Raw genomic sequence first — 54,959 nt, forward strand, 5'->3', positions numbered from 1 at the left:
ACCGGCTCGCGGATATGATCATCACCGGCGGGATGAACGTCTACTGTGTGGAGGTCGAGGCGGCCCTGTCGACCCATCCCGCGGTCGCGCAAGCAGCGGTTGTCGGTTTGCCGCACGCTGATTGGGGTGAGGCGGTCCACGCGCTCGTCGTTCCCGAGCCATCGCAGGCGGGTCTGGACCGCTCTGCGCTCGAGGATTCCCTCGTCGGGCACTGCCGGGCTGAGTTGGCGGCATATAAGCGACCCAAGTCCTATGAGGTGGTTGACAGCATTCCGGTGACCGTGTATGGCAAGTACGACAAGAAGCGGATCCGGAGCGAGCGGTCCGGCGGCTGACCTAAGCCTCTGGCCCGGAAGGGGTGTCCGATCCGGATCCTGAGAAGACCTCGGGATGCCGGGTCAGCTGCAAGCGGGTCCGGCGGATATGGCCGAACAGCACGCGCTCGGCGTCGTCGGGGTCGTTGTCACGGATCGCCGCCACGAGCATGTGATGCTCATCGTGCACGATCCGATTGCTCTCGACATCCAGCAACCGGGTGAAGGCCCGCCGGTAGTGCTGGGTGGCGTTCCACAGCCGCTCGACGGTCGGGCGCAGAAACGTGGTGTCAGCCCCGCGATAGCCGCCGAGATGGAACTCCCGGTCGAGCTCGAGGAAGTGCTCGACGTCGCGGGTGCTGCTCATCTGCGCGGCCAGCTCGCCCAGGCGGTCGATGTCGGGCTCGGTCAGGTGGGGCATGCTGTAGCGCAACAGAAGTGGTTCGATCCGCTCGCGCACCTGGTACAGCTCGGCGCACTCGTCGAGGCTCAGGCTCGCGATCCATGCGCCGGCGTTGGCCACCGTGACCACGAGGCCCTCGGACTCCAGAATCCGCAGGGCTTCACGGATCGGCACCCGGCTCGCACCGTACTGGCCGGCGAGTTCCTCCTGGCGCAACCGGGCACCGGGCGGGTAGTCACCATGCAGGATCGCCGCGCGCAACTCGTCGGCGACCCGCGATCCGGTGACACCGTCACGCACCTGCGGTTGGGCCATGACGCCTCCGATCCCGTTCCGGCTTCACTGTGCTGGCTGGTTCGGGTTCCACAGCAACACCTTCGCGTCCTTCTCGTAGGCCTTGCCGTCCGGGAAGCTCACCAGTTCGAACTGCATGCCCCACGGACTGAGAAAGTACACCCAGCTCTGGCCCGCACTGGCGTTGCTACTCGCGGTCGGCTCACCGAGGACCCGAATCCCCTCGGCCCGAAGGTAGGCGACGGCCGCGTCGATATCATGCACGTAGAACGCCAGATGGTGGCCGCCGATATCGCTGTTGCGTGGAATGCCCGCCTGGCCGTCGGCCGGTTCGTACTCGAACACCTCGAAATTGGCCCCGGTACCGCACCGGTAGAAGTGCAGCCGCCGCATCACCGTGCGCGGGTGGACGTTGAGATGCTCGCGCATCCAGTCGTCATCGTGTTGGTACGGCCCGAGTGTGTAGACGTGCGTGCACCCGAGGACCCGCACGAAAAAGTCGTGGGCCTGCTCCAGGTCGGGCACGGTGAAGCCGATGTGGTCCGTGCCGACCAGTCCCGGTAACGCCATACCGACCTCCTGACGAGTGGATCCAATAGCGTCACAGTAGTCGACGTTTGCCACCGTATTCGTGCATTATTCGCATAATCCTCGCCGATGTGTATCCAATCAGCGTAGATTCGCTGCCGACGGAGGTAAGGACATGCCACGTGAACAACGCCTCGAGACCGGTGTCGCCTGGGTCGAGCTGTCGACCACCGACGACGACTGGAAAGCCGCTTCCCCCCAGCTGCTCGGCACCATTCTCGCCGAACTGCACCTCATCCGCGCCTTCGAGGAAACCGTGCTCGAGCTGGCCGGCGAAGGTCTGCTGCACGGCCCCGCACACTCCAGCATCGGACAGGAGGGCGGCGCGGTCGGTTCCATCGTCGGCCTGCGTTCCACCGATGCCGTCAACGGCTCGCACCGCGGCCACCATCAGTTCCTTGCCAAGGCACTGACCCACGTCACGGGCGGGGTGATCGACCCGGCCGCCGTGGTCACCCCGAAAGTCCAGCGGGTGCTGCAACGGACGCTGGCCGAGATCCTCGGGCTGGCGCAGGGCTACTGCCGGGGTCGCGGCGGATCCATGCACCTGCAATGGTTCGAAGCGGGGGCGCTGGGCACCAACGCGATCGTCGGTGGGGGAGTCCCCATGGGTGCGGGCAACGCCTGGGCCCAGAAGCACAGCGGCACCGACGATCTCACCATCAGCTATTTCGGCGACGGGGCCGGCCAGATCGGTTCCGTGCTGGAGACGATGAACCTCGCCGCCGCATGGAAACTACCGTTCTGCTTCTTCATCGAGAACAACCTGTACGCCGTGTCCACCCGGGTCGACGAGATCACCGCCGACGCTCGGATGTCGGTGCGCGGACAGGGTTTCGGCATTCCCGGCTGGCGCGTCGACGGTATGGACCCGCTGGCGGTGCACCTCGCCACCGAGCAGGCGGCCGAACGGATGCGCAGCGGCGCCGGACCCGCGGTCATCGAAGTCGAGGTGTACCGGTTCTTCCACCAGAACGGGCCGTACCCGGGCAGTGCATTCGGCTACCGAGGCAAGGATGAAGAGGCACACTGGCGTGCGCGCGACCCACTCGACCGGGTAGCGCGGGAGATGATCGCGCTCGGCCTGATCGACCAGGCGGGGGTGACGTCGGTGCGCCGGCAGGCGCAGGACGCGATGGCGGCCGCCGCAGCCGAGTTGGTCGAGGCCGACCCCGACCACGCCGGAAAGCGTCGCATCCGGCCGCAGCTGTGGCCCGATCCCGGCTTTGTCGACGTCGGAGTGCGAAGCGAAGCCAGCGAGCTCGGAGCGCTCGCGGTGCTCGACCCGGCGATGCACCGAGGCCCCTGGCGCGCAGCGAAATTCGTCGAGGCGGTGGCCGCCGTGATGGACCGGCGGATGGCAGGCGACGACCGCATCGTGGTGTTCGGTGAGGATGTGCACCATCTCGGCGGCGGCACCAACGGCGCCACCAAAGGGCTGGCGAAATACGGCGATGAGCGATTGGTGGGAACCCCGATCAGCGAGAACGCCTTCATCGGCATCGGCGGCGGACTGGCACTGGATGGCCGGTTCCGGCCGGTGGTCGAGTTCATGTATCCCGACTTCATGTGGGTGGCCGCCGATCAGGTGTTCAACCAGATCGGCAAGGCGCGGCACATGTTCGGTGGGGACAATCCGGTGCCGTTGGTGTTGCGCACCAAGGTCGCGATGGGCTCGGGGTACGGGTCTCAGCACTTGATGGACCCCGCGGGAATCTTCGCCACCAGCCCGGGTTGGCGAATCGTGGCGCCCTCTACCGCGGCCGACTACATCGGGTTGATGAATGCCGCTCTGGCCCTGGATGATCCGGTGCTCGTCATCGAACACGTCGATCTTTACGGCGCGGCCGACCGGATTCCTGAAGGGGAACCCGACTACATCATTCCGCCCGGTCGTGCCGCAATCAGGCGCACCGGGTCCGAGGTCACCGTCATCAGCTATCTGTCGATGGTGGGGCACTGCCTGGAAGCGATCGACCAATCCGATGTCGACGCCGAGCTGATCGACCTGCGCTGGCTGGACCGGGCGTCCATCGACTGGGACACCATCGCGGCCAGCGTCCGGAAAACCAACGCCGTGCTGCTCGTCGAACAAGGCGCTCGCGGATTCTCCTACGGTGGCTGGCTCGCTGACGAGATCGCGCGCAGGCTCTTCGACTGGCTGGACCAACCCGTCGAACGGGTGACCGGCGGCGAGGCTTCGCCGAGCATTTCCAAGGTCCTCGAACGCGCGGCGATCGCCGGAACCGAAGACGTGCTGGCCGGCCTGGAGAAGGTGCGGGTTGGAATGGGGCAGCGCTGATGCCGACCGTGGTGCGGATGCCGGAGGTGCTGGCCAACGCCGGTGCGGGCGTCATTCAGACCTGGCTCGTCGCGGAAGGACAGCAGATCGACGTCGGTGACCCGATCGCCGAGATCGAAACCGATAAGGCGGTGGTCGAGTACGCCGCCGAGGTGAGCGGCACCGTGGGCCGGCTGCTCGCCGCGCCGGGCGCAACAATCGATGTGGGCGAGCCGATCGCGGTGGTGCTGGCCCCGGGCGAGGGCACCGCCGACCTCGATGCCCCGGCACCCAACGGGACGGCCGTACCGGCGGCCGGCGACCGGCGACTGTTCGCCACCCCATTGGTGCGAAAACTCGCGCGTGAACGGGGAATCGAGTTGGCGAGCGTGACCGGCACCGGTCCGGGCGGGCGGATCGTACGGCGCGATCTGGACCGGCTCCCGATGGCCGAACCCGTCGTTGGGCCTCCCGAGCCGTCCCTGACACCGGCCGTCGGGTCGGACGCAGGGAACTTCACCGATATCCCGCTCACGGGGATGCGCCGGGCGATCGCCCGGCGGCTCACCGAGAGCAAGACCACGGTGCCGCACTTCTACCTCGTCGCGGATTGCCGGGTCGACGATCTGCTCGAGATCCGGCGCCAGGTCAACGAGGTCGCCGCGACCAAGGTGTCGTTGACCGACTTCGTGCTGAAGGCGGTGGCAGGCGCGCTGATCGAGGTTCCGGAAGCCAACGCGATCTGGAACGGTGATTCGGTGCGTCGTTACCACCACGCCGATATCGCGCTGGCGGTGGCCGTCGAGGGTGGTCTGTTGACGCCGGTGCTGCGCGAGGTGGACACGACCCCGCTGTCGACGATCTCAGAACGCGTCGCCGATCTCGCGCAGCGGGCCAGGGACGGCGGGATCCGACAGCAAGAGCTGGAGGGCGGCAGCTTCTCGGTGTCCAACCTCGGAATGTTCGGCGTCGCAGAGTTTTCGGCCATTCTCAATCCGCCGCAGTCCGGCATCCTCGCGGTCGGCGCTGCCATCCGGCGACCCGTCGTCGAGGACGGTGCACTCAGGGTCGGCACCGTCATGACGGTCACCCTGTCGGCCGATCACCGGGTCATCGACGGAGCGGTCGCCGCGCGCTGGATGGGCGCCTTTGTCCGCCGCATCGAGAACCCCCTGACCATCCTGATCTGAGAATCGAAACTAGGTGAAATGTTTTGGTGTACAGCGTGTTCAGGATCGCAGCGGCAAGGTCGCGGCCAGACCCTTGACCGCGATGTCCGGTCACGCGTACGGTTTGACAATCCGGCGTCCTGCAAACGTTTGCCCCTTCTTGCAGACGCGCTCCGACTGGAGGTTGACCACAGTGGGTGGTGACGAGTTTCCGACGGTCAGGGCGGCCGCCGTCCAGGCCAGTTCGGTATTCCTCGACCGCGAAGGGTCCACGGCGAAGGCGTGCACCCTGATCCGCGAGGCCGGGGCGCGCGGCGCCGACATCATCGCTTTCCCTGAAGGCTTCATACCCGCACATCCGGTCTGGTTCCACTTCCATCCGGGCACCGGTGAGGTCGCCACCCGGCTCAGCGTCGAGCTGTTCAAAAACGCTGTCGAGATCCCGGGGCCGGAGGTCGACGAACTGGGTCGGGCAGCCGCCGACGCGCAGGCCTACGTCGTCATGGGGGTCTGCGAGAAAATCCCGAACACGACGGGCACGCTGTACAACAGCCAGGTCTTTCTCGGGCCGGACGGCACGTTGCTCGGCAAGCGGCGCAAGCTCATGCCGACGGTCGGCGAGCGGCTGGTGCACACCGGCGGCGACGGCGACAGCCTCGCGGTGGTCAACACCCGTTTCGGTCCGACGAGCGCACTGATCTGCGGCGAGAACTCCAACCCGCTGGCGATATTCGCGGTGACCGCCCAGTACTCCCGGGTGCATGTGATGAGTTGGCCCAACCACTTTCCCGCCATCGGGACACCGATGCGCGACCGGGTCACCGTCGACTCGAGGGCGTTCGCGCAGATGTCGAAGGCGTTTGTGGTCAGCGCTTGCGGCACGATCGACGATGCGGCGATCGACCGATTGGAGCTGTCGCCCAAGGACGAGGCGGTTATCCGCGACCCCGACTTCTGCGGCGGTTCTGTCATCGCAGCTCCCGACAGCCGGATCATCGCCGGCCCTCTGGGCAACGAAGAGGCGGTGTTGTATGCCGATCTCGACCTGGACATCGCCGTGCGAATGAAGCTCCGGCACGATTTCGCCGGCCATTACAACCGGCCCGATATCTTTGCGCTCACCGTCAACGCCGCGTCGCCGCAGATCTTCGGGATCGCGAACGCGACGCCGGATGGACGCGCCCAGCCGCCGTCGGTGATGCAGGCCGGCTACGACGCCGCGCCGGCGATCGAACTCGTCCGCCAGCGAGCGATCGGGATCGGCGGGGGTGGTGACGGCTGAGGTGCGGGCCCGCGCGCCGGCGCCGGATGCTTGACAGATGTGGTGCGCATCACAATAGTTCGAGTTACCGCAATCGATTGCAAATCGAAAGGAGAGCGGCCGTGAACGGACGTGGAGGACGGCGCATCGCCGGGATACTGGCGATCGCGTGCCTGGTGATCGGCGCGGTTGCGTGCGGTGGAGGCGGCGGCGAGGACGGCTCCGCCCCGATCAAGATCGGTGCGTCCATTCCGCTGACCGGGCAGTTCTCCCAGCAGGGCAAGGCCGCCAAGGAGGGGTATGAGGTCTGGGCGGCCATGGTCAACGAGAACGGCGGGCTTCTGGGCCGCCAGGTCGAGCTGGTGATCAAGGACGACGCGTCCAACCAGAACACCGTCGTCGCCGACTACAACGCCTTGATCAGCAATGACAAGGTCGACCTGCTCATCGGTACCTATTCGTCGCTGTTGAACCTGCCGGCTTCGGCCGTCGCCGAGAAGAACGGCATGCTCTACATCGAGCCTGCCGGCGGCGCTCCGGAGATCTTCGAACGCGGTATGAAATACGTGTTCTTCTCCCAGCAGGCCACTGCCGACAAACAGGGCAAAGCGTTCGCCGACTGGATTTCCCAACTGCCAGAGGCCGATCGACCCAAAACCGCCGCCTACCCGACGATCGACGATCCGTTCGTGACACCGAACGTCGAGGGCATCCGCGAGGTGCTCGAAGGCGCGGGCATCACAACGGTGCTCGCCGAGACCTACCAGCCCGACCTGAACAACTTCGACACGCTCGTGAGCAAGGTGCGCTCGGCCAATCCCGATCTCGTCGTGCACGGCGCGTTCTTCGACGACGGCGTCGGATTCATCCGGTCCATGCTCAAGGCCGATTTCAAGCCGCGATGGCTGTATCAGACCACGGCCCCAAGCCTCGGCGACGAGTACGCCGAGGCGATCGGCCCAGGGAACACCGAAGGCATCATCTTCGCGATCAGCCACGCCCCGCAGGCGGCGACACCGGGCAACGCGGAATTCGTCAAGAAGTACGGAGAGATGTTCGGTGGGCTGCCGCCGGAGGACGCGGCCGACGCCTACGGTGCGGCCCAGGTGCTGCAGGCCGCCGTCGAAGCCGTCGGCGATATCAACGACCAGGCGGCGATGGCCGACTGGCTGCGCGCCAACTCCGTCGAGACCATCCTCGGCGACTTGAGCTGGGACGACGCGGGACGCCCACAAGGTGAGTTCCTCACCGGCCAGTGGCAGAACGGCCAGGTCGAATACATCCTGCCCGAGCAATTCGCGACGACCGACCACACCGTTATGGGCTGGGAGCCCGGGAACGTCTGATGCTGGAGTTCCTGCAGTTCACGGTGCTGGGCCTGCTGGTCGGTGGCGTCTACGCCTTGGCCGCGAGTGGCTTGACCCTGGTGTTCGGGGTGATGCGGATCGTCAACATCGCCCACGGCGCGTTCTTGATCCTCGGCGCATTCCTGGCGTTCACGGCGTGGTCGAAACTCGGTATCGACCCGATGCTCGCGATCGCCCTCATCGCCCCCGTGTCGTTCGGGCTGGGCTGGGTGATCTACAAGGTGGCCATCGCGCCGGTGCGAACGGCACCGATGGCCTCGACCGTGCTGTTGACTTTCGGCCTCGCGCTCGTCGTCGAGGCCACCATGGGGGTGATCTGGGGTAACAACGCCACCTCGATGACGCCGGGCTACGGCAGTCAATCCTTCAGCCTCGGCACGTTCTACGTGCCGAAGGCCCAGGTGTACGGCGGGGCGGTCGCCGTGGCGGTACTTCTGGTGCTCGGCGTGATCCTCACCCGCACCTGGCTCGGACGGGCGATCCGGGCCGCGGCCAACAACCCGACCGGTGCCGAGTTGGTCGGCATCAAGGTCGCATCGGTCGGAGCCGTGGTCTTCGGTCTCGGCATGGCGGCGGCGTGCACCGGTGGGGCGATCGTCGGGGTGCTGTACTCATTCGTCCCCGGCACCCATTACATGTGGATCGCCCGACTGCTCGCGATCGTGGTGCTCGGTGGGCTGGGCAGCCTCAACGGAGCCATCCTCGGCGCGTTGCTGTTCGGGCTCGCAGAGACATTCACCTCGGCCTACGTCTCGGCCGCGTGGGCGACCGCGTTCCCCTACCTCATCGTGTTCGCGGTGCTGCTGCTGCGCCCGCAGGGTCTGCTCGGTGTCCGCCGCCGCGAGGATGCGAGTGTCCTGTGACCGACTGGAGAGGATCGCTGAGCGAGCCACGCCGGCTCGGCTGCGCGGCAGCGGTGGTGGCCGCCGGGTTCCTGCTGCTGTTCCCTGTCGTCTCCGACGACGCCTACTACCAGAACATGATCATCTTGTCGCTGGTCTTCGCGATCGCGGCCAGCGGCCTGAACATCATCATGGGATACGCCGGCTATGTCTCTTTGGGCCATGGCGCATTCGTCGGGCTCGGCGGTTACACGGTCGGCGTGCTCGCCACCAAGATCGAGGGACCGTCGCCGTGGCTGTGGGTGCCCGTGGCCGGGCTGGTCACCGCCGTCGTCGCCCTCGGCCTCGGATTGGTGTCGCTGCGCTCGAGTGGTGCGGCGTTCGTCATCATCACCGTCGCATTCCTGTTTCTGACCGGTGTCGTCGCGACCAACTGGGTGAGTCTGACCAACGGCACCAGTGGCCTGACGCTCCCGCTGCCGTCGTGGAGCCATGACATCGCGAACTGGCCGTTCTACTACTCCTTGATGGTGTTGCTGATCCTGCAACTCGCACTGTCGTGGTGGATTCGCCGCACCAAACTGGGCATGGGCCTGATGGCCATTCGCGGCGATGAGACCAAGGCCGCGACGATCGGCATCAACCTCCCGGTCAACAAGATCATCGGCTTCGTCGCGAGCAGCGTGATGGTCGGCATGGCGGGCGCCGTCTATGGGTATTACCTCACCTTCATCGACCCGCGCGGCATGTTCGGCATCCTGCTCAGTGTTCAGATCGTGCTGTCGGTGCTGGTCGGCGGCAACGGCACGTTGTGGGGACCGGTGGTCGGCGCATTCATCGTCGAATCCCTCAACGAGGTGGCGAACAACAACTTCGGCGGCGGAAACATCCGGCTGTACCTGTTCGGCGGCCTGCTGATGGCGATCGTGATCTGGCTGCCGCGGGGCATCCTGCCGTCCCTGGAACAGCTGTGGCGACGCCGGCGCAGCGCCGGCCGGGCGGGACTCGTGGGGGCGCGCATCGCCGAAGTCACGACGCCGGCCAAGCTGTCGATCTCGACCCGCGAGGAGCGTGCGGCCGAACCGGAGCGCACCCTGCTGCGGGTCAGCGACCTGACCAAACGATTCGGCGGCATCACCGCGGTCGACGGCTGCTCGTTCGACGTGCTGGAAGGCTCGATCACCGGGCTCATCGGGCCCAACGGCTCGGGTAAGACGACGGTGTTCAACCTGATCGACCACACCATCGCGCCGGACGCCGGTGAGATCTGGTTTGACGGTGAACGGATCGAGCGGCTGCCGTCGTGGTCGCGCGCTCACCGGGGGCTGGGCCGTACGTTCCAGATCACCCGCCTGTTCGGCGATATGACCGTGCTGGAGAACGTCGTCGCACCGCAGCGCAGCTTCTCGTGGTCGCAACTCGGCCATATCGCGGTGAGCGGCAATGAGGCTCGCGACGCCGAGGAACTGCTGGCGTTCGTCGGGATGCGTGACTTCCGCGATCAGCCGGCCCGCGCGCTATCCTACGGCCAGCAGAAGCTCGTGGAACTCGCCCAGATCCTCATGCTCGACCCGAAACTCATCCTGCTCGACGAGCCCGCGGGCGGTATCAACCCGGTATTGATCGAACGGATGGCCGCGATGATCCGTGAGCTCAACGCACACGGCAAGACGTTCCTGATCGTCGAGCACAACATGCCGTTCGTCCTCGACCTGTGCCCACGGGTACACGTGCTCAGCCGCGGCGCGACCATGGCCTCGGGGACCCCCGGGCAGATCCAGGCCGACCCCGCGGTGATCGATGCCTACCTGGGCGACGACTTCGATCTCGAGCCGGAGGGAGCGGTCTGATGCTGAGGCTGCGTGGTGTGGTCGCGGGCTACGGCGGTGGCGACGTCCTGCAGGGCGTCGACATCGATGTCGACGAGGGCGGAATCGCCTGCATCGTCGGCCCCAACGGTGCGGGCAAGTCGACTGTCCTGCGGACCATCAGCGGCCTGCTGCAACCCCGCGAAGGTGAGGTCACGTTGCAGGGGGAACCGATTCACCGGTGCACGCCTGCGGAGATCCTGCGCCGCGGCGTGGTCCAGATTCCGCAGTCCAACGCCCTGTTCCCCAACCTCACGGTGCGCGAGAACGTGCTACTGGGGGCCTACCTCGTCCGGCGCGACCGGGCACTGGTCCGTCAGCGTTACGCCCAAGTGGCCGAGGTGTTCCCGATCGTGGCCGAACGTGCGCGCGAGACGGCGGGCAACCTTTCCGGTGGCCAGCGCAGGATGGTCGAGTTCGCCCGTAGCCTGATGCTGAATCCGGTGCTGCTTCTGCTCGACGAGCCGTCGCTGGGTCTTGACCCCAAGGCGCTGCGCGTGGTGTACGACGCCGTGATGGCGATGCGGGAGGCCGGCAAGACAATCCTGGTGGTCGAGCAGAATGTGAGGTTCGGGATGCGGATGGCCAGCGACGGCATCGTGATGGAAAGCGGCCGGGTCGTCACCCAGCGCGGCGCCGCCGAGATCCTGGCCGATCCGAACCTGGGCCAGATGTACTTCGGCGGTGGTGTGAAGCGCTAAGGCCTAGGTGCGCCAACGCGTTTCAGTACTTGTTGGCGATGACGAGCTCCTGGGCCGGGAACAACGTCAGGATGCGCGGCCCGTCGGCGGTCACGACCACTTCTTCCTCGATACGCGCCGCCGAGTAGCCGTCGGAGGCCGGGCAGTAGGTCTCCAGCGCGAAGACCATGCCCTCCTTCAACTCGATCGGCTCGGTCATCGAGTTCAGCCGCGAGATAATCGGGCGTTCATGCAAGCCGAGTCCGAGCCCGTGTCCGAACTGCAGGCCGAAGGCGGCGAGCTCGTTGTCGAAGCCGAATTCGGTGGCCTTCGGCCACACGGCGGCAACCTCATCGGTGCCGACGCCGGGCCGGACCATCGCGATCGAGGCATCCATCCATTCCCGGGCCTTGGTGTAGGCATCGCGTTGGCTCGCCGTCGCACTGCCGACGTTGAACGTGCGGTAGTAGCACGTGCGATAACCGTTGAAGCTGTGGATAATATCGAAGAAGGCCTGATCGCCGGGCCGGATCAGCCGGTCGGTGAAGTTGTGCGGATGCGGGTTGCACCGCTCCCCACTGATGGCGTTGACGGCTTCGACCTGATCGGATCCCATGGCGTACAGCCGCTGGTTCACCAGCGCGACGATCTCGTTCTCCCGAATCCCTGGCTTGAGCACTTCGACGATGTCCTGATAGACACCGTCGACCATCGCGGCCGCCTGGGTGAGCAGCATGATCTCGTCGGCCGATTTGATTTCCCGCGCATCGAGCATGCGCTGCTGGCAATCGGCCACAGTCAATCCCTGACGCTGCATCTCGAACAGGAACGGGGGCTCGACGATGTCGACGCCGACGGGGGCGTCGGTGAGGCCGGCGTCTTCGAGGATTCCTTTGATCTCGCGGATCGCCGACACCATCAGTCCCGCGGACGGTGCGACGGCGCCACGCATCCCGAGCATGCCGGGGCGGCAGTTCTCGTCGGGCAGCCAGTTCGAGTAGATCTGGTGATGTCGCACGGCCGATCCGAAGTCCCACAGCCACGGTTCGTCCGCCGTGCGGGTGAGCAGCGCGTACCGGGTCATCTTGTCGCCGAGGGCCCCGCCGATCCACGTCTGGGTCGTGTAGCGGATGTTGTAGAAGTCGAACAACAGAAACGCGCCGCACTCACTGGACTCCAGCGCCGCCTTCGCCCGGCCGAGCCGATAGTCCCGGAGCCGGGCGAAGTCGACACGTTCCTCGTAGTCGACACCCATGTGTCCCGGCGCCGGCAGCGGCCGTGGCTCACCCATCGAGCCCGGTCCCCAAACCGTCGTCGACATCGGCGTTTTCGGAGGTCAGCTCGACTCCCGATCGTCGGGCCTGCTCCAACAGCAAGGTCGCGAAGTCCTCGCTGGTGTGGCCCGCCCCGATCGCCGACGACACCAGTTCGGCAGCCAGCGCGGCGACCGGCATCGGCACGCCGTGCTCGCGGGCCGCTTCAAGGCCGAGGTCGAAGTCCTTGCGCAGCAGGACATTTGTGAACGTCGGAGCGAAGTCGAGATTGACCAACGCCGGTGACTTGTACCGGCTGAAGACCGAGCCCATCACCGAGTTGTTCAGGAACTCCAGAAACGCCTGACGGCTCGTGCCACCCTGCTCGGCCAGCACGGTGATCTCCGCCAGCGACTGCGCGACCACGCCGAGGAAAACGTTGTGGCAGATCTTCACCAGACGGGCGACCTCGCCCTCACCGACATAGGTGACGCCCCGACCGAGCGGGCGCAGCAGCGGCTCAACCCGATCGAAGGCCTCGCGCGGCCCCGACACCGCGAGCGTCAGCTTGCCCGCCTTGACCACCTTCGGGTTGCCGCTGACCGGTGCGGCCAGCAGCGCGGTCCCCCGCTCGAGGGCAACGGAACGGACTTTCTCCGAGGCCGCCGCTGAAACCGTCGAACTGTCGACGATGATCTCCGGTGAGCTGTCGGCGGTGAGCAGTCCATCCTGGCCGGTGGTCACCGCCTCGAGGTCGTCGGAGGCCGCGACCATGATGAAGACGACGTCACGGTCGGCGAGTTGCGCGGGGCTGTCGACGAGTTTGGCGCCCCGCTGGGCCAGTGGTTCCGCCTTGGACCGGGTCCGGTTGTACACCGACACGTCATGGCCGGCGTCCAGCAGCCGCTCGACCATCGCGTAGCCCATCCGGCCGGCCCCGATCCACCCAAGACTCGTCGTCGCGTTGTCGGCCATTCAATCTCCCACCTCGACTGCAATCGGTTGCAATCCTGCCGTGCGGTCCGGATCAAGTCAATATGTGGCGAACGGTTGCAGCCCCCGCGCGAGTCAGTCGCGGCTGCGGGACGCCGACGCCGGCCCGGTCGAAGACCGCACGGCCATCGTGAGCGGCAGCAGTAGCGAGCGCGGATGACGGTTCGGATCCTGGAGTACTTCGAGCAACAACCGGGCCGCCTCGGCACCGATCTCGTAGTGCGGGATGCGCACGGAGGTCATCGGCGGTGAAACCTTGTCCATGAACGGCATATCGTTGAACCCGACCACACTGATGTCATCCGGGCAGCGGAGACCGCGTTCGGACAACGCATCGTAGACACCGAGCGCAAGCAGGTCGTTCCCGGCAAGGACGGCGGTGAACTCCGGGCCGGAATCCAACAGGGTCCGCATCGCTCTCGCGCCTGCCTGTTCCGACCATTCGTCGCAGATGACCGTCCGCGACTGTTCCGCCGGGAGATGGAGATCCTCCAGGCCGGCGAGGAATGCGCGACGCCGATTGACGCCGGTCGACAGATCCTGCGGTCCGGCCAGATGCACGATTCTGGTGTGCCCCAGGTCGACGAGGTGCGCCATCGCCATCGCCACGCCTGCCGCGTCATCGGCGGTGACCGATGGGATGTCGGCGCTGTTGCTGCGGCGGTTGACCAGCACCATCGGCGTCGATGCCGCCGCGAGCTCATCGAGCAGGGGGTGCTTCAGATGCGCTGTCGCGAACACGAAACCCTCGACGTTGCGTTGGCGAAACGACTCGACCGCGGCCTGCTCCACGTCCGGCCGGTTGTCGGTGTTGACGATCCAGGCGTTGTAGCCGACGGTCCGCAACACGTCCTCGACGCCGCGCACGATGGGCGGGAACAGCGGGTTGGTCAGATCGGGTATCACCAGCCCGATGCTGGCTGACCGGGATGTCTTGAGGCTGCGGGCGATCGGGTTCGGTGAGTAACCCATCTCGGCAGCAACCTTCTTGATCCTTGCCGCCGTCTCGGCGTTGACCAGACTCTCGGTTTGCCGGTTCAAGGCGCGCGAGGCCGTGGCCGGGTGGACACCGGCCGTGACCGCGACCTCACGCAATGTGGCCCTGTGCACGGGACCGCCTCCCCTCCTCGGCTGCAAACGGATGCACATTCCGTCAGTGCAATATATCCAGCGCCCTCACTGTCTGAGCATCGTCGGCCACGCGGACGCCACCGCGTCGAGCTCCGGGCTCGGGGCGTGCCGGCGCCTCAGGTCGATCAAGGTGTCGATCGAGGCTGCGTCGACATGTCCATCGGTGATCAGACCGTGGGTGCGGTCGAGCAGGCAGCGAAGGTGTGCCGCCGACTGCGGCTCGGCCAATCCGAGCAGCCGTCCCGCGGCCTCGAGCACCTCCGCCCGCAGCCGTCCCGCGGCGATGTCACGCGCGGTGTCGATCACCACCTCCGCGAGACGCCGCTGACGCCTGGCGATTTCGGGGTCGTCGGCCGGCAACGCCGCCATCACGGTACCGAGATAGGGGCCGATATCGGCGACCGTGTTCACGACACGGCACCCGGCCGCCTCCGCCCGCAGTTCGTTGCCGGCGTTGAGGACCGTGGATGCACACATTCCCTCCGCCAGGGCAGCGGCGCGACGCGGGGTCGAGCCGAGGGACTCGACCCGGTAGGTGTCGGTGCCGAGGCCGGCGCGCTCCAGGAGGTCGAACGCCACGAAGGCGAAACCCGAACTCGGCACGTCGACCCCGATGACACGGCCACGGACGTCGGCGACGTCGGGCACCGAGGGGGCCAGCCACAGCGACAAGCCGAGCCCCCGGTCGATTCCGGCCAGGATCTCTACCGGCAGGTTGTGCCCGAGCGGATTCGTGCGCAGGAACCGATAGGCGAGAGCGTTGTCCGGGCTCGTCATCACCACGTCGAGTTCGCCGGCTTCCAGCGAACGGAACTGGGCCGGCGACGAGGGCACCGGCGTCTCGCTGACCGCCAGATCCGCCCGAGCCAGCCGTCCCGTGGAGCGAGCCAGGTCGATCAACAGTGACGGGGTGAACGTGCCGATGCGCAACCGGGCTCGCGTCATCAGCCCATGGTGCCATAGCTGCAATCGTTTGTAGATCACTCTGCGGGTCGACTACCTGGCGGTTCGGTGCGCCGGCAGACTTTCCCTCCACCGGCCATTGACATGATCCACGTCACACCGCAGGATAAAGCAAACGATTGCAAGTATGGACGTTCCTGCACAGACAGGGGTTCGGGATACATGAGTCAGGCAGTCCCCTCGGTGACCGGCCACGTACGGCCAAGTGTCGACGACTCGTCGACCCCCGAGGCACCACTGATCGAAATTCGTGGCGTCAGTGCCGGATACGAAAACCAGCGGCAGCGGACTCGCCTCATCGCCCTCAAGGACGTGGTCCTGGATGTGTACCGCGGCGAGTTCCTCGCCGTCGTGGGTCCGTCCGGTTGCGGTAAGACCACGCTGATCAACATGATCGCCGGCTTCATGAAACCCCTCGAGGGCACCATCCGAGTCGATGGCCGGACCGTCGACGGACCCGGCGCGGACCGCGCCATGGTGTTCCAGGACTACGCGGTGCTGCCCTGGCGCACGGTCTACAAGAACGTCATGTTCGCCCTGGAGAACAGGCACCCTCGCCCGTCCAGGGCGGTGTCGGCCGAACGCATCGGTGCCGCCCTCGAGCTCGTCGGTCTCACCGGCTTCGAGAAGGCCTATCCGTACGAGCTTTCCGGTGGCATGCGGCAACGCGTCGGGATCGCCAGGGCGCTGGTGTCGGAACCGGAGATCCTGTTGATGGACGAACCCTTCGGCGCCGTCGATGCCATGACGCGGGAGGCCATGCAGGCGGAGTTCGAGAAGATCATCGCCGAGACGCGCCAGACCGTCTTCTTCATCACCCACTCGATCGACGAGGCGCTCACGCTCGCGGATCGGGTGGTCATGGTGTCGAGCCGGCCGGGCCGGGTCAAGGAAGTCATCGACGTCGACCTGCCCAGATCCCGCTTCGACGACGGCGTCAGACGCAGTGCGCGATTCGGCCAACTGCGCGAGCACATCTGGACCCAGCTGCAGGCCGAGGCTCTTGGCGCGAAGAGCGGAGGGGACCGATGAGCGCGGGCACACTGCCGACGGCGAACGCGACCCCCGAAACGACCGCCGTCACCGAGACGATCACCCGCACCAGATGGGCGCGGTTCCGCAGCCTGATCATCACGCTGATCAACCTGACCCTGTTCTTCGTGGCATGGCAGCTGCTGGCGCTGTCCGAAGTCATCAACCCGCTGTTCTTCCCCAAGGCCACGGACATGTTCTCGGCCATGTACCACGGTTTCGCCGACGGCACCATCGGTCCCCAGCTACTGCACAGCCTGCAGAATTTCGTCATCGGCCTGCTGATCGCCGCGGCGATCGGCATCCCGCTCGGCCTGTTGATGGGCGGCGTGCGGATCATCGACCTCATCCTCAGTCCCTATGTGTGGGCGATGACGTCGCTGCCCCGGGTTGCCCTGATCCCCCTGCTGATCCTCATCCTGGGTTTCGGTAACTCCATGCAGCTCACCATCATCGTGCTGTCGGCGGTCTTCCCGATGATGGTCAACTGCATGGAGGGCGTGAAGACCGTCGATCCGTCGCTCGTGCGGGCCGGCCGGATCTTCGGCGCGAACGAGGCGCAGCTGTACGTCAAGGTGATCCTGCCGTTCACCCTGCCGTTCGTCATCAGCGGTATCAACCAGGGCATCGCGCGCGGGCTGGTCGGGATGCTCATCGGGGAGCTGCTCGGCGGGGGTGGGCGCGGGCTCGGGTTCCTGCTCGACCGGGCCGGCGACCAGTTCGATGCGCCGATGATGTACGCCACCCTGCTGCTGCTCGCGCTCATCTCGGTGGGGCTCGTGCAGGGAATGCGCTGGGTCGAGCGCCGGGCAGCGCCCTGGCGGGATTTCGCTCGTGCGTAGGCGGCGCAACGTCGCACAGACAAGGAGAACTGCATGAGAAAAAGCCGGCGATTGCTCGCATTATTCAGTGCCAGTTTGGCGTTCGCGACGGTGCTGACGTCCTGCGGCGGCGGTGACAACGCCGCTACCGGTGATGACGCGGCGGCCGCCCCGACCAACGCCGACGAGATCGACGCCACCATCGACACGTCGAAGGTGAAGAAGTCGGTCACCGTGGCCGTGGACAACCCGTACTACCTGTTCCATCACGACATCCTGGTGGCACAGGACAAGGGCTACTTCAAGGAGGTGGGGATCGACAACGTCGAGATCGTGACCGTCGAGGACCCGCTGCCCGCGCTGATCGGCGGCTCGGTGGACTTCGCCCTGTACGACACCGATACCAGCATCGCCGCCGCGGCGAAGTCGAAGTCGGGGGTCCGGTACCTGTCGGTCTATCTCGGTGGCGAGACCAACATCCTCGGTGTACGCAAGGGCATCAACACCCCAGAGGACCTCAAGGGCAAGACGATCACCGGCGGACAGTTCGGCAGCCGCAACGACTTCCTGATCCGAAAGCTACTGACCGACAACGGCATCAACCCGGACACGGACGTCAACCTGGTGAGCACCGGAGGCCAGTCCAACCAGCGCCTGCAGTCGGTGATCGCCGGAACCGTCGATGGCGCCAGTCTCCAGATCCGGCACAAGACCCTGTTGCAGGACGCGGGTGGCAAGTTCCTCTTCGAGGAGCTCGGACGGGCGCCGCAGAACGGCTGGGCCGCCAACAAGATCCTCACCGAAAGCCCCGAGACCGCGGCGGCCTTCCTGACCGCGACGCTGAAGGCGCGCCAGTTCATCAACGACATCAACAACAAGGATGCGGTGCTCGACCTGATGGCCGCGAAGGGTTTCGATCTTCCTCAGCCTTACCGGGATGCGTACGCCGATGAACAGAACGCCAACTATCACACCGGCGACGGGGGCTTCGACGTCGCGGATATGGATCAGTTCGTCGACGAACAGATCCAGCTGAAGGTGATTCCACCCGGCACCAACTGGCACGAATACGTCGACCTGGTCCCGTTGTGGCGCGCGCAGAAGGCGCTGAACCTCCCGTTGCGGCCGGGTCCCGGCGATATGGCCCAGTGACCACGGAAACCGCCTCGTCCCACGGGCTTGCGCTCATCGGCCAGCACGACCTCGACGGACGAGGCGATGGCATGCAGGTCATGCGGCACGGCGACACCCTGTATGTCGGGCACGCCGGGACGACCGGAGCGGGCACGTCCATCCTCGATGTCTCCGCTCCGGATCGTCCCGAACTGGTGACCCAGTGGGACGCGCCTGCCAACACCCACACCCACAAGGTGCAGGTCGCCGACGGGCTCCTGCTCGTCAATCACGAGCGCTTCCCATACCGGCCGAAAAAGCCGTTGGGCCCGCATTCGGCCGGTGTCGCGATCTACCGGCTCGACGATCCGCTCGAGCCGCAGCAGATCGGGTTCTGGGAATCCGGAGGCAAGGGGGTGCACCGGATCGTCTGGGAAGGCGGCCGCTACGCCCACATGTCGGGTGCACCTACCGGTTTCACCGACCGAATCTGGATGACCATCGACCTGATCGAGCCGCGACGGCCGGACCTGGCCGGGCGTTGGTGGTGGCCGGGACAACACACCGCGGGCGGTGAGACCGCCGACTGGGCCGACGGTCACCGCGTCGCCGCGCACCACGGCCTGACCGAAGGTGAGCTCACCTACCTGGGCTACGACGATGCGAACCTTGTCGTGCTCGACACGTCCGATCCGACGAACCCCCAGGAGCTTTCGCGGCTGCAGTGGGGAGGCGGAGCCACCCACACATGCCTGCCCCTGAGGGGTCGCGGCCTGCTCGTGGTTACCGACGAACAACAACACGACGGCCCCAACGGCGCAGAGCGACGGATCCACTTGATCGACATCGCCGACCCGGCCGCACCTCGATACCTGCGGGCGTTGCCCGCGCCGGACGGGTCGTTCGACGAACTCCCGCAACGCTTCGGGCCGCACAATTTGCACGAGAACCGGAACGGGTCGTTTCGCAGCAACCGGTTGGTATTCGCGACGTACTTCAATGCCGGCCTGCGGGTATACGACGTGGCCGACCCGGACTCTCCACGCGAGATCGCGCACTGGGTCAGCGAGGCGCCTGCGGGATCGGCGGTGCCGCAGGCCAATGACCTCTTCGTCGACGCACACGGCCTGATCTGGGTCACCGATCGCGGCACCGGGGGCGTCTTCTGCCTCCAGCCGCTGCCCGAGCTGGCCGATCTCATGGCGGAGGCGGCCTTATGAGCCGAGGCATGAACACGGCACCGGGCTTCACCGCCGACGGCGTCGAGTTGGTCGGCTATCACGACGTCGGCGGCAAGCCCGTCTTCAAGCTGGCCATGCAGGTCGTCGACGAACACTGGTATCTGTACGCGACCCATTTCTGGGAGCCGCGGCTGTCGATATTCGACGTGACCGACCCAACCGACCCGCGCCTGGTCGGGGCCGTCGAGGGGCCCGAAGACGCCGCGACGTGGCAGGTACAGGTCGCCGATGGGCTGCTGGTTCAAGGCATCGAGCATCGGCCACCGGCCTGGGGCGGCGATCCCGCCAGCGACGCCGACGAGGGCATCCGACTCTTCGACGTCAGCGATCCGGTCCTGCCGCGGTTGCTCGGCCGGTGGCGCACCGGCGCACACGGTGTGCACCGCAACCACTTCACCGGTGGCCGCTACCTCCACGTGACGGCCAGTCGGAGCGGATTCGAAGGCAACATCTACGTGATCCTCGATATCGCCGATCCGCGGCGCCCCGAGGAGGTGGCGATGTGGTTCCTGCCCGGGCAGTCCACGGCCGGCAAGCCGACCTCGGCCGCGGAACCCGTCCCGCGACGTATCTCCCTGCACGGACCGCCCTACGTCCTCGGTGACCGTGCCTACCTCAGTTACGGGGCTGCCGGGTTGGTCATCCTCGACATCTCCGACATCGAGAGCCCGAAACTCGTCTCGAGACTGGACATCGGCGCCGCGTTTTCCAGCATGATCGCGATGCACACCGTGATCCCCGTCCCGTCCCGAGACCTGTTGCTGGTCAACACCGAAGCGATCGCCGAACGCCAACAGGAGCCGTACAACTTCGCCGGTATCGTCGACGTCAGCGACGAGCGGAGCCCGCGCCTCATATCGTTGCTTCCAATACCCGAACCCGTCGCGGGGGCCGGGTATCCGAACTTCAGCACCCGCGGCGGGCGGTTCGGTCCGCACAATCAGCACCACCCGCAAGGTCCTGAACTGTTCGCCGACGACAACCTGATGTTCATGACATGGTTCAACGCGGGCCTGCGGGTGTACGACATCAGCGACGCCTATCTGCCGCGCCAGATCGCCTGGTATCTGCCCGACGATCCCGTCGAACGCCGCGGCCTGTTGCCGAAGACGTTGGTCACGCAGTCCGAGGACGTCCTGGTCGACGCCCGCGGAAACATCTACTTCTCCGATAAGAACCACGGCCTGCACATCGCGCGGCTGGCCTGACCTTCGCCGAGTCCGGGCGCCAGGTCAGGGCACCGACATCGGCGGTGTCAACCCGAGGTCTTCGAGCACGGTGCGCGCGGTGTTGCGTCCGGGCCGCCCCGACACCGAACCACCCGGATGTGACGTCGAGCCCGTCAGGTACAGACCGGGCACATCGGTGCGGTAGTCAAGCCAGCCGGGGATGACCGTGCCGTCGTCGAGTACGAACTCGCCACCATGACACGAACCACCGATATTCGAAAGATTGTGCGCGGCCAGCGATGTGGGTGATTCCGGTCTGATGGCCAGGATGTCGGCGTCGTCGATCCCGTCGAGGTGGCGGCGCGCGATGTCGAGAAGAACCCGTGCGTACCCCATCGCGTCGGCGTCCGACCACACACCGCCGTTGGACAGCATCGGCGCGGCCGTGAGGAACTTGAACGTGCCGCCCGGTGCGCGTCCGGGATCGACCGCCGTCGACGACATCATCAGCAGCCACGGGTCCTCGGTCTCCAGGCGCCCGGACGCCACCCCTGCGACCTGACGGAGCAGGCCCTCCGGACCACCCAGGCCCCCGGCCGCCGCTGTGACGGGTCCACCGGTGGATCGGTAGCGGGCGTCCGCCTTGAGTGCGAAATGCACCGCAAACAACGGGATTCCCGGACGCCAGGTCCGAGCGGCCGCATCGGCCACGGACGAGGTGGCCGACAGCATCCCGGGCAGCTCGCGCAGATGACTACCGGCCACGACCGCGCGGCGCGCCCGGAACTCACGCCCGTCATCGGTGCGCACCCCGACGCAGCGGCCCTCTTCCACGAGCATCGACCGCACCCGCGCCGACGTCTCGACCGTTCCGCCGTGGTCGGCGATGTGGGCCGCGAGGGCATTGGGCAACGCGCCGGAGCCGCCGACGGGAGTGGCCCAGCCGTAGGCCAGCCGCCCTGCCATGATCGCGGCCGGCAACGTGCCGGTGCCGGGTCGCTCCGGCGGCTGGATGGTGGCGAAGCCCATCCACGCCATCACCCGCCGGGTCACCGGATGCGCGAACGTCGAGGTCACCACGTCCCACGCGCTGCGCGCCCGCAGCCGCTCATAGCTGTGCGACCACGGCTCGTCGGGAATCCGCAGCCCCGCGGACAGATACGCGTGCGCAGTCCGCTGGCCGGAGTTCCAATCGTCGATCATCTGGACCAGCGCATCGGCGTCGGCGCGGGAGAATCGCGCGAATTCGGCGGCGGTGTCGGCCAGTTTCGGGTGAACTGTCAGCAGGTCGCCGTCGGGAAGCGGGAAGACCACCGCCGGATCGGTGACGATGTACCTCAGCCCGTAGCGTGCGATGAGCCCGAGCTCTTCATCGCGGATCAGCGGATTCGACTGCAGCACAACGTGTGCCGTCGAGCATGAGTCGTGCTGCCATCCCGGAAGGGTGAGCTCTTCGGTGACGGTGTTGCCGCCGATCACCTCGCGGCCTTCGAGCACGGCGACCGAAAGACCCGCCTCGGCCAGATACGCCGCGCACACCAGCGCGTTGTGCCCGGCGCCCACCACGATGACATCGCTGACCGGGTAGTTCGAGGAGGGCACCGTCGTCCTTCCGTCTGTGGCTTTTCTCCTGCTACGGTAGAAGTCTCCGCAATCGTTTGCAATAGCGCGTGCCGAAGAGGGATACACGTGGACGAATACGTCGCCTCGGCCCGTTCGCACTGGGGTCCCCGGTTCACCGCCAACGGGGTGCCCGCGGCCGACTTCGACCGGGTGATGGCGGGGCTGGAGTCGTGGGACGACTGGTGTGCGGCCTGGTCGGCGGCGGCGAGCGTGCATGAAGACCTCGGGACCGAGGCGCTCGCGCAGGGCCGCCTCCGCTCCGCGGGCGCGCACCTGAGTACCGCGTCGGTCGTGTACCACTTCGCGAAGTTCGTCTACGTCCGCGACCTGGAGCAGATGCGGGCCGCCCACCGGGCGGCCGTGCGGTGCCTCGATGCCGCGCTGCCGCATCTCGACCCGCCCGGTGAACGGGTCGAGATGGGGTTCGATGGCTCGACGATCTACGGGATACTGCGCAAACCTGATCGCCCACCGCCACATCCGGCCGTGATCTGTGTGCCGGGCCTCGACTCGACCAAGGAGGAGCTTCGGGCAACCGAACAGCTCTTCCTCGAACGCGGCCTCGCCACATTCAGCGTGGACGGCCCGGGTCAGGGGGAGGCCGAATACGATCTACCGATCCGCGCGGACTGGGAAGTGCCCGGCCACACCTACGTCGACACCCTGTCCGCGCGCGACGATATCGACGCCGATCGCATCGGCGTCTGGGGAGTGAGCCTCGGCGGCTACTACGCACCCCGGCTCGCCAGTGGCGAAGAGCGGGTCAAAGCATGCGTAAGCCTCTGTGGACCATATACTTTCGGCGAGAACTGGGAAGCACTGCCGGCTCTGACCCGGGAGACTTTCACCGTCCGGTCGGGTTCGGAGAACCAGAACGATGCCCGCGCGCTGGCGCTCACGCTCACCATGGACGGCCGGACGTCGTCGTTGCGGTGCCCGACGCTGGTCGTCGCGGGCCGCAAGGACCGGTTGATTCCGTGGGAACAGGCACAGCGGCTACACCGTGAGGTCGACGGCAGCGAGTTCCTGCTCTTGGCGGACGGTAATCATGGCTGCGCCAACGTGCTTGCCGCCCACCGGTATCGCACGGCGGACTGGATGGCGGCCCGGCTCACGGAGCCGCGTTGATCGCTGCCACGATGTTCTCGGGTGTGAACGGCAGCGTGCGGATGCGAACGCCGAGTGCGTCGGCGAGCGCGTTGCCGATCGCGGCCGTCACCGGCCCCTGGGTCGCCTCGCCCGCTCCCAGTGACGGCTCGTCGGGACGGTCCAGCACGTGGACATCCACCGCGGGCACCTCGCTGAACCGGGCGATCGGGTAGGACTCCCAGTCGGTGCTGGTGACCGACTGCCGGTCGAAACGCACCCCTTCGAACAGCGCCCAACTGGTGGCCTGGACGGCGCCGCCCTCGATCTGATTGCGCACCCCGTCGATATTCACCACCGCACCGACATCGACGGCGATCGTCAGGCGATGGACCTGTAACCGGTCGGTCGCCTCCACGTCGGCGACCACGGCGCAGTAGGAGCTCCGGTTCTTGTAGCGGCAGAACGCCACTCCCCGGCCGTGGCCGTCCGGGACCCGCGCTCCCCAATCAGCCGCCGCGGCAGCGGTGTTCAGTACCTCACGGGCGCGAGGGTCCGACAGGTGCGCCAGCCGCATCTGCAGCGGGTCGCGACCGGTCACCCCGGCCAGCTCATCGATGACGGACTCCAGCGCAAAGGTGTTGAGATGACCGCCGAGCGAGCGTAATGACGATGTCCGGATCGGCATCGTCAGCAGTCGGTGCACGGCTACGTCGACCCTGGCGATGTCGTAATACGGTTCCGCGTTGCGCGCCCCGCCGTGACCGCGCTCGGCCGGTGGGTCGACGGACGGAGGAAGCATGTCGGCCCCGGCGCGATGCGCGTCGGCCAGCAGGGCATGGCGCGGCGCGTAGCCGGGTCGGGCGGTGTGGCCGTTCGTCCACAACTCGTACGACCAGTCGGTGATCGTCCCGTTCGCATCGACGCTGGCCGCGACGTCGCCAACCATCGCCGGGCCGAACGGCTCCCACGACATTTCGTCGGCCCGGCTCCAGAGCACCCGCACATGCCGGCCCGGCACCCTCGTAGCGAGTAACGCGGCGTCCAGCGCGGCGTCGTCGGCCGCATTATGGCCGTAGCTGCCCGGTCCCTCGACGTGCTGGACCACGACCGCATCGGGAGGCAGGCCCATGGCGTCGGCAATGGCGCGTCCCAAGGTGAACACGCCTTGACTGTGACTCCAGACCTCAAGGCGTTCGCCGGCGTACCGCGCGATGGCACAGCTGGGGCCGATCGACGCGTGTGCCAGATAGGGCCTGAAGAACGTGGCGGCGACGGTCGGCGCGCCGCCGTGGCGGGCTCCGTCGGCACGGATCGGGTTGGTCTCGGCGTCGGCGCTGCGCAACCAGCCCTCGATGTCGTCGGGGTCGGGCAGTTCGATACCCGCCGACCACGACGCGACGGAGCGCATGGCCTCCGCCGCCTTGACGGCCTGCCCTTCGCGACGGGCGATGACGCCCACGAAATCACCATCGCGCACCACCTGCTCGACACCGGGCATGGTCGAAATGCTCTCCAGTGGGACGTCTTCGAGATGGGCACCCGGCCCAGGGGGCCGCACCACCCTGGCATGCAGCATGCCGTCGAACTCCAGGTCGTGGATGAAGCGCGCCCGGCCGAGGACCTTGTCGGGCAGATCGACGCGGGCCAGGTCCTTCGACGTCCCGGCGGCGAACTCGACCTCCATGGACGGGTCACCGACCCGCACGCGCAGGTCGACGGATTGGGAAAGGTCGGCGTACGAGCCGATCCGGGCACCGTCCGGGCCGGCGAATACACCCGAGACCAACCGGATCTGCTCGATGTCCAGCCCGGCCATCCGCGCCGCCGCTCGGCGGAACACCTCACGAGCCTCGGCGCAGACCCGCCGGACCGCCGCACCGGAGACGGTGATCGACAGACTGCCCGCGGTCAGGCCCTCGTCCGGTGACGTCACGGTGTTGGTCGCGGCGGCCCGGACCACCTCGGGCGGAACATCCAGTTCGTGCGCGGCGATCTGAGTCAGGGCCGTGAGGATCCCCTGGCCGAGCTCGACCTTACCGACGCGCAGCCCGATCGCCCCGTCCTCGGCGATGGTCAGCCACGTCGAGATCCAGGGGTTGGTGACCAGGGACGCGGGCAGTGCGGGACCCTCATGCGCTCCTTGCACCCGCGGTGTCACCTTTCCGAACCTGGTGCCGATCCCGCCGCCGCGAGCACCGCGTCGACGAAACGCAGATGTGTGCCGCACCGGCACAGGTTGCGGTCCAACGCCGCCGACACCTCGTCGCGCGTCGGCCGCGGATTGTCGCGCAAGAGCGCGGCGGCACTCATGATGATTCCGGCGATGCAGTAGCCGCACTGCCCGGCCTGCAGCTCGAGGAACGCGGACTGGACCGGGTGCAGGGCGTCGGGTCGACCGAGGCCCGCCAGAGTCCGCACCTCACCGCCGACATACTCGACGGGGGTGTCGCACGCCGGGGTCGGATGCCCGTCGACCCAGACGAAGCAGGCCCCGCACTGGCCGAGGCCGCAGCCGAACTTCGGTGATTTGTCGCCGATGTCGTTGCGCAGCACCTCCAGCAGGGATGTGCCCGCCGGCACGTCGACGTGATACTCGTGGCCGTTGACGACGAGCCGGGCCGAGACCATGTCTGCGTCTCCCGAACGGGCGGGCGCTGGTGTCTCAGGCGTGGCTCGACGCCGCCCAGTAGCCGGGGGCGGCCTTGCTCGCGGCGAGTTCCTCGGCGGTTTCAAAGCCGGGGGCCATCGATGCGGCGGTCCCCGCCAGGTACTGGTGGTGGTCGATACCAAGCAGTCGGATCCAGCTCTGCTGGCCGAAGGTCAACGCGATACAGCAGCCCAGCTCGACCAGTTCCGGCTCCGAGAAGTGGGCGTTCAGCCGATCCCATAGTCCGTCGAGATCCTGGCAGCCCCAGGCGATGGCCTCGGCGTAGGCGAGCGCTGCCTTCTGACGGTCGTCGTAGAGGTCGGAGGTCTCGAAGTTGAGCAGTTGGTCGTACTGCTGCTCCTGCAGGCCCGCCGCGGTGGCCTTCTCCGACCGCTGGTTCCCGCAGAACTCGCACTTGACCGTCCGGGATATGTACACACGGCACAGATCCTTCGTCTCGTGATCGACCGCGCCACTGTGGAACTGGGCCTTCCAACTGTCGGCGAACGCCCAGAACGCCTCGGGGGAGTGCGCGCGGACCGCGGAGCTCTCGGGTCGCGGTGTGCCGTGCTTCGCGCAGCGCTCCATCTCGGCCTTCATGCGCTCGTCCATCTGCTCGAATGGTACGTAACTGATGCGCTGGGTCGGTGTGCCCATATCGCTCTCCCATGAACGCAGCCTGCAATCGATTGTCGTCAGTATCTGTCGCCGCACCCGGCGCGTCAAGGTCCTGATCGATCAGTCGACCAGCAGGATCTTGGTGAGCGCGAGTGAGCCGATCACCAGGATGAAGGTCCGGAGCGCGGCCGGCGGGAGCCGACGGCCGAACCGGGCGCCGAGGTAACCACCGATGGCCGCCCCGCACGAGATAAGCGCGACAACCTCCCAGTCGATGCGGTCGGTGGCGATGACCATGAACGTCATGGCGGCCACGGCGTTCACCAACGTCGCGAGCACGTTCTTGATCGCGGTGAGGCGCTGGATGCCGTCGCTGAGGATCATTCCCATCAGCCCGACCAGCAGAATCCCCTGGGCCGCACCGAAATACCCGCCGTAGATTCCGAGGGCGAAGATCCCGGCGGTGAGCAGGATGCGCATGAACAGGTTCTTCGATTCGTCGTGCTGGGCGGCGGCGGTACGCCGTTGCACGCTCGGGCCGACAACGACCATCAGCAGGCCGAGCGCGATGAGAACAGGCACGATCGCCTTGAACGACTCGTCGGGCAGCACGAGTAACAGGGCGGCCCCGACCAACGCGCCGGCGATCGATGCGGGGGCGAGACGCACCAGGATGGCTCGGTTCGGGTGCAGCTCACGCCGGTAGCCGTAGATGCCCGACACGCCGCCCGCGACCATGCCGATGTTGTTGGAGACGTTCGCGGTGAGCGGCGGATAGCCGAACAGCAGCAGGGTCGGAAAAGTCACCAGGGTCCCCGAGCCGACGATGACGTTGATCCCGCCGGCCCATACCCCTGCCGAGAAGATCGCGATGGATTGGAGCATCGGGCGGCGCGCTCAGCGGCAGAGGTGGTCGTCGAGGAACGCCACCACCCCGTCGATCGCGCGTTCCTGCACGTCATCGACCTCGACTCGGCCGTCGTCGCCACGGACGGGAAAGATGTAGCCGTGCAGCGGGTGATCCCATGACACCCACGAGGCATCCTTACCGCAGGCCGCCAACAGCTCGTAGCTCAACCGGAAGATTCCCTGTAGGTGATCGTCGGCGCGACCCATCACCAGAATCGGCAGCGAGATCGGCTCGATGCGCGCATGCGCGAGCGGTTCGTTGATCCGTGACCGTACGAACGCGGGATCGCGCATCTGCATCTCCTCGATGTTGCGCAGCTGGGTGTCCGGGTTCGTGAAGGCGCTGTCGTCGGGAGTGAGATCGAGGAACTCATGATTGGCGGGTTCACAGGCGACGCCGGCCCGCAGCGGGCCCTCGTATGTCGACGCGATCTTGAACAGCATCTCGCCGGCATGGCTGACTCCGACGTGGCCGAGTCGGTCGGGGTCGATCTGCGGGTGCCGGGCCACGTGCGCAAGGACGGCCAGCTCATCCTCGAACTCCAACGGAGAGCGGCTCATCAGGTCCATGCCCTGCCGTCGGTCCACCGCGAGCCGCCCGCCGCGATGGAATCCGAGCTCGACCTCCGTCCGGTACCGGCCCCAGGCACACGCATAACCCGCGTCGAGAAGGCGCTCCATGATGTATCCGTGTGTCGCGACCCGTTCGCGCAGCCATTCCAAGCCGCCACCGCCGTTGCCATAGGCGAGAAACACGAACGGGAGGTCCTTCGCGTCCGGCGACGGCACCCGAAGGGCATAGGGAACGTAGAGGGCGTCCCAGGTCTCGGCCAGGTGGTAGCTGACCGGCCGCGATGAGCCCGGCACAGGTTCGGTGATCGCTGGAAAGCTCGGTGCGGGCATGCGCGGCTCCCATCACCCATCGGCGAGGTGGCTGCAATCGATTGCACCTTATCATGGGGGGCCTAACCCGGGAACGATCTCGTCGAGGCGGAACGTGACCGGCTGATCCAGTTGCGCGTAGGTGCAGGAACGCGGATCCCGGTCCGGGCGCCAGCGGTTGAACTGTGCGGTGTGGCGGAACCGGTACCGTCCCCCCGTCGCTTCGCTCGCCCCGGGCCTGCCCTCCATGTGGTCGTAGCGGACCTCGACCACCCGCTCGGGCCGCAGCGGCACGAACGAGAGGTCCTTGCCGGCGTTCCAGCGCGAGCCGCCGCCGTATCGGCGGGCCAGCTCCGGATCGGCCGCCACCTGCGCCGCCCAGTTCCACGGGTGGTCGTCGAAGCTCGTGACGAGCGGCTGCAGCTCGGTGAAGAGCTCGCGTCGCCTGGCCATCGGGAACGCCCCGATGACGCCGACCGAGGCCAGGTTGCCGTCGGCGTCGTACAGCCCGAGCAGCAGCGACCCGACCACGTCGGCCCCGGATTTGTGGACGCGATAACCGGCGACCACACAGTCGGCGGTCCGCTCGTGCTTGATCTTGAACATGGCGCGCTTATCCGGCTGATAGGTCAGGTCAAGCGGTTTGGCCACCACCCCGTCCAGACCGGCCCCCTCGAACTCGCCGAACCAGCGCTGCGCCGTGGCCAGGTCGGTGGTCGCCGGCGTCACGTGGATCGCCGGGCCGGATCCGGCCAGCGCCTCGACCAGCGCGGCGCGGCGCTCACCGAACGGGTGCCCGGTGCAGTCCTCGTCTCCAAGGGCCAGCAGGTCGAATGCGATGAAGTGCGCCGGAGTCTGCTCGGCGAGCATGCGCACGCGCGACGCGGCGGGATGCAGCCGCAGCTGCAGCGCCTCGAAGTCCAGGCCGCCGCCGGTGGCGATGACGATCTCGCCGTCGATGACGCAGCGTTCGGGCAGTTCGGCGACCGCGGCCGCGACCAGTTCGGGGAAATACCGGGTCATCGGGCGTTCGTTGCGGCTGCCGAACTCGACCTCGTCACCGTCCCGGAAGCAGACCGTGCGGAACCCGTCCCACTTCGGTTCGTAGGACATACCGGGCGGGATTTCGCGCACCGATTTCGACAGCATCGGTGCCAGCGGCGGCATCACGGGCAGGTCCATCGACCCATCCTGGCCCGGCGTGGGCTCCGCCCGGTCAGCGGCCTCCCAGTTCGGCGAGTCGCCGGACCACGGGTGCGATGCCGTCGATCCATGTCGCCGGCGAACCGTCGGGAGGCATGACGATCGACGTGTCGACGCCGAGTTTGGCGTAATCGGCCATGCTCTCGACGAATTCGTCGCCCTGGTCAGGCGTGGGGTTCGGGCTCATGACCATGACGGTCTTGCGGATCGCGTCGTAATCGGTGCCGACATCGTCGCAGTGGCGCCGTAAGACGTCGAGCTTGTGCGCGACGTCCCCGGGGGAGCTCGCGAAAAGGTTGCAGGCGTCGCCGTACTGCGCGACCAGTCGCAGCGTCTTGCGTTCGCCGCCGCCACCGATCAGCACCTTGGGCCGGTTGATCGGCTGCGGCGAGCAAAGCGTCTCCTGCAACTGGTAATGCTGGCCGGCGTAGGGCCCGTTGTCGTCGGGGTCCCACATCTGATTACAGATCTGCAGGGTTTCCTCGAGCCGTTCGAACCGTTCGGCGGTCGCCGGGTACGGCACCCCGAGGCCCAAGTGCTCCCGTTCGAACCAGGCCGCGCCGATGCCGAGGACCGCGCGCCCGCCGGACAGCACGTCCAGGGTGGTCACCGTCTTGGCGAGCAGCCCCGGATGCCGGTAGGTGACGCCGGTGACGAGCAGTCCGAGCTGGACGGTCGAGGTGTGGGCAGCCAGGAAGCCCAGCGTGGTGTAGCCCTCCAGCATGTTGGCCTCGGCGGGCCGTCCCGTCGGCTCGATCTGGAAGAAGTGGTCCATGAACGACAGCCAGGTCGCGCCGGACTGTTCGGCCGCCTCCCCGACCCTGGCCAGCTCACCGGCGATCGCGGTGGTGCCGCCGTCGATATCGAAGATCGGTACGTGTATTCCGAGGTCCATGTCGGGCTACAAGTTCGGATGGTGCACGGGGGATTCCCGATCGGCGGCGCGTTGGCAGCAACTTAGGCATCGCATCGAGGACGGCCAGCCGGCGATAATATTTCCACTGTTGCCGGGTCTAACGACGCATGGCGGTAAGAATAGTAAGGGTGGACCTGCCAGTGCAGCCCCCGATCGAGCCCATGCTCGCCAAGGCCCAGGTGAGGGTGCCCGACCAGGCGGGGGTGTGGTCCTACGAACCGAAGTGGGACGGCTTTCGGGCGCTGGTGTTCCGCGACGGCGACGACGTGACGCTGCAATCCCGCAGCGGCAAGGATCTCGGCCGGTACTTTCCCGAACTGCTCGACGCACTGCGCGACGAGCTGGCCCCGCGGTGCGTGCTGGACGGTGAGGTCGTGGTGCCGCGCCAGATCGACGGCCGGATCCGGCTGGACTGGGAGTCGCTGTCGCAGCGGGTGCACCCGGCCGCCAGCCGGGTCAAGCTGCTCGCCGAGCAGACCCCCGCGCACTTCATCGGGTTCGACGCACTGGCCACCGGTGACCGCTCGCTGCTCGATGAACCGTTCCGGACGCGCCGCGCGGCCCTGTCCGAGGCCGTCCGGCAGAAGACGTGGTGCCATGTCACGCGCACCACCGAGGATCCCGAACTCGGTGCGCAGTGGCTGAAGACCTTCGAGGGCGCCGGGCTGGACGGTGTGATCGCCAAGCGGCTCGACGGGCCGTACCTGCCCGGCAAACGTGAGATGGTCAAGGTGAAGCATCACCGCGACGCCGACTGTGTCGCGATCGGCTACCGCATCCACAAGAGCGGGGAAGGGGTCGGCTCGATTCTGCTCGGCCTCTACCGCGAGGATGGCGAGCTGCAAATGGTCGGCGGCGCAGCGTCATTCAGCGTCAAGGATCGGACCAAGCTGCTGGCCGACCTGGAGCCGCTGCGAGAGGGCGATGAGGTGCGCGAGGGCGACCCCAGCCGGTGGAACTCGGCGGCCGACAAACGGTGGATTCCGCTGCGTCCCGAGAAGGTGTGCGAGGTGGCCTATGACCAGATGGAAGGCAACACCATCCACGGGAGGCGGTTTCGGCATGCGGTGAAGTTCCTGCGTTGGCGGCCAGACCGGGAGCCGGCCGGCTGCACGTTCGACCAGCTCGACGCGCCGTTGAACTACGACCTCTACGACGTCCTGGAGACCAGCTGATGGCAACTTCCGCAACCGAACTCGACGTCGACGGGGTCAAGGTCCGATTCACCAACCCGGACAAGGTCTACTACCCGAAGCTGGGTAAGGACGGCACCAAGGGCAAGTTGATGGAGTACTACCTCTCCGTCGCATCGGGTCCGATGTTGGCCTCGCTGCGCGACCGGCCGACGCATCTGCAGCGGTTCCCCGACGGCGTCGAGGGCGAGGAGATCTATCAGAAACGGGTGCCGCAGAAGCATCCCGACTATCTGGAGACCTGCGTCGTCACGTTCCCGTCCGGGCGCACCGCCGACGCGCTGAAGGTGTCGCATGCCTCGGCGATCATCTGGGCGGCACAGATGGGTACGGTCACCCTGCATCCGTGGCAGGTGCGTTGCGATGACACCGAGCACCCCGACGAGCTGCGTATCGACCTGGATCCGCAGCCGGGCACCGGTTTTCGCGAGGCCAGCACGATCGCCTGCGATGTGCTCAGGCCGCTGCTCGACGAACTCGGCCTGGTCGGTTACCCGAAGACCTCGGGCGGCCGCGGCGTGCACGTGTTCCTGCGGATCAGACCGGAATGGGATTTCATTCAGGTGCGTCGCGCCGGGATCGCGCTGGCCCGTGAGGTGGAGCGGCGCGCCCCCGACGCTGTGACCACATCGTGGTGGAAGGAGGAGCGGGGCGAGCGGTTGTTCATCGACTACAACCAGAACGCCCGCGACCGCACCTTCGCCTCGGCGTATTCGGCGCGCAAGACCCCGATCGCGACGGTGTCGACCCCGTTGAGCTGGGCGGAGCTGCGCGATGCCGACCCGGATGATTACACCATCGCGACGGTGCCGGATTTCCTTGCCGGACGCCAAGATCCGTGGGCCTCGATCGACTCTCAGAAACAGTCACTCAAGCCGCTGCTGGAGATGGTCGCCGCCGACGAGGACCGCGGCCTCGGTGACCTGCCCTATCCGCCCAGCTATCCGAAGATGCCCGGAGAGCCGCCCCGGGTGCAGCCCAGCAAGAAGGTGGCCGAGAACTGGGACGAGGAGGGCAACCGGCGGTGACAGACGACGGGTCGGCCTTCGTGGCGTGGGTTGCCCAGCAGATGAGTGCGCGCCGCGACGAGTTCATCACCGGGCTCGTGTTGACCACGCGCTCGGAGATCCGGACGCTCGATCACGACTCGCGAATGGTCGACCTGCTCAACGCCAGCATCACCGAGAACGTCATCGCGCTGATCCACTTCCTCGAACACGGTGGTGCCGAAGCCGATATCGAGGCGCCCGGCGCTGCGCTGGCCTACGGGCGGGCCCTGGCCCAGCGCGATGTTTCGCTCTCGGCGCTGATCCGCGCGTACCGGATCGGTCACGGGCGGTTCGTCGACGACGCGATGGCACTGCTGCAGACCCAGGCGACGAGGGAGCAGGCCCTGTCGGCTGCTCGTGAACTGGTCCACCGCGCCGCGGCCTGGATCGACCGCATCTGCGACCAGGTGGGGCATGCCTACGAACAGGAACGTGACCGGTGGGTCAGCAGTCGCAGTGGCCTGCGCCAGCATTGGGTCAACGAGCTGCTGCCGGGAGCGGCGGTCGACATCGGAAGAGCCGAGGAGGCGTTGAACTACCGGCTGGACCGCAGCCACGTGGCGGCGGTGATGTGGCCGGACGACACGGTGGTCACGCGGGATGTGGCCGACGTCTTCGACAACGCGAGGGCGGTGATCGGCAAGGCGATGGCCGCGGCCGGACCCTCGTTGGTGGTGCCCACCGATGAGCGCGAAGCCCGGGTGTGGTGGCCGACCGGCGGCATCGACCACGACGGGCTACGAGCCGCGCTCACCGAGGGCGATCTCGCGGTCCGGCTCGCCGTGGGCGACGTCGGTCACGGAGTCGACGGGTTCCGCCGGTCACTGCGGGAAGCCGAGCAGGCCAAGGCAGTCGCCCTCGCGGGAGGGCCGGAATTGGGCCGATTGGTGTGTCATGCGCAGGTTGCGCCGATCGCGCTGATGGCGGCGAACGTGAGCGATCTGCAGCTGTTCGTCCGGCGGACCCTCGGTGCGTTGGCCGTCGACGACGAGCGAAACGGCTGGCTGCGCGAGACGCTGCGTGAATTCCTGGCCCGTAACCGCAGCTACGCCGGCACCGCGGAGGCGTTGTTCCTGCACCGAAACACCATCCAATACCGGGTCACGCAGGCGATGGAGACCTGCGCGGCATCGTTCGACGACCCGGACGTTGTCGTCAATATTCAGATCGCGCTTCTCGCCTGCCGGTGGATGGGCAAGTCGATGTTGGTGCCCGCCGGACAGGCTCACTGACCCGTCCACTCAGGGGCGTGCGGAGCGCACAAATACAGGCCGATACTTCGGCTGACGCGCATCTGGTGCACGTCATCTTGCTGGCCATAGCGTTAAGCAACACTTCAGCAGGGATGCACGTCAGGAGCGCCGCGATGTATTTCGCCAACCTATTCGAGCACCGGACTCATCACGATCCACGGTTGCCTGCATTGGCGGATGAGCACAACGGAACGTTGACCAACGCCGACGTATTGGCCCGCATCGATCACGCCCGTGCCCGCCTGGCCGCCAGCGGGGTGAGCGTGGGCGACGTGGTCGCGGTGCAGCTCCCCAACCGCGTCGAGCTGATCATCGCCCTGTTCGCCGCGTGGAAGGTGGGCGCGGCGGTCACCCCCGTCAACCCCTCGCTGACCGCCGCCGACGTCGAGCACCAGCTCGCCGACTCCGGCTCGCGCCTGCTGATCACCGAGGACGGGCGCGACGTCGGAACGGTTGCGGGGCTGTCGGTCGAGGCTCTCAACGAGCCCGGTGCGGCGGCGCCGCTCCCGGCCACGCCGAGCCACGGCGCCGATCTCGCGCTGCTTGTGTACACCAGCGGGACGACCGGCAGGCCCAAGGGAATCATGCTCACCCACGACAACGTGATGGCGATGGCGGAGTCGATCGGCGCGGCGATGGAGAGCGGCCCCGGTACGCATTCACTGGTGATCCTGCCGATGTTCCACGCCAGCGGGATCGTGGTCAGCGTGTTGTCGCCACTGCTGGCCGGCGGCCGGGCCACCGTCGCCGAAAGGTTCGACCCGCGAACCTTCTTGGACCTGGTCGAAAAGTACCGCCCCACCTACTTCTCGGCCGTACCGACGACCTACGCGACGCTCGAAGCGTTGCCCGCCGATGTCACCCCCGACACCAGCTCGCTGCAGTTCGCGATCTGCGGCGCCGCGCCGATGCCGCCCGCCCTGCTCTGCGCGTTCGAAAGCCGTTACGGCGTACCGATTATCGAAGGTTATGGCCTGTCAGAGGCGACCTGCGCCGCGACGGCCAACCCCCGCATCGGTATTCGCAGGCCGGGAACCGTCGGGATGGCGTTGCCCTGGCAACGGGTCGCGATCCTGGCGCCTGACGGGTCGATGGCTACCCACGGATCACCCGGGGAGGTCGCCATTCAGGGGCCCAACGTGATGCGTGGTTACCTCAATCACCCGGAGGAGACCGCCAAGGCGATCGTCGACGGTTGGCTGCGCACGGGTGACGTCGGCGTGCTGGACTCCGACGGCTACCTCACCCTGGTCGACCGCGCGAAGGACATGATCATCCGCGGGGGGGAGGCCATCTACCCCAAGGAGATCGAATGGGTGCTCTACGAGCACCCCTGCGTGGCCGAAGCCGCCGTGGTCGGACGGCCCGACGCCATCTACGGCCAGGTACCCGTTGCGTTCGTCCGGCCCAAGCCCGAAAGCGGCGTGACCGGCGACGACCTGACCTACCACCTGAAGGCGTCGTTGGCGGAGTACAAGCAGCCGGAAATCCTTCTGGTCGAGGATATCCCGAAGAACGCCATCGGTAAGATCGACAAGCCCGCGCTGCGCCTTCTGCTCGGCACACCGTCCATCGCGTAACCCACGATCTGGATACGCGGCTCGACGTTCATCGCTTGCGCACCAGCGTGATCGCAGGTACCGCGGCGAGGACGAAGAGCACGCCCGCCATCGCGACGTAGAGGTGCACCCCGGTCGCCGTGCTGACCGGGGCACCGTCAACGACGACGCCGGAAACCTTGGTGGCTTTGAGTATCTCGCCTCCGGCCATGTTGACGATGACCGAGCCGAGGGCGAGGACGACCGACACCAGTCCGGCGACGGTGCCCTGCCGCTGCGGGGACACCAGGTCGGTCGCCAGGTTGTAGCCGGACGCGCCGATCGCACCGGCGGCGATGCCGAGCATCGCTCCGCAGACGATCGCCAGCGGCAGCGTTGACACGCCCGCGAGCATCGCGAAGGTGCCCACAACTCCGACGCCGATGCCGGCGAGGAGGGTGCCGCCAGGACCGATCCGTCCCGCGAGCCAGCCGGCGCACACACCGCCCACGACAATGCCGAGGTTGGGCGCGGCGAGTAGCACGGCGATCGCCTCCCCATCACCCAGCCCGTAGCCGAGCCCCAGCTCAGGGGGTACCTGGCCGATGATGCCGGTGAGTTGCAGCATGCTGCGGAAGGCGCCGGCCGCCAGGAGCAGAGCCAGCAGTGTCAGCAGGATCGGGCGGGTCAGCGCTCGGAGGTCCACGATCGGCTCGTCGACCCGTAGGGTGCGCAATACCCAGCCGGCCAATGCGGCGGCACCGGCGGCCAGCAGCACGACCATGCCCACGGACAACCATCCGTGGTCACGGCCGAGGCTGACGTAGGCGAGCACCGCGCCGAGGCCGCCGCCGAGGAGCAGCGCCCCGCCCACGTCGACCCGGCCGGCGCTGCGGATCGGCGACTCCGGGATGAAGGTGCGCACGGAGATCGCGGCGAGAGCGGCGAGCAGCGCGGCGGTGACGAATACGCTGCGGTAACCGAACGCATCGATGATCGGCTTCATCAGGAATGGCTCGACGATGCCGACGAGCGATGAGCCGGAGGTCACGAGCCCGACCACGGCCATCGCCACCTTCGGGGCACAGATCTGGCGGGAGAGGGCGACGGTGAGGAAGACCGCGGCGAACGCGGCGCCCTGGAGAAACCGGCCCACCAGGAAGATCCAGAGGTTGGGCGCGGCGAGGCAGGCCAGCGCACCGACGCAGGCGAGGGTCAGCGTGGCGAGCAGTATCCGGCGCTTGCCGAAGATGTCGGAGCTCTTCGCGAGCAGCGGTGACCAGATCGCCCCGGCCAGCATCGCGCTCGCGTTCAGCCAGGCAGCCTGATCGGTGTCGAAATGCTCCAGTAACTGCGGCAGCACCATCATGGGCGAGCCGATGACGACGTCGGCCAGGACGTTGGCGAGGATCAGGACCGCCGCCCAGAGGATGAGTCGCCCACTCCACCGGTGTTCCCGATCGTCGGCGACGGGTGGTTCCAGGGTGTCTTTCACTGGGAATCACCTGCCGCGCAGCCGCTTTGCAGACGCGTGTTGCGGGCGGCGATGTCGGCCCAGGTGGCGGGCAGCAGGTGGTCGCGGCCACGGTCGACGATCGCCTGGGCGAAGGTGACGTGGGGGCGTTGCCGGGCCTCGTACCGCTCGAACGCAGCGGTGAGGTCGGCGAGTTCGGCAGTGCCGCACCGCTCGAGCTCCTCGGCGAGGAACTGGGCACCGGTGAGCGCGAGCGAGGTGCCCCGGCCGGAGAGGAAGGCCGGGCAGTACCCCGCGTCGCCGACGAGGACGACGCGGCCGCGATGCCAGGTGGGCAGGTGGATCTGGCTCGCGGCGTCGAAGAAGAACTCGGGGTCGGCGCGGACCGCATCGAGCAGTTCGGGGATCCGCCACGAGCGGTAACCCGCGAATGTGTCGTAGAGGATCCGTTTCTGGGCGTCCGGGTCATGGTGGTCGTAATCGAGTGGTCTGGAGCGGAACTGGAAGACCGCGACGGTCTTGGCCTTGTACCGGAAGATGCTCGCCATCCGGTCGGGAAGGTTGTAGATCGAATTGGCGTCATCGGACCACGCGTCGCCGGGCAGATTGGCCAGGGCGAAGTAGACGCCGAGGTGCCGGAGGTGGTCCCGCTCCGGCCCGAACACCAACCCGCGCACCGCGGAGTGCTGACCGTCGGCACCGATCACCAGGTCGTATCGTCCGGTACGGCCCGATGCGAAACCCACGTCGCCGTCGTCGGCCAGTGCCCGGATCGAGTCCCCGAAACGGATCTTCACGGCGTCCGGGAGCGCGTCGGCGAGAATCTGCACCAGATCTTCGCGCAGTATCTCGATGTCGTCGGAATCGTTGTCCGCCAGCGGAACCCGGGCCACTGGTGCACCGTCGGCGTCGACGAACCGGCTCGACTCCGACATCTGCAGCCGAACGGCACGGATCTTGTCGAGTAGGCCCATCCTGTCCACGGTCTCGATCGCCGCGCCGCGGATGTCCACGGGCGTGCCTTCGAGCCGGAAATGCCTGCCGTACTCGACGACGGTGACGTCGTGGCCGCGCGTTCCGAGTTCGATGGCGCAGGTGAGCCCGGCTATGCCGGCACCGGAGATGAGGACATGCATGGTTACCCGCTCCCGATTTCGTCGGATGGATGTGCCGGTGAACATTCCGATTAAAAGCGATATAGTGTCGCTATAGGAAGCTTAACCGCGACCGGCTTGCCCCGCAACGCCCGGCCCGGCGACAATCGGCATTCGAGCGCGGTGCGGGAGGTGAGCACGGGGATGGCCGACGGCACGGCGAATCAGCCCTCGGCGCGCCGCCCCGGTGGGCGCAATGCGCGGGTGCGGGCGCAGATCCTCGGCGCGACGGCAGAGCTGGTCGCGCGCGACGGTATCGCGGGCTTCCGTTACGAGGAGGTCGCCGAACGGGCCGGCGTGCACCGGGCCAGCGTCTACCGCAACTGGCCCGACCGCGAGGAGTTGGTCGCCGAGGCCCTGCTGCGCTACGCCGAGGACCTGGCGTCCATCGCCGACACCGGAGACCTTCACCGTGATCTGGTGGACTACCTGTTAGCTCTGGCGCGTGGTCTGGACACGCCCTTCGGCCAGGCGCTCGATCTGGCTATCCGGCCCACCCATGAGAACCCCGCGGTCCGCCAGACGGTGGCCAGGATCCTCGAGCAGCGCGGAGCGGCCACGCAGCGGCGAGTGGACCTCGCCGTCGACCGCGGCGAGGTGCCACCGGTCGACAGCGGTTTCCTCGGCGAGCTGATCTCCGGACCGGTACGCCTCATCGTCAACCGCGGCGTGCGCCCGTTCACCCGCGCGGACGCCGAGCACATCGTCGAGGTGGTGCTTGCCGGCATCCGGGCCACGGCACCGCGCTCCTGAAAATCGGCGGAACTTTTTCGCGCAAGCGCATGCGCAAGCGCTTGCCTGCCGCTTAAGCTCCTGCGAAACACGCGGCGCGATGGGCGCCTCATCGGGGTCAAGGGAGACCACATGTTCGTAAAGCGCAACCGGAGCACGCGGCCGATCGGGGCGGCGCTGATGGCAGCCTCGCTGGTACTCGGGCTGACCGCCTGCGGCGGGTCGGGTTCGGACAGCGTCAAGGTCGGCCTGATCACCAAGACCGATTCGAACCCGTACTTCGTGAAGTTGCGTGAGGCCGCCCAGGCCCAGGCCGACCAGGACGGCGCCGAGCTGATCGCGGTCGCGGGCGCGTTCGACGGTGACAACGAGGGTCAGGTCGCGGCCATCGAGAACATGGTCGGCCAGGGCGTCAAAGGAATCCTGATCACCCCGAACTCCTCCACCGGGGTGCTCGACGCGATCAAGAAAGCGCGCGACGCCGGCATCGTCGTGATCGCGCTCGACACCGCGACCGACCCCGAGGACGCGGTCGACGCGACGTTCGCGACCGACAACAAGGCCGCGGGCGTCAGCCAGGGCAAATGGGTCAGGGCCGCGATCGGCGACGCCACACCTCAGGTCGTGATGCTCGACGGCACCCCGGGCGGAACGGTCGACACCTTCCGGCACGACGGATTCCTCGAGGGCTTCGGCATCGCGGACGACTCGCCGGAGATCGTCGGCCGGGAGAACACCAACGGCGATCAGACCAAGGCACAGACCGCCATGGAGAACATCCTCCAGCGCGCCCCGCGTATCAACGCGCTCTACACCCTCAACGAGCCCGCGGCCGCCGGCGCCTTCCAGGCGATCCAGTCCGCCAACCGCCAGGGGCAGATCACCATCGGATCGATCGACGGGAGCTGCACGGGCATCGCCGACGTGAAGGCCGGCAAGATCGGCGCAACGGTGTTGCAGTACCCGGCGAAGATGGCCGAGCAGGGCGTGCAGGCCGTGGTCAAGTTCGCCAAGGACGGAACCAAGCCCAGCGGCTTCAACGACACCGGTTCGCAGCTGGTCACCGACAAGCCGGTCGCCGGACTCGAATCGAAGGACACCGCCTGGGGCGAACAGAACTGCTGGGGCTGAGTCGGTTCATGGGCACTGGCGCAACCGCGACCGCGACCGCGACACCGTCGGTGGCGAGCCGGTTTAACGTGGGGCACGTCCTGCGCGAACCGTTGTTCGGCCCGCTGCTGGCACTCGTCATCGCCATCGTCATCTTCAGCTCGATCTCGGATTCGTTCCTCAACCCGCAGAACGTGTCGCTGATCCTTCAGCAGTCGGTGGTCGTCGGCATTCTCGCCGTCGGCCAGACGCTGATCATCCTCACCTCCGGTATCGATCTGTCGATCGGCGCGGTCGCGGTGTTCGGAACCATCGTGATGGCCCAGAGTGCGGGCGCCAACGGGCCGGTCGTGGCGCTCGGGGCGACACTGCTGGTGTGCGTGGCGTTCGGTGCGATCAACGGCGGGCTCGTCACGGGCCTGCGGCTGCCGCCGTTCATCGTCACGCTGGGAACGTTCACCGCGATACTGGCCGGCACCCGCCTGCTCGCGGGCTCCGAGACCTACCGCGTGGAGCCAGGACCGCTGACCTTCCTCGGCACCTCCTTTCGCATCGGGTCGTTCTCGACCACCTACGGTGTGGTCGCGATGTTCCTGGTCTACCTGGTGATGTGGTACGCACTGTCCCAAACCTCCTGGGGTAAACACATTTACGCCGTTGGTGGTAACCCGCAGGCGTCGAACCTGTCGGGTATCAAATCCGCACGGGTGCTGCTCTCGGTCTACCTCGTGACGGGGGTGATCGCCGCCATCGCGGCGTGGGCCGCGCTCGGCCGAATCCCCAACGCCGACCCGAACGCATATCAGAACGCCAACCTCGAGACGATCACCGCCGTCGTCATCGGCGGGACCAGTTTGTTCGGTGGGCGCGGAGGGGTCGTCGGAACGCTGGTGGGCACGTTGATCGTCGGCGTTCTCCGCAACGGTCTCACCCAGGCCGGGGTCGACAGTCTCTACCAGAACATCGCGACCGGGATTCTCGTGATCGTGGCGGTAGCGGTGGATCAATTCGCACGCAGGAGGTCGCAGTGAGCGCACCGGTTCTGGAGGCGCGCGGGCTCGTCAAGAAGTACGGCAACGTGACGGCCATCAACGGGGCCGACTTCGAGCTCCGCGAGGCCGAGGTGCTCGCGGTGATCGGGGACAACGGTGCCGGAAAGTCCAGTTTGATCAAGGCTTTGGCGGGTGCGGTGATCCCGGACTCCGGTGAGATCCTGATGAACGGAACACCCGTGTCGTTCAAGAACACCCGTGACGCCAGGGCGGCCGGCATCGAAACGGTGTACCAGGATCTCGCGGTGGTACCGGCCCTCGATATCGCGTCGAATCTGTACCTCGGGCGTGAGGTGCGGCGAAAAGGCATCGCGGGCCGCGTGTTCCGCCGGCTGGACATGCCGAGGATGCGCGAGGAGGCCTCGCAACACCTCACCGACCTCAAGATCGGCATCAAGTCGGTGAATCAGGCCGTGGAGACGTTGTCCGGCGGGCAGCGTCAGGGCGTCGCGGTGGCCCGGGCCGCCGCATTCGGCCGGGGCGTGATCATCATGGACGAGCCGACGGCCGCCCTCGGCGTCCGGGAATCCGGACAGGTCATCGACCTGATCCAGTCGATCCGTGCCCGCGGTATTCCGGTGGTGCTCATCAGCCACGACATGCCGCACGTGTTCGAGGTGTCCGACCGGATCCACATCCACCGCCTCGGGCAGCGTGCCGGCGTCGTCGATCCCAAGCAGCGCTCGATGTCCGAGGTGGTGGCGCTCATGACCGGGGCAGAGGAGCCGACCGATGACGAACGCGCCGGCCTCTGAGCAGCCCCCGGTAGGCGTCTTCGTGGGGTTGGCCACGCTCGACGTCATCCACCGTGTCGCGAAAGCACCTGCGGCGAACCAGAAGATCACCTCGACCGCTCAGTTCGTCGCCGCAGGCGGGCCAGCCGCGAACGCGGCCGTCACCTTCGCGGCGCTGGGCGGTGGCGCGATCCTGGTGACCGCCCTCGGCGAGGATCCGGTCGCCGGACTGATCCGGGCCGACCTTGCCGCCCACGGCGTCGGCGTCGTCGACGCGGCGGCGGGCAGCACCCGAACGGTACCGGTATCCGCCGTGTCGGTGGCCGAGTCGACCGGTGACCGGTCGGTCGTCTCGGCCGACGCGGTGAACTCCCAGGCGCCACCGCCGGGAGACCTCGCCGACCTCGTCGCGGATGCCGACGTGGTGCTCGTCGACGGGCACCATCCCCTGATCGCGGGTGCCGCCGTTCGACATGCCGCCGCACGGGCCATCCCGGTCGTCGTCGACGCCGGCCGATGGAAGCCGGTGATCGGCGACATCGTTGCGGACGTGACGGACATGGTGTGCTCCAACGACTTCCGGATGCCGGGCACCGAAACCTCGGAGGCCACCGCCGCGACGCTGGTCGGCATCGGTGTCCGTACGGTCGTCACCACCCATGGCGGTGATCCCGTCGAGTGGTGGTCGAATGGCGAGTCCGGGTCGGTGCCGGTGCAACCGGTGGTGGCGGTCGACACGCTGGGTGCGGGCGATGCCTTCCACGGTGCCTACGCGTACTTCACCACCCAGGCCGAGAGCGCTCTCGTCACGCGCATCGATCGCTCCGCCCGGGTGGCGGCACTACGGTGTTCGGTGGTCGGGCCGCGGGCGTGGCTGAGCGAACTCAAGGAACAGACTCGAAAGCGGGAACGGTGATCACCGAGCAGGATGTGCAGGACGCCACGCTCGACCAGTTGGTCGCGGAGGCGAAAGCGCTCGTCGTGCCGGGGCAACGCCGCATCCTCGGCCTCACCGGAGCTCCGGGGGCCGGGAAGTCCACCGTCGCAGAGCAACTCGTCACCGCGCTGGGACCCGACATCGCCGTGCTGGTACCGATGGACGGTTTCCATCTGGCCAACCACGTCCTGGTCGACATGGGTATCCGGGACCGCAAGGGCGCGCATGACACGTTCGACGCCGGCGGGTATGCCCGGCTGATGGCGACCCTGCGGGAGCAGCGCGCCGGCGATCCCATCGTGTACGCGCCCCGGTTCCGGCGTGAGATCGAGGACTCGATCGGCTCGTCCATCGTTATCCCGGCCTCGGTGCCGCTCGTGGTCACCGAGGGCAATTACCTTCTGCTGGAATCGGATGCCTGGCCCGCGGCGCGGTCCTGCATCGACGAGGTGTGGTTCCTGGCCCCCGACACCGAGGTCCGCCATGCCCGGCTGCTGCGCCGGCACGAAGCGCACGGAAAGTCGGCTGAGGATGCCGCGTTCTGGACCTTCGGGTCCGACGAGCGCAATGCCCGGCTGATCGAGTCGACCGCAGGTCGAGCGGACCGCATCGTGCGTCTCCGATGACCACGATGGGTGATGTCGCCCGCATCGCCGGCGTCTCGGCCTCCACGGTCTCGCATGTGCTCAACGGCACCCGCAAGGTCGACACCGCAACCCGGCTGCGTGTCGAAGCGGCCATCGAGGAGACCGGGTACCGGCGCAACGTCGTCGCCCGATCGCTGGCGGCCGGGCGTACGCACACCGTCGGACTCTCGATCTCCGCCCTGACCAATCCGTACTTCGGGAGCCTTGTCCACGCCGTGGAACAGGCCCTGTCGGACGCCGGGTATGTGCTGATCGTCGGGGATTCCCACGACGACGCGGAGTCGGAGAAACGGGTCACCGGCTCACTTCTGGACCGGCAGGTGGACGGGATGATCGTGGCACCCGCGGCCGGGTCGGAGCGGGTCACCCTCCCGGAGATCATCCGCACCGGAACCCCGCTGGTCCTGATCGACCGCGGCGTCGACATCGGCAGCGATCAGGTCGGCCCGGAGAACTTCTCGTCGGCACGGTCGCTGACCGAACACCTGCTCGACCTCGGGCATCGCCGGATCGCGGTGGTACGCGGCCTCGCCGGGATCTCCTCCACCACCGAACGGTTCGATGGATACTCCGCGGCGCTCACCGACCGCGGTATCGCGGTGGATGCCGCCCTGGTCCTCGACGGCGACTCCAACACCGACGTGGCGGAGCGTGAGGTGCGTTCGCTGATGGCGGGGGAGGACCGGCCGACCGCACTGGTGTCGTTGAACAATGCCATGACCATCGGGACACTCAAAGCCATTCGCAGCCTTGGTTTGTCGATTCCGGCCGATGTGGCCTTCGTCTGCTACGACGACTTCGAATGGTCGGACCTGTTCGAGCCCAAGCTCACCGCGGCGGCGCAGGACGTCGAGACGATCGGCGTCACCGCGGTCGAACTGCTGCTGCGCCGGATTCGGGGCCAGGATGATGCGCCGCAACACATTCGGGTACCGACGACATTCCATCATCGCAATTCGTGCGGGTGTACCTAGTACGCGGTCACTCCTCGGGGGCGCCGATGGCCTGCAGGTGCTCCACCGTCGCGGCGCGGCCCCGCCCGATGTGGTCCAGCATGGCTTGCTGGGCGGCCTCGGCCTGTCGCTTCTCCAGGGCGGCCGTGACGGTGTCGTGGTCGGCGACCGATCGGTGCCTGCGCTGAACGAACCAGATCGCCTGATACGGCACGCCGGTCCAGAGCCGGTCGATGAATTCGTCCAACAGGGTCGAATGCGCCGACGCGTACACCATCCGGTGCCACCGCGCGTTGAGATCGACCACGTCGGCGAAGCGGGGCGGGTCTCCGTCGACGACGAGCCGGAACTCCTCCTGGAGTTCGCGGATGCTCCGCAGCTCGTCCGCCGTCGCGTTCTCCGCCGCAAGCCTGGTCGCCAGCGGTTCGAGCGTCTGACGCAGCAGGTAGGTCTCCTCGGCGCGCCGGATCGAGTATTGCGTCACGACGTGTCCGTGATGACGTTTGTATTCGACCAGCCCGTTGGCCTGCAGCATGCGCAGGGCCTCCCGGATCGGGGTCAGACTCATCTGCAACTCGTCGGACAGGCTGGACAGGGTCAGCTTGGCGCCACCCGGCAGCCGGCCGCGTTCGATCAGGCGGCGGATCTCGATGAACGCCTCTTCCGCCTTGGTGGTCGGGAGCGGCTCGGGTGGGGTTGCCATCACATCAGACGGTACCGCGATCGGGGCCGAGGCACCGTTTCCTCACCCGGCTTCGGCCAGGATCGCCCTCGCCCGCCGGACAACCGGATAGTCGACGAATGTCCCGTCGGGAAGTCTGATCGACGAGACACCTTCGGCTTCGGCGGCGGTGAAGGCGGCGTCGACCGTCCTGGCCCAATCGATCTCGGCGGGACTGGCCGCAAAGGCCCCGGCCACCACGGGAATCTGCGACGGGTGGATGACCTGCTTGCCGCCGAACCCGAGCTGCCGGGCCCGGCCGGCCGAGCGGGCCAGCCCGTCGTCATCGTTGAGGACGAGGTAGGGGCCGTCGACCGGCGGCGGGCAGTGGGCGGCGGCCGCCGCGAGGACCAGTTGGGAACGCGCGAAAAGGAATTCGTCGCCGTCGGCGGTCGGGGTGATGCCGAGCTCCCGGGACAGATCCGCAGGGCCGAACGCCAGCGTGTGCACCCGGGTATCCGCGGCGGCGATCGCGGCCGCGTCGAGCACCCCCGCCGCCGTCTCGACCAGGGGGACGATGCCGATCCGGCCGGCCTCGATCCCGGCGGCCCGCTCCGCGCGGGTCAGCAGGTCGGCGGCCCGTCGGACGCCGTCGGGTTCGGCGCTCATCGGGAGGATGATCAGATCGATGCGATGAAGCGCCGGGTCCAGGGCGGCCAGGTCATCCTCGGCGAGACCGCTGTCAATGGCGTTGATTCGCACGCAGATCACCGGGGCAGCGTCGGGAAGCGCGGGCAGTGCGCCCGCGACGGCTTCGCGGGCCGCCTCCTTGCGCGCCACGGCGACCGCGTCTTCCAGATCGATCGCCACGCCGACGGCCGTGCCCGCGGCCGCCTTGGCGATCCGGTCGGGGCGGTCGCCCGGCACGAACAGCACCGTGCGAAGTGCGGGTAATGCGCGTTGCCCGCCCATCAGTCGGCGTACCAGTTCGGCAGATCGTCCTGCAGGTCCACCCACACCGATTTGATCCGGGTGTAGTGATCCATCACGGCCTGGCCGCCCTCACGTCCGTACCCGGACTGTTTGTAGCCGCCGAACGGCACCAGGTGGTTGATCGTGCGGGTGGTGTTGACCCAGATGAGGCCGGCCGCGATACCGGCCGCGACCCGGTGTGCGCGGGCGACATCGCGGGTCCACACCGACCCGGCCAGCCCGTACTCGGTGTCGTTGGCCTTGGCGAGGGCGTCGGCCTCGTCGGTGAAGGTCATCACGCCGGTCACCGGTCCGAAGATCTCCTCCCGGATCATGGTCATGTCCCGGTTCACGCCGTCGAGGATGGTCGGCGAATAGAAGTAGCCGTCGGCCAGCGGCGGCTCGGTGGGCCGGGTTCCGCCACAGACGAGCCGGGCGCCCTCCTGGGTGCCGCTCGCGACGTATCCGGCGATCCGCTCCCGGTGCTGCGCCGAGATCTGCGCGCCCATCTGGGTCCGTTCCGAAAGCGGGTCGCCGACGCGGATCCGGCGCGCCAACGCCGAGAAACGATCCAGGAACTCGTCGTGGACGGACTCCTGCACGAAGATCCGCGACGCCGCCTGACACGACTGCCCGGCCGCCGAGAAGATGCCGTAGGCCGTGCGGTGCACCGCCGCGTCCAGGTCGGCATCGGCGAAGATCACCGTGGGGGATTTGCCACCCAGTTCGAAGGTGACGAGCTTGAGGTCGGAGGCCGCCGTCGCGGCGATCTGCCTGCCCACCTCGGTCGAGCCGGTGAAGGCGATCTTGTCGACATCGGGGTGCGCCACCAGCGCGGCGCCGGCCTCCTCACCGACCCCGGTCACCACGTTGAACACCCCGTCGGGCAACCCTGCCTCGGCGATGATCCCGGCGAAGACCACCGCGGAGACCGACGTCTCCTCGGCGGGTTTGAGGACGATGGTGTTGCCGCCTGCCAGCGCCGGGGAGAGCTTCCAGGCCAGCATGAGCAGCGGTGAGTTCCACGGCACGATCGCCCCGACCACGCCGACCGGCTCGCGCCGGGTGTAGCTGAAGGCCGTCGCCGCCTGCGGATGGGTTTCACCGAGCGTGGTCTGGCATACGCCGGCGAAGTACTCGAAATAGCGGACCACCGCATCGATCTCGGCGCGCACCTCACGGACCGGCTTGCCGTTGTCGCGGGACTCGATGACGGTGAGCTGATCGCGGTGCCGGTCCACGGCCGCCGCGATCTTCATCAGGAAGCGGCCCCGGTCGGCGGCGGAGACCGCGGCCCACGGTCCCTCGAACGCCGCGCGTGCCGCGCGGACGGCCCGGTCGACGTCGGCGCCGCCGCCGCGCGGCAGCCTCGCCCAGACCCGGCCCGACCGCGGCTCGTAAGAGTCGAAGGTCGCGCCATCGGCGGCAGCGACCGCCGACCCGTCGATGAACATCGCGAGATCGGCGACACCGGCGCCGGATTCGGGGTCGGCCAGGGCGGCGACGTCGGGGGAGCGGTGCGGGGTGACTGTCATGACAGGGCCTCCTGCGGCAGTAGGACGGGTTTGATTTCCTGAAAGCTCTGCATCCGTCCCATCACGGAATCGATGTCACCGAGCGGATAGCGACCACTGATCAAGCGGTCGAAGGGCAGCCGGTCGGCGTAGCGTTCGAGGATGGTGAGAGCTGTGCGGTAATGCGAGAGGTCACCGGAGAAGGATCCGATGACGTTGAGGTTCTTCTTGGTGATGGTGCCCGGTGCGACGGCCGTGGTGCCCGCGCCGAGTTGACCGACCACCAGATAGCGGGCGTCGGGCCCGGCCATCTCCACGCCCTCGGCGAAAGCGGCGGGGTGGCCCGAGAACTCGGCGACCAGGTCGGCACCCAGCCCGCCGGTGGCGTCCTTGATCATCTCCAGCCGATCATCCGGATCTGGATGTGCGGCAAGGGAAATGACCTCGTGCGCGCCGAACTCCGACGCGATCTCCAAGCGGGCGTCGGGGGCGCCCACGGTGATCACCCGGCCGGCGCCGGCCTGGGCGAACAGTCCGGTGGCCAAGATGCCCAACGGGCCCGCACCCTGGACGACCACGGTGTGTTCGGGTCCGACCCGGCCGGCCTGCTCGACCGCGTTGACCACCGAACGCAGCGCGCAGCTCGCCATGCTGGCGAGATCGTCGGGAACCCGGTCGGGCACGCGAAGCCGGCCCGAGCCCGGCAGCACGTAGGAATGTTGCGCCAGTCCGCCCAACAGGTGGGGCCACTGGTTCATGCTGGCCTGACCGTAGGGAACCTTGTTGCGGCACAGCGTCGGACGCTTCCTGGCGCACATGACGCAGCGTCCGCAGACGGCGTGGGTCCACAGGATGCGGTCGCCGATCCGCAGCGGCCGGCCTGCCGAGTCGACGTCGGCGCCCTCCCCGATCGCGAGGATCCGGCCGACCATCTCGTGGCCGAGGATCAGCGGCAGCCCGACCGGGATGGCCAGGGTGCCCTCCCAGCAGTGCACGTCGGTGCCGCACAGTGAGCAGGCCACGATCTCGACCAGCAGGCCACCCGGCTCCACCCGCTGCGGGACGGCCACCTCTTCGAGCTTGACCGGTTCGCCGAAGTCCCGGACGACGGCCGCCCTGGTGTACTCGGGCACTGTGGTCGCGTTCATCGCCGCACCTCCGCCGGAATACCGGGGACGACGGGGGCGGGTTCGTCGGGCCGGACTCTGCCCCAGATGGCCATGACCAGGCAGCTGAGCAGACAGACCCCGGCGACGTAGATCGCGACCGGCCAGGTCGCGCCGCCGCTCCGCAGCAGCAGCGACGCCGCGATGAGCGGGGTGAATCCGCCGACCAGGGCGGCGCCCAGCTGATAGCCCAACGATGCGCCGGTGAACCGGATTCGGGTGTCGAACAACGCGGAGAAGTAGCTGGCCTGCGCCGCATACATGAGCGAATGAGCCACGGCCAGGCCGATGATCATCGCCGTCCACAGCGACCACCAGGAGTTGGCGCCCGCCAGCCAGAAGAACGGGAAGGCGAACAGCACCATGAAGGCGGCACCGGCGATGTAGACCGTTCGCGTGCCGATCTTGTCGGCGAGCACACCGAACAGGCCGATCGTGAGGATGGCGACCACGGCCGCCACCAGGATGGCGTTACGCGCCGAGGATTCGCCGGCACCGTTCTTGGCCAGCGTCAGGGCGAACACCGTGATCAGGTAGAACGTGCAGGTCTCGGCGGCCTTCGCGCAGAACGTGACGACGATGCCACGCCGGCCGGAGCGCAACGCCTCCAGCAGCGGGATGTTCTTGCTCTCCGGCTCGGGTTCGGCCGCGCGGGCCGCGAGTACCGCGGCGAACTCCGGTGACTCGGTGATCGCCCGCCGCAGCCAGAGCCCGAGCAGCATCAACCCGGCACCGAGGATGAAGGGTATCCGCCAGCCCCAGCTCAGGAACTGTTCGTCGGGCAGCAGCATGAACGCCCCCAACACCAAACTGGCCAGCACCAGCCCGGCGTAAATACCCATCTGGGGGCAGCTGCCGTAGAAACCGCGGCGGCCCTCCGGGGCGTGCTCGATCGTCATGATCGATGCACCGCCCCACTCGCCGCCGTGCGCGAGGCCCTGCAGGATGCGCAGCGTGACCAACAGGATCGGCGCCGCGACGCCGATCGTCTCGTAGGTCGGCAGCAGGCCGATACCGACCGTGGACACCCCCATCAGCGCGAGGGTGGCGATCAGTACGCTCTTGCGTCCCAACTTGTCCCCGAAGTGGCCCGCGATGATGCCGCCGAGCGGGCGTGCCACGAAACCCACGCCGAAGGTGGCCAACGCGAGCAGGGTGCCGACGGCAGGGTCGGCGCTGTGGAAGAACAGCGCGCCGAAAATGGTCGCCGACAGCGCGCCGTAGAGATAGAAGTCGTAGAACTCGAGCATCGAGCCGATGCCGCTGGCCAGCGCGACGCGCCGGACCAACCGTTCGTCGGGCATCGCCCGCTCCGGGGTTGCGGTCATGAGATTCCTCGTTCCGATGAGATGGGCTGAAGGGTCGGGCCGATGACGCCTGCCTTGGTCAGTTCGTCCAGAACGTCGTCGGGGTAAGCCAATTCGCCGCGCAAGATGGCGTCGTTGTGTTCGCCGATCGCCGGTCCTGGGCTTTTGATGTGCCCCGGTGTTCGCGACAACCGGGCGATCAGGCCCTGCATGCGCAGCGGCCCGAGCGTCGGATGGTCCACGGTGACCACGCTGCCCCGCTCGGTGAAATGCGGGTCGGCGGCGATATCGGCCGCGCTGTACACCGGGCCCGCGGTCGCGCCGACCGAATCGAACATCGCCAGCACGTCGGCGTTGTCCCGCCGGCCGACCCAGGTGGCGATGGCCTCGTCGATCTCGTCGCGATGGGCGATCCGGCCGGAGATGTCGGTGAACCATTCCGCTGCGGCCAGATCCGGCCGGTCGACGGCACGCATGATCCGCTGAGCGGTGGCGGTGGTCGCACCCGACAACGCGATCCACCGGCCGTCGCGGGTCTGGAAGCATTCCCGGGGCACGTTGAAACCCGTCCGGCTGCCCTGCCGGGTCGGCAGCGTGCCGAGCTGGTCGTGGGCCGAGGTCTGGGCTCCGAGGATCCAGAACAGCGGTTCGTAGATGGACAGGTCGACGATCTGGCCCTGGCCGGTCGCCTCGGCGTGGCGCAGCGCCACCATCGTCGCGAAAGCCCCGGCCAGCGCGGCCACACCGTCGGCCAGCGGCCACTGGGGGAGCACCGGCGGGCCGTCGGCGGCACCGTTGGTGTCGGCGAACCCCGACATCGCCTCGGCGATGGTGCCGAAACCCGGGCGGGAACTGTAGGGACCGGTCTGGCCGAAACCCGAGACGCGGACGACGACCAGCTTCGGGTTGGCCGCCAGCAGGTCCTCGGGATCCAGACCCCACTTCTCCAATGTGCCCGGCCGGAAGTTCTCGATGAACACATCCGCCTCGGCCAGCAGGCGGCGCATGACCTCCGCGCCCCGGGGGTCCGACAGCGCCAGGCTGATATCGCGCTTGTTTCTGCCGGTCAGCGCCCACCACAACGATTCGTCGTCCTTGCGCCACTCCCATTGCCGCAGGCCGTCGCCGCGCGGGTGCTCAACCTTGACCACATCGGCGCCGAAGTCGCCGAGCAGTGTCGCGATCATCGGGCCCGCGTAGATGGTGGCGGCATCCACGACGCGGGTCCCATGCAGGGGAGGTGGGCCGCCGCGCGCTGTTGTATCAAACATTTAATAAAACTAACGGGAGTGTGGTGCCGAACACAAATCCGCGGTTGTCCACGGCTGCGCTCGGCACCGACACCGGCACCGCTGCCGGTAAGTACCGGTGGTACCCGACGCAGGTACCCTCGTTGTAATGCAAGACTCCCCGGCCGCCGAGGTCGAGTCGGTAGCATCTGCTCACCCCGGCCGCCGGTGGCGTCGGCTGCTCCTCGTATCAGCCGTTGTGTTGCTCCTGCTCGCGGTGCCCTGGTGGACGCTGTTGTCGGCGGGCACGCAATGGCCGACCTTCGTACCTGTCGCCGGAACTGTGGTATTCGCGGCAGCTTTCGCCGCGTTGCCGTTGACGATGATGCTGGGGCACGGTCATCGGCACCGGGACTGGGCCGCCGCGACCGGAGACACGCTGCTCGGCGTGATGTGGGTGCTGTTCGTCTGGTCCGTGCTGGCCCAACTGCTTCGGCTGGCGTTGTTCGTGCTGGGCGTCGACGATCCCGACCGCTCGCGCGTGGTCGCGGGTGTGGTGGTGGCCGTCGTCGTTGCCCTGTTGGTGTGGGGTTACGCCGAAGCGATGCGAGTGCCGCGGATCCGGCGCGTCGATGTCGGCATCGCCAGGCTGGGGAGCGGCCTGGACGGTATGCGGATAGCCGTGATCACCGACACCCACTACGGGCCGATCGACCGCGCCCGCTGGTCCGCGGCCGTGGTGGATCGGGTCAACGAACTCGACGCCGACGTGGTGTGTCACGTCGGCGACATCGCCGACGGAACGGTGGACGTGCGCCTGACCCAGGCCGAACCCCTTGCGGCGGTGTGGGCGCGGCTCGCCCGCGTGTACGTCACCGGTAACCACGAATACTTCAGCGAAGCCCAGGGCTGGCTCGACTACATCGACGGCATCGGCTGGGACGCATTGCACAACCGCCACATCGTCGTCGAACGAAACGGCGACCGGCTGATCATCGCGGGCGTTGACGACGCGACCGCCCAAGCAGCCGGTGTAGCCGGGCACGGAGCGAATCTCGAAGCAGCGCTGGCCGATAGCGATCCGACACTGCCGGTGATGCTGCTCGCGCATCAGCCCACACAGGTGGTGACGGCCGCGGCGGCGGGAGTCGACCTGCAGCTCTCCGGTCATACTCACGGCGGGCAGATCTGGCCTTTCAACTTTCTGGTCAGACTCGAACAGCCCGTGGTGCAGGGGTTGAGCAGGCACGGCGACCGGACACAGCTCTACACCAGTCGGGGCACCGGGTTCTGGGGTCCGCCGTTCCGGATCTTCGCGCCGAGCGAGATCACCCTGCTGACGCTGCACCGTCGAGTTTGATCCGGCACCCGCCGTCGGTGACTGGCGCATGACGCTGCGAACCGTTAATTTCCTGGGGTGATGTCCTCAGCTGCCGGTGCAGTCACGCGTTGGATCGCCCCCTTCCTGACGGTTGCGGCAGTTGCCGCAATCGGCCTGGCCGCCGCACCGGCGAGCCTGGCCGCGGACGGGAACCCGTTGGCCGGCCAGACCTTCTACGTCAATCCGCAGTCCAAAGCCATGCGGGCGCTTCCGGGCAACCCGAGTCCCGAGTTGACCGCCATCGCCAATACCCCGACCGCGTACTGGATGGACAACGTGTCCAGCCCCGCGGTGGACTCGAAGTACATCGCCACGGCACAGGCCGCGGGCACCATGCCGATCCTGGCGCTGTACGGGATCCCGCATCGTGACTGCGGCAGCTACGCCGCGGGCGGATTCGGATCGGCCGGGGCCTACCAGGGCTGGATCGACGGCGTCGCGGCAGCCATCGGCGCCGGGCCCGCGGCGGTCATCCTCGAACCCGATGCCCTCGCCATGGCCGACTGCCTCTCGGGCGATCAGCGCGAGGAACGCTACAACCTGATGAGCTACGCGGTCGACACGCTGACCCGCAACCCGGGCACCGCGGTCTACGTCGACGCGGGGCACTCCCGGTGGACAGCCGCCGATGAGATGGCCAACCGGCTCAACCGGGTCGGCGTCGCCAAGGCGCGCGGCTTCAGCCTCAACACCGCGAACTTCTTCACCACCGAAGAGGAGATCGGGTACGGCGACGCCATTTCGGGCCAGACCGGCGGCAAGCCCTACGTCATCGACACATCCCGCAACGGCGCCGGACCGGCCGAGGGCGAGATGTACTGGTGCAACCCGAGCGGCCGGGCCCTCGGCGCCGCACCGACCACGGCGACCGGAAACGGAAACGTCGACGCCTTCCTGTGGGTCAAGCGTCCCGGCGAGTCCGACGGCTCCTGCGGTACGGGCGAGGCGTCGGCAGGCACCTTCGTGAGCCAGTACGCCGTCGACCTGGCCCGCAACGCGGGTCGCTAGCGAAAAGCGCTCGCAATCTAAGCGCGGGCCAGCATCAGGTCGAGGAACCGTTCGTGCCGGCCCGAGGCGGCCAGACCGTCGGTGGAATCGACCAGGTGCAGCATGCCGATGCCGGCCGCGAACGTCGATTCGGCGCGCAGCCGCGCCTCCTCGGGCCCGAACCCGTAGTCGAGGAAGGCCTTTTCGACCGCCACCAGCACCCGATGGTCGGCCGCACGCACATTCGCCGCGGCCACGTCGTCGGAGCGGGCCCACTCCCGCATGGCACGTTCCAGCGTCCAGTGCTGCGGGCTGACCAGGGCCGCCATCATCTGCGCGAGGCGCTCGCGGGGTGGCAGGTGTTCGATCTCGGCGAGTGAGCGACGGTCGTTCTCCAGGAACGTATTCCACGACGTCACCAGCGCCGAGCGGTAGCCCTTCATATCGGTGAAGTGCCAGTAGAAGCTGCCCCTGGTGGCCCCGACCTGCCCGCAGAGCCGTTCGATCTTCAGCGCCCGCATCCCGTCGGTGGCCAGCAGTTCATAGCCTGCCTGCAGCCAGTCGTCGGCGGTCAGGTTGCCGGGTGTGCCCCGCCGTTCGCGCATCCGATCAGGTTAAGGCGTTGCCTGTCGCCGTGTTCCACGATCAGGTCGATACCGCGGTGTCGTGCAGCCCGAACGGCACCGCGGCGAGCAGGGTGACCGGCACCAGGCCACCGCTGGGCACCTGATAGTCGCGACGCTCGCCGGGTCGGGCGCCGGCCAGTGCGGCGCCGAGGGGCGAATCCAGTGAGTACACCTCGAGGTCGCCGTACTCGGCGCCACGCACGCCGAGCAGGAAGGTCTCGGTGTCGCCGCTCAGCTCATAGCGGACCGTGAGCACCATGCCCGGTTCGGCCACCCCGTCGTCCGGCGGGTTCTCGCCGACGACCGCGTGCATCAGCAGATCATGGATGTGCTGGATCCGGGTCTGGCGGGCCCGCTGAATGGCGACCTGGTTCTCGTCGGAATCGTCCGCGGCGTCGGTGGCGATCAGGTCGCGCAGCGTGGCGAGCTCGCTCTGGAGCCGGTCGTGAGCCTGGGGTGACATCCAGACACGTTGGCTGGCAGTCATTTTCGAATACCTCCTGGTACCGCTGGGGTGAGGGTTGTCGTCAGGGGCGGGGGCGGGGCCCCCCCCCACCCGGCGAATGGCCGCCATGTGCCCGGTGGGGGGGGGGTTCCGTACTTTCTGTGGTTTTTTTTGT

Annotated in this window: 51 protein-coding genes; 27 read left to right on the plus strand and 24 right to left on the minus strand. The window is 67.6% G+C overall.

From position 1 onward, the window contains the following. Positions 1–335 (plus strand): AMP-binding enzyme (locus ACWDTP_RS08875; protein WP_450018643.1); only part of this gene is annotated, 335 nt, incomplete at its 5' end. Position 336: 1 nt separating this feature from the next. On the opposite strand, the gene ACWDTP_RS08880 is transcribed toward ACWDTP_RS08875, so the two are convergent. After that, positions 337–1,032 carry a GntR family transcriptional regulator gene (locus ACWDTP_RS08880; protein ID WP_450018645.1) on the minus strand — a complete coding sequence of 232 codons (696 nt, stop codon included), beginning with the start codon at positions 1,030–1,032 and terminating at the stop codon, positions 337–339. A gap of 24 nt (positions 1,033–1,056) precedes the next feature. Beyond that, on the minus strand, positions 1,057–1,581 hold the full coding sequence (locus ACWDTP_RS08885) for a VOC family protein (RefSeq protein WP_450018647.1): 525 nt from the start codon (positions 1,579–1,581) through the stop codon (positions 1,057–1,059). A gap of 133 nt (positions 1,582–1,714) precedes the next feature. Here ACWDTP_RS08885 and ACWDTP_RS08890 point away from each other — a divergent pair, with 133 nt between their 5' ends. The 7 genes from ACWDTP_RS08890 (at position 1,715) to ACWDTP_RS08920 (ending at position 11,088) form a co-directional block, all read left to right on the plus strand. Next, a complete protein-coding gene (locus tag ACWDTP_RS08890) occupies positions 1,715–3,901 on the plus strand; it encodes an alpha-ketoacid dehydrogenase subunit alpha/beta (protein WP_450018649.1) in 2,187 nt (728 codons plus the stop codon). Next, positions 3,901–5,070, plus strand: a complete 1,170-nt coding sequence (locus tag ACWDTP_RS08895) for a dihydrolipoamide acetyltransferase family protein (protein WP_450018651.1) — start codon at positions 3,901–3,903, stop codon at positions 5,068–5,070. Before ACWDTP_RS08890 ends, ACWDTP_RS08895 begins: the two co-directional genes overlap by 1 nt. Before the next feature lie 82 nt (positions 5,071–5,152). Beyond that, the gene (locus tag ACWDTP_RS08900; RefSeq protein ID WP_450018735.1) at positions 5,153–6,331 is read left to right on the plus strand and encodes a carbon-nitrogen hydrolase family protein; all 1,179 of its coding nucleotides are present in this window, start codon (positions 5,153–5,155) and stop codon (positions 6,329–6,331) included. 101 nt (positions 6,332–6,432) lie between these two features. Beyond that, complete coding sequence (locus ACWDTP_RS08905) at positions 6,433–7,656, plus strand: amino acid ABC transporter substrate-binding protein (RefSeq protein ID WP_450018653.1); 1,224 nt, start codon at positions 6,433–6,435, stop codon at positions 7,654–7,656. Then, entirely contained in the window at positions 7,656–8,540 is an 885-nt protein-coding gene (locus tag ACWDTP_RS08910) for a branched-chain amino acid ABC transporter permease (RefSeq protein WP_450018655.1), read from the plus strand. The genes ACWDTP_RS08905 and ACWDTP_RS08910 overlap by 1 nt, the downstream gene beginning before the upstream one ends. Next, a complete protein-coding gene (locus tag ACWDTP_RS08915; protein WP_450018657.1) occupies positions 8,537–10,369 on the plus strand; it encodes a branched-chain amino acid ABC transporter ATP-binding protein/permease in 1,833 nt (610 codons plus the stop codon). The genes ACWDTP_RS08910 and ACWDTP_RS08915 overlap by 4 nt, the downstream gene beginning before the upstream one ends. After that, complete coding sequence (locus ACWDTP_RS08920) at positions 10,369–11,088, plus strand: ABC transporter ATP-binding protein (protein WP_450018659.1); 720 nt, start codon at positions 10,369–10,371, stop codon at positions 11,086–11,088. The genes ACWDTP_RS08915 and ACWDTP_RS08920 overlap by 1 nt, the downstream gene beginning before the upstream one ends. A 22-nt stretch (positions 11,089–11,110) precedes the next feature. On the opposite strand, the gene ACWDTP_RS08925 is transcribed toward ACWDTP_RS08920, so the two are convergent. The 4 genes from ACWDTP_RS08925 to ACWDTP_RS08940 all read right to left on the minus strand — a co-directional run bounded on the left by ACWDTP_RS08925 (position 11,111) and on the right by ACWDTP_RS08940 (position 15,389). Then, positions 11,111–12,358 (minus strand): M24 family metallopeptidase, encoded by a 1,248-nt coding sequence (locus ACWDTP_RS08925; protein WP_450018661.1) that lies wholly within the window; start codon positions 12,356–12,358, stop codon positions 11,111–11,113. Further along, the gene (locus tag ACWDTP_RS08930; protein ID WP_450018663.1) at positions 12,351–13,295 is read right to left on the minus strand and encodes an NAD(P)-dependent oxidoreductase; all 945 of its coding nucleotides are present in this window, start codon (positions 13,293–13,295) and stop codon (positions 12,351–12,353) included. The genes ACWDTP_RS08925 and ACWDTP_RS08930 overlap by 8 nt, the downstream gene beginning before the upstream one ends. 93 nt (positions 13,296–13,388) lie before the next feature. Further along, a complete protein-coding gene (locus tag ACWDTP_RS08935) occupies positions 13,389–14,423 on the minus strand; it encodes a LacI family DNA-binding transcriptional regulator (RefSeq protein ID WP_450018665.1) in 1,035 nt (344 codons plus the stop codon). Between the two features lie 66 nt (positions 14,424–14,489). Beyond that, positions 14,490–15,389 carry an ABC transporter substrate-binding protein gene (locus ACWDTP_RS08940; RefSeq protein ID WP_450018667.1) on the minus strand — a complete coding sequence of 300 codons (900 nt, stop codon included), beginning with the start codon at positions 15,387–15,389 and terminating at the stop codon, positions 14,490–14,492. Between the two features lie 180 nt (positions 15,390–15,569). Between ACWDTP_RS08940 and ACWDTP_RS08945 the strand changes: the two genes are divergently transcribed. From ACWDTP_RS08945 to ACWDTP_RS08965, 5 genes are read left to right on the plus strand one after another with little or no spacing between them, the layout of a single operon-like run. Further along, positions 15,570–16,439, plus strand: coding sequence for an ABC transporter ATP-binding protein (locus ACWDTP_RS08945; protein ID WP_450018669.1), 870 nt, complete (start codon positions 15,570–15,572; stop codon positions 16,437–16,439). After that, on the plus strand, positions 16,436–17,281 hold the full coding sequence (locus ACWDTP_RS08950; protein ID WP_450018671.1) for an ABC transporter permease: 846 nt from the start codon (positions 16,436–16,438) through the stop codon (positions 17,279–17,281). Before ACWDTP_RS08945 ends, ACWDTP_RS08950 begins: the two co-directional genes overlap by 4 nt. A 33-nt stretch (positions 17,282–17,314) precedes the next feature. Then, positions 17,315–18,412: an ABC transporter substrate-binding protein gene (locus tag ACWDTP_RS08955; RefSeq protein ID WP_450018673.1), complete on the plus strand. Its 1,098-nt coding sequence runs from the start codon at positions 17,315–17,317 to the stop codon at positions 18,410–18,412. Beyond that, positions 18,409–19,593, plus strand: coding sequence for an LVIVD repeat-containing protein (locus tag ACWDTP_RS08960; RefSeq protein WP_450018674.1), 1,185 nt, complete (start codon positions 18,409–18,411; stop codon positions 19,591–19,593). The genes ACWDTP_RS08955 and ACWDTP_RS08960 overlap by 4 nt, the downstream gene beginning before the upstream one ends. Positions 19,594–19,601: 8 nt before the next feature. After that, on the plus strand, positions 19,602–20,822 hold the full coding sequence (locus ACWDTP_RS08965; protein ID WP_450018676.1) for an LVIVD repeat-containing protein: 1,221 nt from the start codon (positions 19,602–19,604) through the stop codon (positions 20,820–20,822). A 24-nt stretch (positions 20,823–20,846) separates the two neighbouring features. Here the strand turns inward: ACWDTP_RS08965 and ACWDTP_RS08970 are convergent, their stop codons facing one another. After that, the gene (locus ACWDTP_RS08970) at positions 20,847–22,385 is read right to left on the minus strand and encodes a phytoene desaturase family protein (protein ID WP_450018678.1); all 1,539 of its coding nucleotides are present in this window, start codon (positions 22,383–22,385) and stop codon (positions 20,847–20,849) included. Positions 22,386–22,472: 87 nt separating this feature from the next. On the opposite strand from ACWDTP_RS08970, the gene ACWDTP_RS08975 reads away from it, so the two are divergent. Continuing rightward, a complete protein-coding gene (locus ACWDTP_RS08975) occupies positions 22,473–23,534 on the plus strand; it encodes an alpha/beta hydrolase family protein (RefSeq protein WP_450018680.1) in 1,062 nt (353 codons plus the stop codon). On the opposite strand, the gene ACWDTP_RS08980 is transcribed toward ACWDTP_RS08975, so the two are convergent. The 7 genes from ACWDTP_RS08980 to ACWDTP_RS09010 all read right to left on the minus strand — a co-directional run bounded on the left by ACWDTP_RS08980 (position 23,518) and on the right by ACWDTP_RS09010 (position 30,649). Beyond that, complete coding sequence (locus tag ACWDTP_RS08980; RefSeq protein ID WP_450018682.1) at positions 23,518–25,641, minus strand: molybdopterin cofactor-binding domain-containing protein; 2,124 nt, start codon at positions 25,639–25,641, stop codon at positions 23,518–23,520. The two genes, ACWDTP_RS08975 and ACWDTP_RS08980, sit on opposite strands and share 17 nt — an antisense overlap. 8 nt (positions 25,642–25,649) lie before the next feature. After that, positions 25,650–26,123 (minus strand): (2Fe-2S)-binding protein, encoded by a 474-nt coding sequence (locus ACWDTP_RS08985; RefSeq protein ID WP_450018684.1) that lies wholly within the window; start codon positions 26,121–26,123, stop codon positions 25,650–25,652. 34 nt (positions 26,124–26,157) lie between these two features. Further along, a complete protein-coding gene (locus ACWDTP_RS08990) occupies positions 26,158–26,754 on the minus strand; it encodes a carboxymuconolactone decarboxylase family protein (protein WP_450018686.1) in 597 nt (198 codons plus the stop codon). Positions 26,755–26,880: 126 nt separating this feature from the next. Continuing rightward, positions 26,881–27,645 carry a sulfite exporter TauE/SafE family protein gene (locus ACWDTP_RS08995; protein ID WP_450018688.1) on the minus strand — a complete coding sequence of 255 codons (765 nt, stop codon included), beginning with the start codon at positions 27,643–27,645 and terminating at the stop codon, positions 26,881–26,883. A gap of 12 nt (positions 27,646–27,657) precedes the next feature. Beyond that, positions 27,658–28,572, minus strand: a complete 915-nt coding sequence (locus ACWDTP_RS09000; protein WP_450018690.1) for an alpha/beta hydrolase family protein — start codon at positions 28,570–28,572, stop codon at positions 27,658–27,660. Positions 28,573–28,623: 51 nt separating this feature from the next. After that, positions 28,624–29,733, minus strand: a complete 1,110-nt coding sequence (locus ACWDTP_RS09005; RefSeq protein ID WP_450018692.1) for an ATP-dependent DNA ligase — start codon at positions 29,731–29,733, stop codon at positions 28,624–28,626. A gap of 34 nt (positions 29,734–29,767) precedes the next feature. Further along, entirely contained in the window at positions 29,768–30,649 is an 882-nt protein-coding gene (locus tag ACWDTP_RS09010; RefSeq protein WP_450018694.1) for an LLM class F420-dependent oxidoreductase, read from the minus strand. Positions 30,650–30,789: 140 nt separating this feature from the next. Here ACWDTP_RS09010 and ACWDTP_RS09015 point away from each other — a divergent pair, with 140 nt between their 5' ends. The 4 genes from ACWDTP_RS09015 to ACWDTP_RS09030 all read left to right on the plus strand — a co-directional run bounded on the left by ACWDTP_RS09015 (position 30,790) and on the right by ACWDTP_RS09030 (position 35,745). Further along, complete coding sequence (locus tag ACWDTP_RS09015) at positions 30,790–31,845, plus strand: ATP-dependent DNA ligase (RefSeq protein WP_450018737.1); 1,056 nt, start codon at positions 30,790–30,792, stop codon at positions 31,843–31,845. Further along, positions 31,845–32,891 (plus strand): non-homologous end-joining DNA ligase, encoded by a 1,047-nt coding sequence (gene ligD / locus ACWDTP_RS09020; RefSeq protein WP_450018696.1) that lies wholly within the window; start codon positions 31,845–31,847, stop codon positions 32,889–32,891. Before ACWDTP_RS09015 ends, ligD begins: the two co-directional genes overlap by 1 nt. After that, positions 32,888–34,144, plus strand: coding sequence for a PucR family transcriptional regulator (locus ACWDTP_RS09025; protein ID WP_450018697.1), 1,257 nt, complete (start codon positions 32,888–32,890; stop codon positions 34,142–34,144). Before ligD ends, ACWDTP_RS09025 begins: the two co-directional genes overlap by 4 nt. A 134-nt stretch (positions 34,145–34,278) precedes the next feature. Continuing rightward, on the plus strand, positions 34,279–35,745 hold the full coding sequence (locus tag ACWDTP_RS09030) for a class I adenylate-forming enzyme family protein (protein WP_450018739.1): 1,467 nt from the start codon (positions 34,279–34,281) through the stop codon (positions 35,743–35,745). A gap of 28 nt (positions 35,746–35,773) precedes the next feature. Here the strand turns inward: ACWDTP_RS09030 and ACWDTP_RS09035 are convergent, their stop codons facing one another. Both ACWDTP_RS09035 and ACWDTP_RS09040 read right to left on the minus strand, forming a co-directional pair. Beyond that, positions 35,774–37,198, minus strand: coding sequence for an MFS transporter (locus tag ACWDTP_RS09035; RefSeq protein WP_450018699.1), 1,425 nt, complete (start codon positions 37,196–37,198; stop codon positions 35,774–35,776). Then, complete coding sequence (locus ACWDTP_RS09040) at positions 37,195–38,313, minus strand: FAD-dependent monooxygenase (RefSeq protein ID WP_450018701.1); 1,119 nt, start codon at positions 38,311–38,313, stop codon at positions 37,195–37,197. Before ACWDTP_RS09040 ends, ACWDTP_RS09035 begins: the two co-directional genes overlap by 4 nt. 150 nt (positions 38,314–38,463) lie before the next feature. Between ACWDTP_RS09040 and ACWDTP_RS09045 the strand changes: the two genes are divergently transcribed. From ACWDTP_RS09045 to ACWDTP_RS09075, 7 genes are all read left to right on the plus strand, one after another. Continuing rightward, positions 38,464–39,084 carry a TetR/AcrR family transcriptional regulator gene (locus ACWDTP_RS09045; RefSeq protein WP_450018703.1) on the plus strand — a complete coding sequence of 207 codons (621 nt, stop codon included), beginning with the start codon at positions 38,464–38,466 and terminating at the stop codon, positions 39,082–39,084. Positions 39,085–39,195: 111 nt separating this feature from the next. Further along, positions 39,196–40,194 (plus strand): substrate-binding domain-containing protein, encoded by a 999-nt coding sequence (locus tag ACWDTP_RS09050; RefSeq protein ID WP_450018705.1) that lies wholly within the window; start codon positions 39,196–39,198, stop codon positions 40,192–40,194. An 8-nt stretch (positions 40,195–40,202) separates the two neighbouring features. After that, a complete protein-coding gene (locus ACWDTP_RS09055) occupies positions 40,203–41,204 on the plus strand; it encodes an ABC transporter permease (RefSeq protein WP_450018706.1) in 1,002 nt (333 codons plus the stop codon). After that, positions 41,201–41,980 (plus strand): ATP-binding cassette domain-containing protein, encoded by a 780-nt coding sequence (locus tag ACWDTP_RS09060; protein ID WP_450018708.1) that lies wholly within the window; start codon positions 41,201–41,203, stop codon positions 41,978–41,980. Before ACWDTP_RS09055 ends, ACWDTP_RS09060 begins: the two co-directional genes overlap by 4 nt. Beyond that, entirely contained in the window at positions 41,958–42,875 is a 918-nt protein-coding gene (locus ACWDTP_RS09065) for a PfkB family carbohydrate kinase (protein WP_450018710.1), read from the plus strand. Before ACWDTP_RS09060 ends, ACWDTP_RS09065 begins: the two co-directional genes overlap by 23 nt. Beyond that, positions 42,872–43,522 (plus strand): nucleoside/nucleotide kinase family protein, encoded by a 651-nt coding sequence (locus tag ACWDTP_RS09070; RefSeq protein ID WP_450018712.1) that lies wholly within the window; start codon positions 42,872–42,874, stop codon positions 43,520–43,522. Before ACWDTP_RS09065 ends, ACWDTP_RS09070 begins: the two co-directional genes overlap by 4 nt. Continuing rightward, positions 43,519–44,517, plus strand: coding sequence for a LacI family DNA-binding transcriptional regulator (locus ACWDTP_RS09075; RefSeq protein ID WP_450018714.1), 999 nt, complete (start codon positions 43,519–43,521; stop codon positions 44,515–44,517). The genes ACWDTP_RS09070 and ACWDTP_RS09075 overlap by 4 nt, the downstream gene beginning before the upstream one ends. Before the next feature lie 7 nt (positions 44,518–44,524). Here the strand turns inward: ACWDTP_RS09075 and ACWDTP_RS09080 are convergent, their stop codons facing one another. From ACWDTP_RS09080 to ACWDTP_RS09105, 6 genes are read right to left on the minus strand one after another with little or no spacing between them, the layout of a single operon-like run. Then, on the minus strand, positions 44,525–45,199 hold the full coding sequence (locus ACWDTP_RS09080; protein ID WP_450018716.1) for a GntR family transcriptional regulator: 675 nt from the start codon (positions 45,197–45,199) through the stop codon (positions 44,525–44,527). A gap of 42 nt (positions 45,200–45,241) precedes the next feature. Continuing rightward, positions 45,242–46,129, minus strand: coding sequence for an HpcH/HpaI aldolase/citrate lyase family protein (locus ACWDTP_RS09085; RefSeq protein ID WP_450018718.1), 888 nt, complete (start codon positions 46,127–46,129; stop codon positions 45,242–45,244). Beyond that, complete coding sequence (locus ACWDTP_RS09090) at positions 46,129–47,664, minus strand: aldehyde dehydrogenase (protein WP_450018720.1); 1,536 nt, start codon at positions 47,662–47,664, stop codon at positions 46,129–46,131. The genes ACWDTP_RS09085 and ACWDTP_RS09090 overlap by 1 nt, the downstream gene beginning before the upstream one ends. Beyond that, positions 47,661–48,791 carry a zinc-binding dehydrogenase gene (locus tag ACWDTP_RS09095; RefSeq protein WP_450018722.1) on the minus strand — a complete coding sequence of 377 codons (1,131 nt, stop codon included), beginning with the start codon at positions 48,789–48,791 and terminating at the stop codon, positions 47,661–47,663. Before ACWDTP_RS09095 ends, ACWDTP_RS09090 begins: the two co-directional genes overlap by 4 nt. Beyond that, positions 48,788–50,137, minus strand: a complete 1,350-nt coding sequence (locus ACWDTP_RS09100) for an MFS transporter (protein ID WP_450018723.1) — start codon at positions 50,135–50,137, stop codon at positions 48,788–48,790. The genes ACWDTP_RS09095 and ACWDTP_RS09100 overlap by 4 nt, the downstream gene beginning before the upstream one ends. After that, the gene (locus ACWDTP_RS09105) at positions 50,134–51,387 is read right to left on the minus strand and encodes a CaiB/BaiF CoA transferase family protein (protein WP_450018725.1); all 1,254 of its coding nucleotides are present in this window, start codon (positions 51,385–51,387) and stop codon (positions 50,134–50,136) included. The genes ACWDTP_RS09100 and ACWDTP_RS09105 overlap by 4 nt, the downstream gene beginning before the upstream one ends. A gap of 127 nt (positions 51,388–51,514) precedes the next feature. Here ACWDTP_RS09105 and ACWDTP_RS09110 point away from each other — a divergent pair, with 127 nt between their 5' ends. Both ACWDTP_RS09110 and ACWDTP_RS09115 read left to right on the plus strand, forming a co-directional pair. Further along, positions 51,515–52,705 carry a metallophosphoesterase gene (locus tag ACWDTP_RS09110; RefSeq protein ID WP_450018727.1) on the plus strand — a complete coding sequence of 397 codons (1,191 nt, stop codon included), beginning with the start codon at positions 51,515–51,517 and terminating at the stop codon, positions 52,703–52,705. Between the two features lie 60 nt (positions 52,706–52,765). Further along, positions 52,766–53,734 (plus strand): glycoside hydrolase family 6 protein, encoded by a 969-nt coding sequence (locus ACWDTP_RS09115; protein ID WP_450018729.1) that lies wholly within the window; start codon positions 52,766–52,768, stop codon positions 53,732–53,734. Between the two features lie 17 nt (positions 53,735–53,751). Here ACWDTP_RS09115 and ACWDTP_RS09120 read toward each other — a convergent pair whose 3' ends face one another. Then, a complete protein-coding gene (locus tag ACWDTP_RS09120; RefSeq protein WP_450018731.1) occupies positions 53,752–54,318 on the minus strand; it encodes a TetR/AcrR family transcriptional regulator in 567 nt (188 codons plus the stop codon). 40 nt (positions 54,319–54,358) lie between these two features. After that, entirely contained in the window at positions 54,359–54,826 is a 468-nt protein-coding gene (locus tag ACWDTP_RS09125; RefSeq protein ID WP_450018733.1) for a GreA/GreB family elongation factor, read from the minus strand. Positions 54,827–54,959: the final 133 nt, after the last annotated feature.

The sequence above is a fragment of the Mycobacterium sp. NPDC003449 genome, from assembly GCF_053588415.1.

What these genes read in the sequence shown, in the direction of transcription:
- ACWDTP_RS09005 (WP_450018692.1), bottom strand. Translation starts at nt 29,733, where the DNA reads ATGGACCTGCCCGTGATGCCGCCGCTGGCACCGATGCTGTCGAAATCG.
- ACWDTP_RS08945 (WP_450018669.1), top strand. Translation starts at nt 15,570, where the DNA reads ATGAGTCAGGCAGTCCCCTCGGTGACCGGCCACGTACGGCCAAGTGTC.
- ACWDTP_RS08955 (WP_450018673.1), top strand. Translation starts at nt 17,315, where the DNA reads ATGAGAAAAAGCCGGCGATTGCTCGCATTATTCAGTGCCAGTTTGGCG.
- ACWDTP_RS09065 (WP_450018710.1), top strand. Translation starts at nt 41,958, where the DNA reads ATGACGAACGCGCCGGCCTCTGAGCAGCCCCCGGTAGGCGTCTTCGTG.
- ACWDTP_RS09000 (WP_450018690.1), bottom strand. Translation starts at nt 28,572, where the DNA reads ATGCCCGCACCGAGCTTTCCAGCGATCACCGAACCTGTGCCGGGCTCA.
- ACWDTP_RS08885 (WP_450018647.1), bottom strand. Translation starts at nt 1,581, where the DNA reads ATGGCGTTACCGGGACTGGTCGGCACGGACCACATCGGCTTCACCGTG.
- ACWDTP_RS09125 (WP_450018733.1), bottom strand. Translation starts at nt 54,826, where the DNA reads ATGACTGCCAGCCAACGTGTCTGGATGTCACCCCAGGCTCACGACCGG.
- ACWDTP_RS08900 (WP_450018735.1), top strand. Translation starts at nt 5,153, where the DNA reads ATGTCCGGTCACGCGTACGGTTTGACAATCCGGCGTCCTGCAAACGTT.
- ACWDTP_RS09110 (WP_450018727.1), top strand. Translation starts at nt 51,515, where the DNA reads ATGCAAGACTCCCCGGCCGCCGAGGTCGAGTCGGTAGCATCTGCTCAC.
- ACWDTP_RS09080 (WP_450018716.1), bottom strand. Translation starts at nt 45,199, where the DNA reads ATGGCAACCCCACCCGAGCCGCTCCCGACCACCAAGGCGGAAGAGGCG.
- ACWDTP_RS09095 (WP_450018722.1), bottom strand. Translation starts at nt 48,791, where the DNA reads ATGAACGCGACCACAGTGCCCGAGTACACCAGGGCGGCCGTCGTCCGG.
- ACWDTP_RS09120 (WP_450018731.1), bottom strand. Translation starts at nt 54,318, where the DNA reads ATGCGCGAACGGCGGGGCACACCCGGCAACCTGACCGCCGACGACTGG.
- ACWDTP_RS08990 (WP_450018686.1), bottom strand. Translation starts at nt 26,754, where the DNA reads ATGGACGAGCGCATGAAGGCCGAGATGGAGCGCTGCGCGAAGCACGGC.
- ACWDTP_RS09040 (WP_450018701.1), bottom strand. Translation starts at nt 38,313, where the DNA reads ATGCATGTCCTCATCTCCGGTGCCGGCATAGCCGGGCTCACCTGCGCC.
- ACWDTP_RS08985 (WP_450018684.1), bottom strand. Translation starts at nt 26,123, where the DNA reads ATGGTCTCGGCCCGGCTCGTCGTCAACGGCCACGAGTATCACGTCGAC.
- ACWDTP_RS08890 (WP_450018649.1), top strand. Translation starts at nt 1,715, where the DNA reads ATGCCACGTGAACAACGCCTCGAGACCGGTGTCGCCTGGGTCGAGCTG.
- ACWDTP_RS09050 (WP_450018705.1), top strand. Translation starts at nt 39,196, where the DNA reads ATGTTCGTAAAGCGCAACCGGAGCACGCGGCCGATCGGGGCGGCGCTG.
- ACWDTP_RS09100 (WP_450018723.1), bottom strand. Translation starts at nt 50,137, where the DNA reads ATGACCGCAACCCCGGAGCGGGCGATGCCCGACGAACGGTTGGTCCGG.
- ACWDTP_RS08930 (WP_450018663.1), bottom strand. Translation starts at nt 13,295, where the DNA reads ATGGCCGACAACGCGACGACGAGTCTTGGGTGGATCGGGGCCGGCCGG.
- ACWDTP_RS08940 (WP_450018667.1), bottom strand. Translation starts at nt 15,389, where the DNA reads ATGACGCGAGCCCGGTTGCGCATCGGCACGTTCACCCCGTCACTGTTG.
- ACWDTP_RS09105 (WP_450018725.1), bottom strand. Translation starts at nt 51,387, where the DNA reads ATGTTTGATACAACAGCGCGCGGCGGCCCACCTCCCCTGCATGGGACC.
- ACWDTP_RS08910 (WP_450018655.1), top strand. Translation starts at nt 7,656, where the DNA reads ATGCTGGAGTTCCTGCAGTTCACGGTGCTGGGCCTGCTGGTCGGTGGC.
- ACWDTP_RS09090 (WP_450018720.1), bottom strand. Translation starts at nt 47,664, where the DNA reads ATGACAGTCACCCCGCACCGCTCCCCCGACGTCGCCGCCCTGGCCGAC.
- ACWDTP_RS08920 (WP_450018659.1), top strand. Translation starts at nt 10,369, where the DNA reads ATGCTGAGGCTGCGTGGTGTGGTCGCGGGCTACGGCGGTGGCGACGTC.
- ACWDTP_RS09075 (WP_450018714.1), top strand. Translation starts at nt 43,519, where the DNA reads ATGACCACGATGGGTGATGTCGCCCGCATCGCCGGCGTCTCGGCCTCC.
- ACWDTP_RS08895 (WP_450018651.1), top strand. Translation starts at nt 3,901, where the DNA reads ATGCCGACCGTGGTGCGGATGCCGGAGGTGCTGGCCAACGCCGGTGCG.
- ACWDTP_RS09055 (WP_450018706.1), top strand. Translation starts at nt 40,203, where the DNA reads ATGGGCACTGGCGCAACCGCGACCGCGACCGCGACACCGTCGGTGGCG.
- ACWDTP_RS09030 (WP_450018739.1), top strand. Translation starts at nt 34,279, where the DNA reads ATGTATTTCGCCAACCTATTCGAGCACCGGACTCATCACGATCCACGG.
- ACWDTP_RS08995 (WP_450018688.1), bottom strand. Translation starts at nt 27,645, where the DNA reads ATGCTCCAATCCATCGCGATCTTCTCGGCAGGGGTATGGGCCGGCGGG.
- ligD (WP_450018696.1), top strand. Translation starts at nt 31,845, where the DNA reads ATGGCAACTTCCGCAACCGAACTCGACGTCGACGGGGTCAAGGTCCGA.
- ACWDTP_RS08925 (WP_450018661.1), bottom strand. Translation starts at nt 12,358, where the DNA reads ATGGGTGAGCCACGGCCGCTGCCGGCGCCGGGACACATGGGTGTCGAC.
- ACWDTP_RS08950 (WP_450018671.1), top strand. Translation starts at nt 16,436, where the DNA reads ATGAGCGCGGGCACACTGCCGACGGCGAACGCGACCCCCGAAACGACC.
- ACWDTP_RS09115 (WP_450018729.1), top strand. Translation starts at nt 52,766, where the DNA reads ATGTCCTCAGCTGCCGGTGCAGTCACGCGTTGGATCGCCCCCTTCCTG.
- ACWDTP_RS08880 (WP_450018645.1), bottom strand. Translation starts at nt 1,032, where the DNA reads ATGGCCCAACCGCAGGTGCGTGACGGTGTCACCGGATCGCGGGTCGCC.
- ACWDTP_RS09010 (WP_450018694.1), bottom strand. Translation starts at nt 30,649, where the DNA reads ATGGACCTCGGAATACACGTACCGATCTTCGATATCGACGGCGGCACC.
- ACWDTP_RS08965 (WP_450018676.1), top strand. Translation starts at nt 19,602, where the DNA reads ATGAACACGGCACCGGGCTTCACCGCCGACGGCGTCGAGTTGGTCGGC.
- ACWDTP_RS09085 (WP_450018718.1), bottom strand. Translation starts at nt 46,129, where the DNA reads ATGGGCGGGCAACGCGCATTACCCGCACTTCGCACGGTGCTGTTCGTG.